Source organism: Achromobacter sp. 1014246743 (assembly GCF_059760725.1).
On the sequence record NZ_JCBANA010000030.1, the window covers coordinates 1 to 56208 of the forward strand.

Consider the following 56208-nt stretch of genomic DNA (forward strand, 5'->3'; position numbering starts at 1 on the left):
TGCCGTGCCTGCCCCGCCCGGGCACGGCACTTGCTCAAGGAACCGCGCGGGACGGCCAACCATCCGGCCGTCCTCATCCAAAGGAGTGATCCATGAAATTGTCCAATACCCGCCTGTCCCTGACGCTCATTCCCGCCGCGGCCCTGTGCCTGTCGGCCCTGGCGCTGCCGGTCTCGGCGCAAACCACGCAAGTGCGCAGCAGCGAACAGATCGACAATCAATACAAGATGGACAAGAAGCAGTGCGATGCCATGAAGGGCAACCAGAAGGACGTCTGCCAGGCGCAAGCCGAAGCCACGCGCGACAAGGCCCGCGCCGATGCCAAGGCCGGCAAGGAAAAGGCCGAAGCCAACCATGACGCCGCCAAGACCCGCAATGACGCGGACTACAAGGTCGGCAAGGAAAAGTGCGATGCCATGTCGGGTAACGCCAAGGACACCTGCATGGCGGACCTGAAGACCCGCTACGGCAAGTAAGCCCACCCGCCCGCTTGCCGGGCGCGGCGCGCGTCAGCGCGCCGCATGGGTGGACGACGGCGGCGGCTCGCCTGGCAACAGGTAGCCCGCCGCCGCGTATTCCTCGAGCCGGTTGTACAGGGTCTTGGGGCTGATGCCCAATACGGCCGCGGCCTGCTTCTTGACGCCCTTGCAGCGCTCCAGCGTTGCCAGGATCAAGCGGCGATCGGCTTCGGCCAGGGTTTCACCCACGGGCACGGTCACCTGGCCGCCCAGGTTCGCGTCGCCGCTGGGCGACACCTGCGGGGCCAGCAGGCCGACATCGAGTTCATTGCCTTCCGCCATGATGAAGGCGCGCCGCACGTAATTCTTCAATTCGCGCACATTGCCCGGCCATTCGTACTGCGCCAGCGCGGCCAGGGCGCGCGCCGAAAACACTTTGTCGCTGCCGGTTTCCTGGTTCTGCGCCTGCAGGAAGCGGTCGGCCAGGAAAGCGATGTCTTCGCCCCGCTCGCGCAGCGGCGGCAATTCCAGCGGAAACACGCTGAGGCGGTAGTACAGGTCTTCGCGCAGCTTGCCTTCCTGCACCGCCTGTTCGGGGTTGCGGTTGGTGGCGGCGATGATGCGGATGTCGCATCCGATTTCGCGGTTGGTGCCCACCCGCATGAACTGGCCGGTTTCCAGCACCCGCAGCAACTTCACCTGCAGGTCGAGCGGCATTTCGGTGACTTCGTCCAGGAACAGCGTGCCCCCGTCCGCGCGCTCGAAATAGCCTTTGTGCTGGCGATCGGCACCAGTGAAGCTGCCGCGTTCGTGACCGAACATTTCACTTTCGATCAGGTGCGGCGAGATCGCGCCGCAATTGACCGCGATGAACGGGCGCTGGCGCCGCGCGCTGAGTTCGTGGATGGCGTGCGCGGCCAGTTCCTTGCCCGTGCCGCTTTCGCCGATCAGCAGCACGGTGACATTGGTGGGCGCCACGCGTCCGATCTGGCGGTACAGCTCGCGCATCGGCGCCGACGTACCGTACATCTTGCCGAAGCGGCCCGGCTCTTCGAACGGCGTGCCCGGCCGCTCGCCCCCGGCATTGGCCAGGATGCGCGCCAGGATCTCGTTCAGGCGATCCATGCAGATGGGCTTGGTCAGGTAGTCGGTCGCGCCCAGGCGCAGCGCCTGGACGGCGTTGTCGACCGTGCCGTGGCCGGTCATCACCACGACCTCGGCGCTGGCCACCGCCACGTTCTTGAAGATATCCATGCCGCTGCCCCCGGGCAGGCGCACGTCGGTCAGCACCAGGTCCGGCGCCTGGCGCTCAAGCTGGATCAGCGCGTCCTTCACGCTGGCGGCAAGGGCCACCGTAAAGCCGCTGTCGCGACCGATCTCGGCCAACGTTTCGCGGATGGCATCGTCGTCTTCGACGATCAACAGATGAGGCATGAGGGCTCCCTGGCTCGGAGATCCGGGCGGTGCCCGTGCCTTTTCCGGCCAACTTCGAGCATACCGAGTCTGAGCGCGGCGGACGTAAACATTCGATACGATCCACTAAACTTTTCGATTGCTTTCAACTGGTCGCAACCGCGGGCGCCAAGGCCTCTACCATCGGCCTGTCAGCACGCCCTTTCGGGCCGAGGATTTACGCATCATGCCTGCTCGCTCCGCCGGCGACCGCGGAGACGCCGCCGCGCCCGCCACCCCCGCCATGGACGTCTCCGGACTGTCCCCCATCATGCAAAAGCTGGCCACGCAACTGCGCCTGGCCGCCGGTACCGACGCCAGCGTCTTCATCGTCGGCGAAAGCGGCGCCGGCAAGGAAGTGGTGGCCCGCGCCATCCACGACGCCAGCGCCCGCCGCGACTGTCCGTTCGTGGCCATCAACTGCGGCGCCATCAGCGGCTCGCTCGCGCACGCCGAATTGTTCGGCCACGAGAAAGGCAGCTTCACCGGCGCCGTGGCGCAGAACGCCGGCTATTTCGAATACGCCAGCGGCGGCACCCTGTTCCTGGACGAAGTCACCGAAATGCCGCCCGACATGCAGGTGCATTTCCTGCGCGTGCTCGAAGCCGGCACCTACCAGCGCGTGGGCGGCGCCGACCTGCTGCGCGCCAACGTGCGCATCATCTGCGCCAGCAACCGCGATCCGGCCGCATCCGTGGCCGACGGCCGGCTGCGGCAGGACTTCCTGCATCGGCTGCTCGTCATCCCGCTGCGCGTGCCGCCGCTGCGCGAGCGCCCCGGCGATGCGCTGATCCTGGCACAGCGTTTCCTGGATGCCATGAACCGCCAGCACGGCACGCGCAAGACCTTCGCCAAGCCCCTGCTCGAGGCGATCGCGCAGCACGATTGGCCGGGCAACGTGCGCGAGTTGCGCAATGCCGTGCAACGCGCCTACATCCTGAGCGACGACGTGCTGGACATCGCGCTGCCGCGTCCGCGCGTGGCGCAGCCGGCCGAGTTCAAGGACGGCGCCCTGAACGTGCCGGTGGGCACCGCCTTGGGCAATGCCCAGCGCGACTTCATCCTGGCCACCCTGGCCCACCACGGCGGCGACAAACGCCTGGCGGCCGAGACCCTGGGGGTCAGCCTGAAAACGCTCTACAACCGCCTGGACGTCTACGAGAAGGAACAGGGCGGGCCGGCCGCTGCGTGAGGGCACGGCGGGACCCCGCCTTTCTCTGCGCACGCAGTTTTTACCGCCACCTTGTAAAGCTTGAAGGGACAAAGCGCCCTGCGCGCCCGGCGCCGCCCGGGCGAAAAGCGGGCATGGTTCTTGCATGAATAGAAGGATGAGCCGCCATTCGGCGGCACCCGCTCCAGGAGACGAGATTGGGACATCCCATGCAAGAACTGCGCCTGCGCCAGCAAATGACGCTCGCGCCCAGGCTGCAGCAATCCGTCAAGCTGCTGCAGATGTCGGCGCTGGAATTCACGACCGCCGTCGAACTGGCGATGGCCACCAATCCCTTCCTTGAGGATGGGGATGAGCAAGTGTCGGACCCGGCCCCCGGCCAGCCCGATCAGGGCGCCGTCCCCCCCGACGCCGAACCCGCGGCGCCGGCCCTGGCCGAGGCGCAGGAAGGCGAGGCGCCCGCCGACGTGCCCGCCGCGCCGGAATACTCCGGCGACTACCCCACCACCAGCCGCGCCGACGGCGAAGACCACGACCTGGGCCAGTGGGCCAGCGCGCCGGTGTCCATGCGCGAAAAACTGTCGCTGGACCTGGGCAACTATCGCCTGGAACCGCGCGGCCGCCTGCTGGCGGAATTCATCATCGATTCGCTCGATGAAGACGGCTACCTGCGCACCCCGCTGGACAATCTGTGCAGCGCCCTCAGCCCCGATTTCGCCCCGCCGCCCGACGAAGGCGAATGGCTGGCCGCGCTGCGCCTGGTGCAGCAGCTGGACGCGCCGGGCCTGGGCGCCCGCGACCTGCAGGAATGCCTGTCGCTGCAACTGGCCGCCCTGCCCGGCATCAGCGCGTCGCTGCGCGAACTGGCGCTGCGCATCGTCGGCGAGCAGATCGAGCGGTTGGCCAAGAACGATGCCGCCGGCATGCGGCGCGCGCTGAACTGTACGGAAGACGCGCTGCGCGAAGCGTGCGCGCTGATCCGCGGCCTGGACCCCAAGCCCGGCCGTCGCTACGACATCCAGGCCCCCGCCTATGTGGTGCCCGACGTCTTCGTCGACAAGTGGCATTCGCGCTGGCGCGTGGTGCCCAATCGCAGCGCCATGCCGCAGGCCCGGCTGCACCGGGTCTATGCCGACCTGTTCCGCCGCGCACGCCTGGACGACCGCAGCCCCATGGCGCAGGAACTGCAGGAAGCGCGCTGGCTGGTGCGCAACGTGGAACAGCGCTACACCACCATCCAGCGCGTGGCCGAAGCGATCGTCAAGCGCCAGCAGACGTTCTTCGAGTACGGCGAAGTCGCCTTGCGCCCGCTGATGCTCAAAGAGGTGGCCGACGATCTGGACATGCACGAGTCGACCGTTTCACGCGCCACGGTCAGCAAATACATGGTGACCCCGCGTGGCGTGTTCGAATTCCGCCACTTCTTCTCACGCGAGCTGCCCACCGATTCCGGCGGCACCTGCTCGGCGGCGGCCGTGCGCGCGTTGATCAAGGAACTGATCGACGCCGAAGACCCGGCCATGCCGCTGTCCGACGTTGCCCTCACCCAGCAGCTGGCCACCAGCGGCATCGTCCTGGCCCGTCGCACCGTCTCCAAGTACCGCGGCCAGCTGCGCCTGCCGCCCGCCGAGCTTCGCAGACAGCATTGATGGCCTTGTCCCGCGCGCACGCTTTGCGTACTTGCGGCGGCCCGATAAAACAATGCCCACCCTGACGGGTGGGCATTGCTCTGTGTGGCTGCGGCCGACGGCTTACTTGCTGCCGCCACTATTGGGATATCCCGGCGGCGGCGCGGCGCCGGCGGCCGGCGTGCGCGGCACGTTGTCGTTGGCCTCGCGAGGGCGCGCCGGCATTTCGCCGCTGCGCTTGTCGGACGACGTGGCGCTGCCCTTGTCCAGATTGGGCGGCGTGGTCGCCGTGTTGGGCGCGGCGTTGGGCGCGGGGGCTGCCTGCCCCGGCGGCACGGGCCGGTTCGGCTGCACCGCGGTGCCGTCGTTGGGCGTCGTGGACGGCGCGGTGGGCGCGGCCGACTGCGCCAGGACGGCGCCGGGAGCGCCCAGAAGGGCTGCCCCCGCGACGGAGGCGGCTGCGATTGCATAGGTCAAGGCACGGATCTTCATGGATAGGCTCCTTTTGAGTTGCCATCTCCGTACAGCAATCGCCATGCCCATGCCCCCCTGCCCCTTGCCCGACCGCCACCGGCAGGCAATTTTTACCGGTGCTTGAAACCCGGTCACCCGACGGACGACGATGCGGTGCGGGCCACGCCCGCCGCCTCGGCGGCGGGATCCAGCATGCGCTGCACCCGGGCGGCCAGCACGTCCAGCGCGAACGGCTTGACGATCAGCTCCATGCCGTTGTCCAGGAAGCCCGAGCCGCGCGCAGCGCTTTCGGCATACCCCGTCATCAGCAGCACCTTCAGGTCCGGATACGAAACGCGGGCGGCATCGGCCAGTTGGCGTCCGTTCAATCCCGGCAGCCCGACGTCGGTCACCAGCAGATCGATATCGGTCGTGGCGCGCACGCGCTCAAGGCCCGCATCGCCGTCATTGGCCGTCACCACCCGCATGCCCAGTTCGACCAGGCATTCGCGCACCATCTCGCGCACGTTGGCATCGTCTTCCACCAGCACGACGACCGCCTGGCGGGCGTGCTCGGCCGGCGGACTGGCTTGCGGCCCCGGCGCCGCCGCATCGTTCAACGCCCCCTCGTAGCGCGGCAGGAAGACCCTGACCGACGTACCGACCCCCTCCTTGCTGTCCAGCGTGACCACGCCGCCGGCCTGCTTGGCAAACCCGTAGATCATCGACAGGCCCAGCCCGGTCCCCTCGCCCAGCGGCTTGGTGGTGAAGAACGGGTCGAAGGCATGCGCCAGCACGTCTGGCGACATGCCGCAGCCGATGTCGGTCACGCACACCTCCACGAAGGCGCCGGGCTGCACGCCGCCATACGGCCGCAGAAAGGCCCGATCCAGCCGCGTGTTCAGCGCGGCCACGGTCAGCACGCCGCCATCGGGCATGGCATCGCAGGCATTGATCACCAGGTTCAGCAAGGCGTTCTCGAACTGGTTGCGGTCGCAGCGCACCGGCCACAGACCGGGCTCCAGGTCGAACGCCAGCGACACGCCTTCGCCGGTGTAGCGATGGAACAGATCGGCCATCGACTGCAGGGTCGAGGCCACGCTGAAGGGCTGCGGGTCGATCGGCTGGCGCCGCGAGAACGTCAACAGCCGCTGCGTGAGGTGGGCCGCGCGGTTGGCCGATTCCATGGCCACGGTAATGAAGCGCACGGCCTGCTCGGGCGTGCCCGCCGCCAGCTTGCGCTGGATCAGGTAGAGCGCCCCGGTAATGCCCTGCAGCATGTTGTTGAAGTCGTGGGCAATGCCGCCGGTCAGCCGGCCCACCGCTTCCATTTTCTGTGCCTGGCGCAGGGCGTTTTCGGTTTCCAGCAGCGTCTCGGCCTGCGACTTCAGGTCGGTGTCGTCGCGCCCCGTCATGTACAGGCTGTCTTGCGCCCAGGACATGCTCCAGGTGATCCAGGCATAACCGCCGTCCCGCTTGAGCACGCGGTTTTCCAGGTGCCTCACGCCCTGGGGCGCGTCGGCGCTGCGCGCCTGCAACAAGGCGCTGCGGGTGGCCTCGTAGTCGTCCGGGTGGATCAGCTGACGCAGCCCCATGGCCAGGAATTGCGATTGCGTCCATCCCAGGATCGGCCGTACCGCCGGATTCACGCTGACGTAGCGGCCCTGCGCATCGATCACCGCCAGCAGTTCCGGCGACAGCCGCCAGATGCGGTCGCGCTCGGCGATGGCATGCTCGACCCGCTGCTCGAGCATGCGGGCGTATTGCGAGCGCTCGACCGCGCCGCACATGCGCTCGGCCACTTCCTCGATGCAGGCCACGTCGCCGCGCTTGAAGCGGCCATCGACCGCGGGCCGGACCACCAGCGCACCGCCCGGGCGGCCCCAGCGGCCGGTGGGCACCACGATGGCCGACGGCAGGATCTCGCCATCGGCCTGCGCCAGCAGCGGTTCAAGAAAGGTAGTGCGTCCGGTGCGCAGCGCGTCGTAGAAGGCCTCGGTGTACAGCTCGGGGCCGAGCACGCCGCGACCGTCGTCGCGGCCGGGATGGCAGCGCCAGCAGGTCGACACCACCGGTTCGCTGCCCTCGCCCTGCCAGTCCAGCACCGCCGCCAGGCCCAGCGCCAGATGCTGGCCCAGGCTTTCGCAGGCGGTCTGCTCGATAGCAGGCTGCAAGGGCAATTCGCGCAACCGGTCGCCCAACGCCATCAGGAAATTCTTGCGATGCTGGCCTTCCCAGAGTTCGGCCTCGGCGGTCTTGCGCGCGGTCACGTCCAGGAACAGCGCCATCATGCGGTCCTCGCCCTCCTTGCGCGCACGCGCCTCGTACCAGGCCGGCCGCGGTCCCGGCACCGCGAATTCGAACTGCGCCGGCTCGCCGGACTCAACCACCTGCGCAAAGGCATCCATGATGCGGCCCGGCACGCCGGGGATCATCTCGCGCAGCGTGTGGCCCAGGGTATCGCCTTCTTTCATGCCGCTCTGGCGCTCGAACGCCGGGTTGACCTCGATGAAACGGAAATCGACGATGTTGCCTTGCGCATCGCGCAGCGCTTCGCTCAGGAAGAAGGCCTCTTGCATGCCTTCGAACATCGCGCGCCAGCGCTCGCCGCTGCGCCGCAGGGCCGCTTCCGTCAGGTGCCGCTCGATGGCCAGCGCGGCGCTGCGCGTGACCACCGCGATGGCGTCGATGTCGTGCGCCGAGGGCGAGCGCGGCGTGGCGTAGTAATTCGAGAACACGCCCAGCAGGCGCCCATCGGGCGACTTGATCGGGGTCGACCAGCAGGCCCGCAACCCATGGGCCAGCGCCTGCTCGCGCCAGGCTTCCCAGGCCGGATGGCGGGCGATGTCTTCGGCATAGACCGGACTGCCCGTGTAGGCGGCCTGCCCCCACGAAGCGGCATCGGGTCCGATCGGCGCGCGGTCGATCGCGGCGTTGTAGGCGGGCGGCAGGCTGGGCGCCGCGCCATGCAGCAGCAGGCGGCCGGATTCATCGATCAGGGCAATCGAAGCGCGCAATTCGACGCTGGATTGCGCTTCGATGGCATGCAGCACATGCGCCAGCACCTCGGGCAATGGCACACCCGCCACAATGCGCTGCAACATGATGCGTTCGTCTTCCAAACGCGCAAGCGTGTCAGTCCACGAATGCGCGACGCGGTCTCGCTGGGTCAGCATGGGTCCTCCCTCGGGCTCCTCCGACTGTATTGCGCGGCGCGGCCGCCAGCGGAAACCCTAGGTAACTCGACGCAACAGCGTTGACGTGCCGCCCCGCCACCAAGCCGCATGGCGCCGCATCATGGGACCGGACGCTCAGCGTTCGAGCGCGACGCTGCCCTGCGTCAGCCCCAGCGCGGTCAGCGCTTCGGGCTTGTCCACCAGCACGCATTGCTTGCCCGTCCGCGTGCAATGGTCTTTGACCCGCCAATAGGCGCCGTGGCTCACGCAGCCGGTCTGGCAGATGACCAGATCGGCCGCGACCAGGCTGGCTTCCAGGGTGTCGCCATCCGCGCCCTCGCTGCCGCTGTGGCCCAGGTAGCGGCCGCCCGCCATTTCGACGACCTTGCGGGTCAGCATCAACGCCATCGCGTCTTCGCCCACGCACAGCACCGACTTCTCGCGCAGGGTCGCCGCCGCGATGACGGCGGGCCGCGCGGCGGGTTCGGTGCTGCGTTCGACCGGGTGCTGGCGCGCCTGCGCGGCGCGGTCCTGCCAGGCCAGGCGTTCGCGCATCAGGCATTGCACCCGTTCCACCAGTTGCGTCACGCGGCGCGCCAGCGCCACGCGCCGGGGCAGCCCGGGGATCGCGCTTTCCAGCGCGGCGCGGTCTTCGCGCGCCCAGGCCAGCGCCGTGTCGCGCTGGATCACGGCGGCGCGCAACCGCATGGCCTCGGCTTCCAGATGCTGGATACGCCGGGCCTGCGCGCTGAGCAGGCGGCTGCAGCGCGCCTGGGCCTGGCCATAGGCAGCCAGCAGGGCCGCATGTTCACGCTGCAGGGAATTGGGCGCCTGGAAAGATAACGTCATCGCGGGCCTCGGTTCGGTAGGAAACAACACGGCGGGCACGTGCCAGCGCCGTCCGACTTGCCGAGCATTATAAATGAGAATAAGTCTTTTTTAATTTATAGCCTCATGCCCGTTTCGAGCACAGGGAAATCCATTACTGACGACCTGTGATCGCTTAAATATGATCGACAAAACATACCGGCCGCAAGCTTTTCACCGCTTGACGAGACGCCCTCCCTAGGACGCTTCGCGCCTTGCTTGTTCCTGGTCCGCGCACCCGCCGGGCCGCGGATTCAACGAAGTAAGGAAGGGGCACCCGATGCCGAGATCCGCCGAGCTTCTGCGCGACATCCACGAAACCAATCTGATGTATCTGCTGCTGTTGCAGCGGCTGGCCCGCACCGGCAACCTGCAGGCGTTGGCGGGCCTGCAGATATCGGTCGAGGCCAGCCAATGGCTCGTGGGCCTGAAACACGACGACCTGACCCGACTGGCCCGCTGCAGTGTGCTGCTGGCGCAGTTGAACCTGTCGCCGCACCTGTTGCTGGCCGCGCTGAGCCAGGGCATGGATGCGACGCTGGCGGCCGACGTGCCCAGCCGCACCTTGGCGTGACGCCGCGATCGGAATGGCCGCCGTCCCCGGCCGGCGGACGGCGGCCTGCGGCGGCCGACGCCTACGGCGCCTCGTGGCAGACCACGCACAGCTTGTTGCCATCGAGGTCGCGGAAGTACGCCCCGTAATAATGTTCGTGGTAGTGCAGGCGCAGCCCCGGCGGCCCTTCGCAGCGCCCGCCCTGGGCCAGCGCCAGCGCATGGCAACGATCCACGGTGGCGCGGTCGGCCGCCAGGAATGCCGTCATCTGGCCATTGCCGGGCGTCGCCGGCTGGCCGTCTTGCGGCGCGTTGATCACCAGCAGCGGGCGCCCTCCGCCCGCCGGCTGCCAGCCCGCCCAGGGACGTTCACGTTCGATGAAGCGCGGAGCCAGGCCCAACGCGTCGGCCAGGGCGGAATAGAAAACATAGGCGCGATCGAAATCGCCGACACCGAGGCAGACGTGTGAAAGCATGGAAGGTCCTTGCGTGGGGAAAAGCCGATTATGCGCTGCGCCCGACTGCCGGCGCTTCGGCGGCCCTCGCCGTGCGCCAATACAGCGCGGCGCTGATGCACAATGCGCCGGCCAGCAGGCTGCCCGCCATGGCGGCCACGCCCGGCCAGCCGCCACCGGTCCAGAACTGGCCGCCCAGCGAGCCCAGCACGCTGGAACCCACGTAGTACACCAGCAGGTACAACGACGCGGCCAGCGCCTTGTAGCCGCGCGACATCTGCCCCACCCAGCCGCTGGCCACCGCATGCGCGGCGAAAAAGCCGAAGGTGAACACCACGATGCCGGCGATCAGCACGGGCAAGGCATCCGACAGCGTCAGCAGCAAGCCCGCCAGCGCCAGGCCGGTGCCCGCGGCCAGCATGGCGCCGCGCCCGTGGCGGTCGGCCAGGCGGCCGAAATACGTGGACGCGAAGATGCCCACCAGATACACCACGAAGATGAAGCCGATGAAGGTCTGGCTGAGCGAAAACGGCGGCGCCAGCAGGCGAAAGCCCACGTAGTTGTAGACCGTGACGAAGGCGCCCATCAACAACCCGCCCATCGCGAACAGACCGCACAGCGGACCGTTCCGGACATGCGCACCGATGCCCGCCTTGACGTCGCCGAATACCCCTGCCCAGCCGCGCGCCCGCTGCGGCGTGAAGCGGCGCGAGGCCGGTAGCAACCACACGAACAGCACGGCGGCCACGATGCCCAGCAGCCCCAGCGTGCCCATGGCCGCGCGCCAGCCGAAATGGTCGGACACCAGGCCGGTGATGACGCGCCCCGACAAGCCGCCGAAGGCGCTGCCGCTGATATACAGGCCCATGGCGAAGCCCAGCGTATCGGGTTCGACTTCTTCGGCCAGGTAGGCCATGGCCACGGCGGGCACCCCGCCCATCGCCACGCCTTGCAGCGCGCGCAGCGCCAGCAGGCTGTGCCAGTCGGGCGCTACGGCCGCCACCGTGCCCAGCACGGCCGAGGCGAACAGCGACAGCGCCATGATGCGCTTGCGCGGCAGCGCCTGCGAAAACAGGCCCACCAGGAAGATCGCCACGGCCAGCAGGCCGGTACACAGCGACAGCACCAGGCTGCTCTGCGCGGGCGACACGTCGAACGCATGGGTGAACAGCGGCATCAGCGGCTGCACGCAATACAACAGCGAAAAGGTGGAAAAACCGGCCGCGAACAAGGCCCATTGGGCGCGACGCAAGGCGGGCGTGCCGCGCGCCAGGTAGTCGGAAGATGCGGGACCGGGTACTGCTGCAGGGGTGGACATCGGAATTCTCGAAAAACACCGGGCAACCGCCCGTGCATTCAAGGTAGACTCTTCCCCTGCATATGTCCAATATATGAAACCAGCACTCGCTATATTTTAAAACGATGGAACTGAGACACCTGCGCTATTTCACGGTGGTGGCCGAGGAACTGCACTTCACCCGCGCCGCCGCCCGGCTGGGCATCGGCCAGCCGCCGCTCAGCCAGCAGATCCAGCAGCTCGAACGCGAAATCGGCACGCCGCTGTTCCTGCGGCTGCCGCGCGGGGTCGAACTCACCGAGGCCGGCGCCCAGTTCCTGGAAGACGCGCGCGCCATCCTGGCCAGCGCCGACCGCGCCATCGACACCGCCCGCCGGCTGGGGCGCGGCGAGCGCGGCGCCATCACCGTGGGCTTCACCGCGTCCGCCGTGTTCCATCCCTACCTGCCGCAGGCCATCCGCGCCTATCGCGACCGCTATCCGGACGTGCGCATCACGCTGACCGAAAGCAATACGCAAAGCCTCTTGCGCGGCCTGCGCGAAAGCGCGGTGGACGTGGCCTTCGTGCGCCCGCCCTACGTGCTGGACGCGGAATTCGAATCCGAGCGCGTGCTGGACGAACCCATGCTGATCGCCCTGCCCCCCGACCACCCGCTCAGCCGCAAGCGCAGCGTGCCCATTTCGGCGCTGGCCGACGAGGATTTCGTGCTGTATCCGCGGCCCATCGGCGCCGGCCTGTACGACGCCATCCAGAACGCCTGCCTGCGCGCCGGCTTTGCACCGCGCGTCATCCAGGAAGCCCCGCAGATGGCGTCCATCGTCAGCCTGGTGGCGGCCGGCGTGGGCATCGCGATCGTGCCCGCCGCCATGCGCCACATGGGCGCGCAGGGCATCGAGTACCGGCCGATCAAGGGCGATGCGCCGCATGCGCTGCTGGACATGGCGTACCGGCGACACGACCGGTCCATCGCGGCCCGCAATGCCGTCGAGATGCTGCGGCAACTGGCGCATCCCGAGGTCGCGGCGGGCACCTGAAAAATGGGGCGGTATAGCCCTGTCGCGTTTGTCACCTTCTGTAAACCCGATGCGCGCGCCTCCCTGTACATTGCGCGCTACCGCGGGATCGATGGGCCACAATGGCCAGGCCGGACCCGCTCAACCTGCCTAAAGGTGTTCTCGTGCAACGTACTCTCCTGGCCCTTGCTTTCGCCACGCTTCCCGGCTTTGCCCTTGCCGCCGGCCTGGCCTCTTCCATTGGCGCGGTCACGGTCTACCAGGACCGCGCCGTCGTCACCCGCAGCGCCAGCAGCGAACTGCCCGCCGGCGAGCACGAACTGGTGCTGGAAAAGCTGCCCGCCACCTTGCAGGACAATTCGCTGCAGGTATCGGCCAAAAGCACCGGCCAGGCCACCTTGCTGGATGTGAAGGTGCGCGACGCCTTCCAGGCCGACACCGCTAACGAACGCGTCAAGCAACTGGAAGAACAGGTGCGCAAGATCCAGGGCCAGCAGGCCGCGCTGGACGACGAAGCCGCCGTGCTGGACAACCAGCGCGAGCTGGTGGCGATGATGCAGCGCGGCGCCACCGAACCCGCCAAGGACGGCCCGCGCCCCACCGTCGAAGAATTGAAAGCCATCCAGGCGCTCAGCGCCGACACGCTCAGCCGCGCGCTGGCCGGCCTGCGCCGCGTGGCCGAACAGCGCGAAGACCTGGACCGCCAACTGGCCGCCGCGCAAGGCGAACTGGGCCAGCTGCAAGGCCAGCTCAACCGCCGCACCAAGACCGTGACGCTGCGCGTGAACCTGGCCCGCGCCGGCAAGCTGGACCTGGACGTGTCGTACGCGGTGGCCGGCGCCCGCTGGACGCCCGCCTACGACGCCCGCCTGCGCCCGGCCGACCGCAGCGTCGACCTGGGCTACTTCGGCGTCATTCGCCAGAACACCGGCGAAGACTGGAACAACGTCAAGCTGACCCTGTCCACCGCCCGCCCATCCCTGGGCGGCGGCGCGCCCAAGCTGAATCCGTGGATCATCGATGTGGCCGCGCCGCCCCCACCCATGCCGGCGCCCGTGGCCGCCGCGGCCCCGGCGATGCGCAACGATTCGCGCGCCCGCTACGCGCCGAAGGGCGCCATGGCCGAAACAGCCCTTATCGACGCCGTGCCCGAACCGGCGCCCGCCCAGGTCGCGACCGCCGAGGTGCAGTCCGCCGCCACCAGCGCGTCTTTCCAGATCCGCACGCCGGCCACGCTACCGTCGGACAACAGCACCCAGCGCGTGGCCATCACCACCGCCAAGCTGCCCGCCACGCTGCAATACCAGTCGACCCCTGCGCTGCGCGAAGCCGCGTACCTGACGGCCCAGGCCAGCAACAGCACCGACTTCCCGTTCCTGGCCGGTACGCTCAACACCTTCCTGGACGACGCCTTCGTGGCGGCATCCGCCATGAAGGCCGTGATGCCCGGCGAAAAGGTGGAACTGGCCATGGGCGCCGACGACGGCATTTCGATCAAGCGCCAGCTGGTCAACCGCTTTACCGAAAGCACCGGCTTTTCGGGCAATGGCAAGCGCGTGACCTACGAATACAAGATCACCGTCAAGAACAACAAGGCCACCAAGGAACAGGTGACCTTCAAGGACCGCCTGCCGGTGTCGCGCAACGAGAAGATCGAGGTCAAGCTGCTGTCGCCCGCCGACCGCGACATCAAGCGCGAAGACGATGGCGTGCTGGCCTGGAACTGGGAACTGGAACCGGGCAAGTCGCGCGAGACGGTGCTGAAGTTTTCGGTCGACTACCCGGGCAACATCGACGTGTCCGGCCTCTGACCCCCCATCGGCAGCCCGCCCGCCCCACCGCCACCGGCCCTGTGCCCGTGGCGGTGTGTTTGCTGTGCCGTCAGCCGCCTTGGTGCTGACGGCAGTATTCGATGAAATCGGCGGGGGCCAGCGGCATCGAAATGCCGTAGCCCTGGGCATACGTGCAGCCCAGCTCGCGCAGCAGTTGCAGGTCGCGTTCCTGCTCGACGCCTTCGGCCACCACGCGGCGGCCCAGCGCGCGGCCCATTTCGATGGCGGCCGCCACCACGGCGCGCGAGGCCGGCTCGCGGTGCATGTGCACGATGAAATCGCGGTCGATCTTCAGTTCGGTGAACGGCATGGCCGAAAACAGCCGCATCGACGCAATGCCCGCGCCGAAATCGTCCATGGCCAGTTCAAAGCCGCGCACGCGCAACAGGTTCAGCGCGGACGACAAGGTCAGCCAGTCGGTGACGGGCTCGTCTTCGGTCAATTCCACTTTCACCAGCCGTGCCGGCAGCCCGGCCTGCGCGACGCGTTGTTCCAGCATGGCCGGCAGGTCCGGCGCGCACAAGGTGGACGCGGACGCGTTGATGGCGACGGGCACCGCGATGTGCTCGGCGTGCATGGCCGCCAACACCTCGACCACGCGGTCGGCCACGCGGTTGAACAGCACCTGGTCCAGCCCCAGCCGATGCGCGGCCGGCACGAAGTCGGCCGGCGAAATGGCGCCCAAGGCGGGGTGATGCCAGCGCGACAGCGCCTCGGCCGCGACCACCCGACCGCTGCGCAGGTCGACCTGCGGCTGCAATACCACGCTCAGGCCCTCGCCGGTGGCCAAGGCCTGGCCCAGTTCGGCTTCGAGCACGTCGCGCCGCACCGCGGCCCGGCGCGGCGAGGCCGGATCGTTGTCGATGCTGTGCAACGCCGCCTTGATGGCGTGCTGCATGGCGGTGCGCGAGACCGGCTTGGACAGCGCCTGCGATGACGGGCAGCCCGCCTGCAGCGCCAGCCGCACGTGCGATTGCAGCAGTTCGTCAGTCAGGCTGCTGATCCAGATGATGGGCGGCATGGTCTTGAGACGGCCGCCGTCGACCAGCCGGCGCATTTCATTGGGCAGCAAGGTACCGTCGCCTTCGCCCATGACGATGTCGCTGACCACCACGTCGTAGGCCTGGCGCGCCAGGGCACTGACGGCTTCGGTGCTGCTGCCCACACCGGCGACCCGCCGGTAGCCCAGCGCCAGCAGCAGGTTCTGCAGATAGGCCCGTTCGACGGGATGGTCTTCCACCAGGAGAATCCGCCGGGTCGCGCCGGCGTGGGTCTTGGGCATCGCGCGGGTCCTAGAGGGGGCGTTTCCAGGCGGCTGCTGGAATGCGTTTCACCAATGCTAAGGCATCTTCCGCGACCGCGCCGCCGGATAGGACGGGTTAGTCACTATTAATTAGCCGGGGGCCGCATCGGCGGCCGTCACCCGGACGGACGAAGCCGGTCGCATGGCTCCCCGCGCGCCAGTGCGATAATGGCGGTCTTTCCCGCATCTACGGCACGGAGCTTCCCTTGACCCCCCGCATCGACGATCCCCTGCACGACCGCGAGGTCGGCACGGCCGACTCCACCCAGGACAACACCCGTACGGACGACACCCGCATCAGCGCGGTGCGCCCGCTGATTTCGCCCGCCCTGCTGCAAGACGAGCTGCCGGTCTCGGCCGCCATCCAGACGCTGGTCGAGCAGAGCCGCGCCCGCATCGCCGACGTGCTGCACGCCCGCGACGACCGCCTGGTGCTGGTGGTGGGCCCCTGCTCCATCCACGACCATGGCCAGGCCATGGAATACGCGCGCCAACTGCGCGCCGCCGCCGACCAATACCAGGACGACCTGCTGATCGTCATGCGCGTGTACTTCGAGAAGCCGCGCACCACCGTTGGCTGGAAGGGCTACATCAACGACCCGCGCCTGGATGGCAGCTTCCGCATCAACGAAGGCCTGCGCCGCGCCCGCGAACTGCTGCTGGACATCAGCGAACTGGGCCTGCCCATCGCCACCGAATTCCTGGACCTGCTCAGCCCGCAGTACATCGCCGACCTGATCGCCTGGGGCGCCATCGGCGCGCGCACCACCGAAAGCCCCAGCCACCGCCAGCTCAGTTCCGGCCTGAGCTGCCCGCTGGGCTTCAAGAACGGCACCGACGGCGGCGTGCAGATCGCGGCCGACGCCATCGTGGCCGCCAGCGCCAGGCACGCCTTCATGGGCATGACCAAGATGGGCATGGCCGCCATCTTCGAAACCCGCGGCAACGCAGACACCCACGTCATCCTGCGCGGCGGCAAGCAAGGCCCCAACTACGACGCGGCCAGCGTCGATGCCTGTTGCGCGGTGCTGCGCGCGGCCGGCCAGCGTGAACAGGTCATGATCGACTGCTCGCACGCCAACTCCAACAAGTCGCACCTGCGCCAGGTCGACGTGGCCCGCGACATCGCCGCCCAGCTCGCCCAGGGCGACACCCGCATTACGGGCGTGATGATCGAAAGCCACCTCGAAGAAGGCCGCCAGGACCTCAAACCCGGCCAGCCGCTGCGCCACGGCGTGTCCATCACGGACGCCTGCCTGGGCTGGAACCAGACGCTGCCCGTGCTGGACATGCTGGCCCTGGCCGTGCGCCAGCGCCGCGAAAAGCTCGGCGCCTGATACGCGCGCGCTGCGGGACGACGCCGCTTCCGGAACGCCGGGCGGCGGCGTAGTGCGCCGCTACCCCGCCCGCCGTCCTGCCGCTAACGGTTCAACGCATAGGGCGCAGGATCCATGTCCGGCTCTTGCCCGGTGACCAGGCTGGCCAGCAGCTTGCCGGTCACCGGCCCCAGCGTGAAGCCATGATGCGCATGGCCGAACGCCAGCCATAGCCCCGGGTGGCGCGGCGCCGGGCCGATCACCGGCCGCATGTCGGGCATGCACGGCCGACAGCCCATCCACGGCGTTTTCTCGACCGCTTCGCCCAGCGGCAGCAGCTGCGCCGCCAGCGCCCGCGTCCGCGCGATCTGGATCGGCGACGGCGGTGCGTCACGCGCCGCGAATTCGGCGCCCGTGGTCAGGCGCAGGCCCAAGGTCATGGGCGACACCACGAAGCCGCTGTCGATGTCGGCCACCGGATGCGACAGCGCCGCGCCATCTTCCAGCTTGAAATGCTGGTGGTAGCCGCGCTTGACCGCCATGGGGATGCGGTAGCCCAGCGGCCGCAGCACGTCGGGCGACCACGGCCCCAATGCCACCACCACGTCGCGCGCCTGGACCTGCCCCGTCACGCCGCGCACGCGCCAGCCGCCCCCGGACACGGCTTCGAGACTGCGCGCGTCACCCCGCGCCAGCACACCGCCACGCTGCTTGAACAGCGCCGCATAGCCGCGCGCCACCGCCCCCGGGTCCGACACGTTGACCGGGTCGCGCCAGTGAATCGCGCCGACCATGCGCGGCGACAGCGAGGGTTCCAGCGCGGCCAGGCCCGCCCGGTCCAGCACCTGGTAATCCAGGCCGTAGGGCGCAAGCGCGGCGGCTTCTGCCGCCGCGCGATCCAGGCTTTGCTGGGTGCGCATGCCGTCGATCCAGCCATTGCGGCGGAACAGGCCGCCGATGCCTGCGGCGTCCTTGAGCGCGTCGTGCTCGGCCACGCTGCGTTCGATCAGCGGCAGCATCGCCGCGGCCGCACGCGCCAGCCGCGACGGCGCCGAATGCCACCAATAGCGCAGCAGCCACGGCGCGATGCGGGGCAGGAAACGCGGGTGGTAGCTGACGTCCGGCGTCTGGTTGCCGGCATAACGCAGCAGGCTGCGCCAGTCGCGCGGAAAGGCATAGGGGATGACGCTGGCGCGTTCGATCAGGCCGGCGTTGCCGTAGCTGGTCTCTTCGCCAGGGCCGCGCCGGTCCAGCAGCGTCACCGAGCGGCCGCGCGCCTGCAGATGCAGCGCCGCGCTGACGCCGATGATGCCGGCGCCCAGGACAATCACGTCAGTTTTCATGCGCGAAATTCTGCGCCCGGGCGCGCCCTTCGGCAAGCGCCGTTCGCGGCGTAGAATCCAGCAGCGCCCCGGGACTGGCCGCTGCGGCCCGCGCCTGCTGGCGGCGCCCACGCGGAGCCCTCCTTCATGCCTGCACTGCCCCCCTTGCAACCCGTCACGCTGACCGGCGAGATCGTGCGCCTGGAACCCCTGACCCTGGACCATGCCGATGCGCTGGCCGAGGTCGGCCTCGACCCCGAACTCTGGCGGCTGCAACCCGAACCGATGGAATCCGCGGCCGACATGCGCCGCTACGTCGAACGTGCCCTGGCCGGCCAGGCCGCGGGCAGCTGTCTGCCCTTTGCCATCGTGCGCCGCGCCGACGGCCAGGTCATCGGCACCACGCGCTATATGGATATTGCGCTGGCGCACAAGCGGCTGGAGATCGGCGCCACCTGGCTCACCCCCGCCAGCCAGCGGTCGGGCGCCAATACCGAAGCCAAGTGGCTTTTATTGCAGCACGCCTTTGAAACAATTGGTATCATGCGGGTCGTGTTCAAAACGGAAGCGACCAACACGCAATCGCGGCAGGCCATCCTGCGCATCGGCGGCGTCGAGGAAGGGGTGTTTCGCAAGCACCTGATCGCACAGTCCGGACGCGCCCGCGACATGGTCTACTTCGCCATCCTCGACGAGGACTGGCCCGCCGCCAAAGCGCGCCTCTCGGCCCGCCTGCGCCGCGCGCCGTAGCCGCGGCAATTCGTTCTTTGTTTTGGCCGGCGCTCAAGTTCATGCGGACTGGCGCCGTTAACGCAGTGCTGCGGGGCAAGCTTTTCCACCGCCCGTCCCGCCCTTTTCAAGTCAGGTATGGATCGTTCTCCCCTCGCCCCGCCCGCGCCGCTCGGGCACAACCGCCGCAGCATCTTCATCTACACCGAAGAACAACGGGGCAACCAGTTGGTCGAATCGGTGGTCATCGGCATGCTGTCCGACGTCTCGGGCTCGGACAAGCTCGTCGTCGTGCTGGACCCGTTCAGCCAGCTCAAGTTCATCTACCGCATCGACCACGAAAGCAGCAATCTCGACGCCGCGGCGCTCACCGAGCAGGACGAGTCCGCCTTCAATGGCAAGACCTCGGTCCAGATCAATTCGATGTCCTACAAGTTGGGAACGGCCGAGAACGCCATGAAGCTCTTGCGCGGCAAGACCCAATGGATCCAGGACAAGGGCGCCGTGCTGTCGGTGCTGCTGCAGAATGCCGCGGCGCGCAAGACGCGCTTTGCGCCGCCGCGCATCGAGCGCGACCGCGTGCGCAAGGTGCCGCAAGGCGTGCCGGTGGAATACCTGGCGGATCCGCCCTTGCCGCCGGCCTGATTCGCGCAGGCGCGAACGCGCATGCCGACCGCGCCGTCCCACCGGTGTACAACTTTTTGTCGCGGTTTTTTATCCACAGTTTCTGTGGATAAAAACAACGCACAAGCCCGCCTGGTGGCGGTTGCGACGCTGCCGCAGGGGCTGGTCATTTTTTGACCACCCGGATCGGCTCGGCCACCGGGCATCCGGCCGGCCGCCGCTCGCCCGGCTTCGCTGCGCCGCCGCAACGGCGATAATGATATTCTCCGCGAAGCGCCCACAGGGGATCAGCCGGATGGCGCCTCGTCCGACGCGGCGTCCTCGCCATGCGGACCCACCCACACCAATAAGAAGCCGTAGCATGAAAGGAGCGCAAAGCGTGTTTGCCCTCGGAGCGCCTCACGTACTGACCCGTCCGGCGCCGTGACCATCATCATCGTTGACGATCACGGGGACTGGCGCGACACCATTGCCGAGTACATCCACGATCTCGGCCTGGGCGAAGCCATCCTGACCGCCGGCACGCTTTCCGAACTGGACCAACTGCTGCTCAGCGTCACCCCTGGCATCCTGGTGCTGGACGCCATGCTGCCCGATGGCGACGGCCTGGCCCGCGTGTCGCATCTACGCACCACCTATCCGTCAATGGGCATCATCATGCTCACCGGACGCCTGCTCAGCGAAGACAAGGTCTCTGGCTTGAGCCTGGGCGCCGACCACTACCTGACCAAGCCCGTCAACCTGGCCGAGTTGGGCGCGACGCTGGTGTCGCTGTCGCGGCGCCTGCGCGTGGTGCCCGCCACCGATCCGCAGGCCCCGGCGGCCGAGACCTGGCGCTTCGATCCCGCGCGCCGCGTGCTGATCTCGCCCAAGCGCATCCAGGTCGACATCACCGACACCGAAAGCCGACTCATCGGCGCGCTGGTCCAGGCCGCGCCGCTGCCGCTGTCGCGCGGCCGCCTGGTCGAGGCGCTGGGCGCCAGCGCCGAAGCCTACGACACCCATCGGCTGGACGCCCACATGCACCGCCTGCGCCGCAAGCTGCGCGCGCTGGCCGGCGCCGACATGGGCATCCGCACCGTCTACGGCGTGGGCTATGTGTGCACCATGCCTGTGCAGATCGTAGGCAACAGCAAGCCCTGAACCCTCTTTCATTTTCTCGCGCCATGTCCCTGCCCGCACGCCCCCGCCGTTCCGTCCTCTACATGCCCGGCGCCAACACGCGCGCACTGGACAAGGCGCGCAGCCTGCCGGCCGACACCCTGATCCTGGACCTGGAAGACGCGGTCGCGCCCGACGCCAAGGCCCTGGCGCGCGACCAGGTCGCTTCCGCCTTGCGAGCCGGCGGCTATGGCCCGCGCGAATGCGTGGTGCGCATCAATGCGCTGGATACGCCGTGGGGCCACGACGACGTGCGCGCCATCGCGCAGGCTGGCGCCGATGCGGTGCTGCTGCCCAAGGTGCAGTCGGCGGCGCAACTTGACGCGCTGGCGCAGGCGCTGGACGCGGCTGGCGCCCCTGCCACGCTGCCGCTGTGGGCCATGGCCGAAACGCCGCTGGGCTTTCTGCGGCTGGACGCCATCGCCAGCGGCCACCCGCGCCTGGCGGCCATCGTGGTGGGCACGTCCGACCTCGTCAAGGACCTGCACGCCCGCCACACGCCCGATCGCCACGAGACGCTGCTGGCCCGCTCGATGGCAGTGCTGGCGGCGCGCGCCCATGGCCTGGCGGTGCTCGATGGCGTGCACCTGGACCTGGACGACGAGGCCGGCCTTGCCGCCGCCTGCCGCCAGGGCCGCGACCAGGGCTTTGACGGCAAGACCCTGATCCACCCGAAGCAGATCGCGGCGGCCAACACGGCCTACGCGCCCACCGAGACCGAACTGGCCAGCGCCCGCAAGCGCCTGGACGCCTGGCGCGCGGCGCAGGCGGCCGGCCAGGGGGTCGCCGTGGTCGACGGCGCGCTCGTCGAAAACCTGCACGCGGCCGAGGCCGAACGCCTGCTGGCGCTGGCCGCGGCCATCGCCGCCGCGACAGCCTGACACCCGGCCCGCCCTGTCGCGGCAAGCGACCCGGGCGTCCCCGCAAGCAGCGTCGCGCGCAGCCAGCTACAATACCGCCCACGATCGGACAGGCGCTGCCTCGTCCGCCTTTCGCGCGTGGCACGCGTGGCATCAGCCGCTGAGTTGCAAGGCCGTCGTCCGTACGTCACCAGCAAATCCGGCCTGCGCCGCCCGCGCGATTCCTCCCAGGTTCCTTTTTTTTGCGCCGCGAGCTGTGGCGGGAGCCTTGCCGCGCGCCTGCCGCGCCCCCCCAGCCCCACGATTCATGATCCGCTTCCAACAAGTTTCACTCATGCGCGGCGTCAAGCCCTTGCTCGACAAGGTCGACCTGCTGCTGAACCCCGGCGACAAGATCGGCCTGATCGGCGCCAACGGCGCCGGCAAGTCCAGCCTGTTCGGCCTGTTGCGCGGCACGCTGCACGCCGACCAGGGCGACCTGGACTACCCCGCCAGCTGGCGCATGGCCTACGTGGCCCAGGAAACGCCCGCGCTGGACCGCCCCGCCATCGAATACGCGATCGACGGCGACGTCACACTGCGCAAGCTGGAAGCCGAACTGGCCGCGCTGGAAGCCGAACCCGAAAGCACCGAGAACGGCCTGCGCATGGCCGACATCTACGCGGCCCTGGCCGACGCCGATGCCTACACGGTGCACTCGCGCGCCGAACAGCTGTTGACGGGCCTGGGCTTCACGCAGGCGCAGATGCACCTGCCGCTGACCAGCTTTTCCGGCGGCTGGCGCATGCGCCTGAACCTGGCGCAGGCGCTGATGTGCCCGTCGGACCTGCTGCTGCTGGACGAACCCACCAACCACCTGGACCTGGACGCCATCATCTGGCTGGAAGACTGGCTCAAGCGCTATCCGGGCACGCTGATCGTGATTTCGCACGATCGCGATTTCCTGGACGGCGTGGTCAACGTCATCGTCCATATCGACGAGCGCAAGCTCAAGCGCTATTCGGGCAACTATTCGTCGTTCGAACGCCAGCGCGCCGCGCAACTGGAACTGGCCCAGGGCATGATGGAAAAGCAGATGCGCCAGCGCTCGCACCTGCAATCGTTCATCGACCGCTTCAAGGCCCAGGCCAGCAAGGCGCGCCAGGCGCAGAGCCGCATCAAGGCGCTGGCCCGCATGGAAGAAGTGGCGCCGCTGCGCGCCGCCGCGGAATTCTCGTTCGAGTTCCGCGAGCCGCTGCGCGCGCCCAATCCGCTGTTGACCATGGACAAGGTCAGCGCCGGCTACCGCAATACCGACGAAGACAGCGGCGCGGTGTCCGACAAGATCATCGTGTCGGGCATCAACTTCTCGCTGCAGGCGGGCCAGCGTATCGGCCTGCTCGGCATCAACGGCGCGGGCAAGTCGACCTTCATCAAGACCATCGCGGGCGACCTCGAATCGCTGGCGGGCGACACGCAATTCAACAAGGGCCTGTCGATCGGCTACTTCGCCCAGCACCAGGTCGAGATGCTGCGCCACGACGAATCGCCGCTGTGGCACATGACCAAGATCGCGCCCACCGTGCGCGAACAGGAACTGCGCAATTTCCTGGGCAGCTTCAACTTCAACGGCAACATGGCCACCAGCTCGATCGCCCCGTTCTCCGGCGGCGAAAAAGCGCGCCTGGCGCTGGCGCTGATCGTGTGGCAGCGCCCCAACCTGCTGCTCCTGGACGAGCCCACCAACCACCTGGACCTGGAAACCCGCGAAGCGCTGACCACCGCGCTGGCGCAGTTCGAAGGCACGCTGGTGCTGGTCTCGCACGACCGCCACCTGCTGCGCGCCACCACCGACCAGTTCATCATCGTGGCCGATGGCCGCGTGAGTCCGTTCGACGGCGACCTGGACGACTACAAGGAATGGCTCTACAAGACCAAGCTGGCGGCCAAGGCCGCGGCCTGATACGCCATGCCGATCGGGCGGTTCGAGGGGCCGCGCGGCCCCTGCCCGATGAGCGATCCATTCGCGGTTTAACGCGTTACAATCCCGCCGATTGCACGCGCGCGCGGTGATAGCTGCCGCAGATTGCGCGCGACAACCTCCACCCACGTCCCGCTGTCCGCGGGACGCGTTTTTTAGCGCTCTTAGATGCCGATCAAAGACCAAATCTTCCTTGCCAGCCAGTATCTTGCGCCGCATCACCTGGTGTCCCGCTTCTTCGGCGTCGCCTCCGATTGCCGGGAACCCGCGGTCAAGAACTGGATGATCTCGCGCTTTGTCCGCAAGTACGGCGTGGACATGCGCGAGGCCGAGCAGGAAGACGCGCTGGCCTACGATTGCTTCAATGACTTCTTCACCCGCGCGCTCAAGCCCGATGCGCGGCCGCTGGACGAAGAACCCGGCGGCGTGCTGTGCCCGGCAGACGGCGCCATCAGCCAGATGGGCGCCATCGAGCATGGCCGCATCTTCCAGGCCAAGGGCCACAGCTACGGCCTGGCCGACCTGCTGGGCGGCGACGCCGAGCGCGCCGCGCCGTTCCAGGGCGGCGAATTCGCCACCATCTACCTGTCGCCCAAGGACTATCACCGCGTCCACATGCCGGCAGCCGGCACGCTGCGCGAAATGATCCACGTGCCGGGCCGACTGTTCTCGGTCAACCCGCTGACCGCGCGCAACGTGCCGCGCCTGTTCGCGCGCAACGAACGCGTGGTCTGCATCTTCGATACCGAGCACGGGCCCATGGCCGTGGTGCTGGTCGGCGCCATGATCGTGGCATCCATCGAAACCGTCTGGGCCGGGCTGGTCACGCCGTACAAGCGCCGTGTCAAGGCCGTGCGCTACGACGATGCGGCGCGCGCGCCCATCCACCTGGAAAAAGGCGCCGAGATGGGCCGCTTCAAGCTGGGCTCGACCGCCATCGTGCTGTTCGGGCCGGGCAAAGTGCGCTGGGCCGACACGCCGTCGGTGCGCGGACCGGTGCGCATGGGCGAACTGCTGGCGCTGCCCGCCCGGGCGTGAACCCTCTACTTCCCTAAAAGCGAAATAGATCTTCCATATTTATTCGCTTTATACGATGAAGGGGCATCGGTAGATTGGTGGGTTTCAGCCGTCCCCTTGCCATGGCCACCACCACCCTGCCTGCCTCGCCCGCGACGTCCACCACGTCCGCCACGCCCGCCCGCCTGTCCCGCGCCTTGTCGCGCATGCTGTCGCTGGACGACTTCGAAGCCGCCGCCCGCCGCCGCCTGCCGCGCCCGATCTTCGGCTACGTCGCCGGCGCGGCGGAAGACAACCAATCGCTGCGCGCCAACCGGCACGACTTCGGGCGCTATGGCTTCCAGCCGCGCGTGCTGGTCGACGTATCCGGGCGCAGCCAGCACACCGAGCTGTTCGGGCGCCGCTACGAATCGCCGTTCGGCATCGCGCCCATGGGCATCAGCGCCCTGTCGGCCTATCGCGGCGACATCGTGCTGGCCCGCGCCGCGCGCGAACAGGGCATCCCCGCCATCCTGAGCGGCACCGCGCTGATCGCGCTGGAAGACGTGATCCGCGAAGCGCCCGGCACCTGGTTCCAGGCCTACCTGCCCGGCGACCCGGCGCGCATCGACGCGCTGGTGGCGCGCGCGGCCAAGGCCGGCTACGAAACGCTGGTGCTGACCGTGGACATCCCCGTGTCCGCCAACCGCGAAAACAACGTGCGCACCGGCTTTTCGACGCCCCTCAAGCCCAGCCTGCGCCTGGCTTGGGATGGCCTGACGCACCCGCGCTGGCTGGCCGGCACCTTCCTGCGCACGCTGCTCAATCACGGCATGCCGCACTTCGAGAATTCCTTCGCCACGCGCGGCGCGCCCATCGTATCGGCCTCGGTGCTGCGCGACTTCAGCGCGCGCGACCACCTGAACTGGGAACACGTGGCGCGCATCCGGCGCCAATGGTCGGGCACGCTGATCATCAAGGGCATCCTGCATCCGGCCGATGCGCGATTGGCGCGCCAGCACGGCGCCGACGGCATCATCGTGTCGAACCACGGCGGGCGGCAGCTCGATGGCGCCATCTCGCCGCTGCGCGCGCTGCCCGGCGTGGTGGACGCGGCGGGCGCGATGCCGGTGATGATGGACAGCGGCGTGCGCCGCGGCGGCGACGTGCTCAAGGCGCTGGCGCTGGGCGCGCGCTTCGTGTTCGTGGGCCGCCCCTTCAACTACGCCGCCGCGGTGGGCGGCGAGGCGGGCGTATCGCATGCCATCGGCCTGTTGCGCGCCGAGGTCGACCGCAACATGGCCATGCTGGGCGTGAATCGCCTGGCCGAGATCGGGCCCGACCTGTTGATGCCGGCCTGAGCAGGACGCGGGTCTGCGCCTGCCCCCTTGCCCGTGCCAGGGTCTTCGCGGGCAGCCCGCCAGACAAGCCCGGCGTCAGGCGCACCGCATAGAATGGCAGTTCCTTTGCTACCCGCGGGCCGGCTCCCTGGCCGGCCCGCGCCCCGCCGCCCGTGTCCTTACGCCAATCCTCATTCTTTCTGCGCTTTCTGACCCTGGGCGCGCTCGCCCATGTGTATGTGGGCGCCCGCCTCATCCCCGACGCCGGGTTCGCCGGCTCGGGCGCCGCCACCGCCATCCTGCTGCTGATCCTGTCGTGCATCCTGATCCCGCTGGGCATGCTGGGACGCTCGTCGGTGCACCCGCCGTGGGGCGATCGCATCGCCTGGGTGGGGTTGATTGCCATGGGGCTGTTTTCGTCACTGTTCGTGCTGACGGTGCTGCGCGACGCGCTGCTGCTGGCGGCCTGGCTGATCGACCTGGCCACCGGCATCGGCCTGCCGTGGACCGCGCTGCGGCGTTGGAGCGCATTGGCCGTGGCCGCGCTGGCGCTGGCCGCCACGCTGGTCGGCTTCTACAACGCACGCCGGCGCGCGCAGGTCGTGACGGTGGACGTGCCCATCGCGGGTCTGCCTGCCGACCTGGACGGCTTCACCATCGTGCAGATCAGCGACATCCACGTCGGCCCGACCATCAAGAAACGCTACGTGCAGGCCATTGTGGACGCGGTGAATGCGCAAACGCCCGACGTCATCGCCATCACCGGCGACGTGGTGGACGGCAGCGTCGAGCAGTTGGCGGCGCAGGCCAGTCCGCTGGGCCAGTTGCGCGCCCCCTTCGGCGTGTACCTGGTGACCGGCAACCATGAATATTATTCAGGCGCCACGCCCTGGGTGGCCGAGTTTCGCCGCCTGGGCCTGCGGGTGCTGATGAACGAGCACGCCGTGATCCACCCGGCCGGCCTGCCGGTGGTAGTGGCGGGCGTGACCGACTACAGCGCCGGCGCCTTCGACCCGCAGCAGCGCAGCAACCCCAAGGCCGCGCTGGCCGGCGCCCCGGCCGATGCCTTGCCCAAGATCCTGCTGGCGCACCAGCCGCGCAGCGCGGCCGCGGCCGAACCGCTGGGTTACACGCTGCAGCTGTCCGGCCACACGCACGGCGGGCAGTTCTTTCCGTGGGGCTTCTTCGTGCGGTTCCAGCAGCCGTTCACGGCCGGCCTGCACCGCCAGGGCAAGATGTGGGTCTACACCAGCCGCGGCACCGGCTACTGGGGCCCGCCCAAGCGCCTGGGCGCGCCGTCGGAGATCACCCGCCTGCGGCTGCGGCCGGCTCAGTCCGCGTCGTCGGGCAACGGCCCGCGCTCAAGATAGCTGGTCAGCGCGATGTCGCTGGTGGTGTTGGTGATGCCGTCGATCTGATGGATGCGCGCCAGCAGCGCCTCCAGCGCCTGGGTATCGCGCACCCGCACTTTCAGCAGCATCGCGCTCTTGCCGGTGATGGTGTGAATCTCTTCCACCTCGGTCAGCTCGGCCAGTCCCAGCACCTGCTGGGTGATGCTCCAGTTGTTGGTATCCACGTGCACAAAGGCCAGGAGCGGACGGCCGATGCGGGCGCCATCCAGCTTGGCGGCGATGCCCTTGATCAGGCCGTCGCGCTTCAGGCGCTTGACGCGCTCGTGCACGGCGGGAGCCGACAGGTTCAATTGCTTGCCCAGTTCGGCATAGCTCGGCGAGGCGTCATCGGCCAGCAGCGTTAATAGTTTTCGGTCGCGGTCGTCGAGATCGGGCATTGGAATCGGGTTCTGCCTAACGGCATTCGAACTTTGATGAGATAAGGGAATATCGGTGTTAACCCTTATTTTATTCCAATAAAATGCCGCGGATGCAGAATCACGATGTTTCCCGCAGCACCCCACGCAAGGCTCCCCTGCCCGCCGCCATTCCCGCCCTGATGTTCGCCGTCAGCGTGGTGGGCTCCAACGGCCTGGCGTTGAGCCCCATCCTGTCCGACGTGGCGCGCTCGTTCGGCAGCACGCCGCTGACCGTCAGCACCGCCATTTCGGCCTACGGCGCGGCCACGGCGGCCAGCGCCTTCCTGCTGGCGGCCCGCATCGACCGCTGGGGCATCCGCCGCGCCCTGCTGGGCGCCATGATCGCGCTGATCGCCGCCCTGCTGCTGTCGGCCTGCGCGCCTCACTGGATCGTGCTGACCGCGGCGCAGGCGCTGGCCGGCGCCGCCGCGGGCGTGATCCTGCCGGCCGCCTACGGCTCGGCCTCGCTGGTGGCCGCGCCGGGTCAGGAAACCCGCGCCCTGGGCCGCGTCATCTCGGGCTGGTCGGTGTCGCTGGTGGCGGGCGTGCCGCTATCGGCGCTGATGTCGGACGCGGTCGGCTGGCGCGCCACCTACGCCGCGCTGGCGCTGTGCGCCGCCGTCGCCCTGCTGGGCCTGCGGCGCCTGCCCGAACGCCGCAGCGCCCACCCCGCGCCGCTGCGCCTGACGCGTCTGTTGGCCCCGCTGTCGTACCGCGACGTGCCCGTGCTGCTGTTGGGCTGCCTGGCGTTCTCGTCCGCGTTCTACGGCGTCTATGCGTTCCTGGCGGACCACGTACGCACGCTGCTGGGCCTGTCGGCGGGCCAGGTGGGCTTCATTGCGTTTGCCTACGGCGCGGGCTTCCTGTTCGCAGGCCTGGCCGGCGCGCCGCTGATCGAACGGCTGGGGCCGCGCCGCGCGCTGCCGCTGGCCCTGGGCGCCATTGCCTTGGTGTACCTGGGCCTCTTGCCCGCCGCGCACGCGCTGGCCGCCGTGCTGGGCATGGCCGTGCTGTGGGGCGCCGCCTCGCAACTGAGCCTGAACCTGCTGGTGCTGCTGCTGTCGCGGGCCCGCCCCGAGGAACGCGGCGCGGTGCTGGGCCTGAACACCTGCACTACCTACCTGGGCGCCAGCGTCGGCACCGCCATCGCCGGCACGCTGTACACGCATGCGGGCTTTGCCACCCTGGGGCTGGCGGCCGCGGGCGCGGTGGCCCTGGCGGCGCTGGTCCTGCATTGGCGCTTGAACGGCCGCCGCGCAGTGAGCAACCGCGCCACGGCCTGATTCCTGTAGCGGTCGGCGCGCGGCTGGCGCCTTGCGCGCCCCTAGTCCGGCAGCACCACCGCGCAATCCCGCCCGGCGCGCTTGGCGCGATACAGCGCCTGGTCCGCGCGCCGCAGCACGTCCGACATGCTGGCATCGGTCGGCAGGAAGCGCGTGATGCCGCCGCTGGCCGACAACACCACCGCGTGCCCATCGACGCTGGCCGGATGCTGCCGCAGGCCGGCACGCAGCCGGTCACAGACCGCCAGCGCCACGTCCGGATCGGCATCGGCCAGCAGCACCACGAATTCCTCGCCGCCCAAGCGGCCCACCGCGTCGCCCTCGCGCAGGCAGCCTTGCAGCTGGGCGCAGAAGTGGCGCAGCGCGGCGTCGCCGCCCAGGTGGCCGTAGCGGTCGTTGACCTGCTTGAAGTAGTCCAGGTCCAGCATCAGCGCCGTATGTCGAGCGCCCTGCCGCGCGGCTTCCAGCATGGCCTGCATGCGCAGCAGAATTTCGGCGCGGGTCCAGCAGCCGGTCAGGTCATCCACCTTGGCCAGCCGCGCCAGCGCGGCCTCGTTGCGGCGGTTCTCGGTCATGTCCATGCCGATATTGACCACGCTGCCATCCGGCAGCCGCACGTTGGACCACAGCACCGACAGGCGTTCGCCGTTACGTGCCAGCGGCTGCCATTCGCGAAACGACTGTTCGGGCGTGGGGCCCACGCTTTGCAGCACGCGCGCGCGGGTGTCGGGGTCGGGATAGAACAGCGCCAGGGGTTCGGGGTAGCTGTTGATTTCGTCGAGCGTCCAGCCGAAGCGGCGCACACAGGCCTCGTTCCACAGCACGCAGCGGCCGTCTCCATCAAAGGCGTTGATCAGCACCGGCGCGTTGTGGAACAGGGCCTCGTAGCGCGCCACCACTTCACGCAGGCGCCGCAGCTCGGCGTCGCGGGCATCGCCGCCGGTCGGCGCGGGGTCAACGGCGGGCGGCAGCGCCTGCGCGGCGTCCGGACGGGCTGCCTCGGCGCGCGGCTGCGGCGAAATCAGAGCGTCTTTCGATGAAACGAGTCGCATGGGTTCGCAGTCGGGGAAAGGCGGCGCGCACTGGCCGCGTGGGCATCCTACGCCTGGACAAGGGCACAGGGCGGCAAAGCGCGGCAAGTATACGTTTCAATCTGCTACCCGACTGCCAAGAATCGTCAAGGCGCGGCGCCCGCGGGTTCGGCCCCCTTCGCCCGCCATGCCCTGCCGCGCCCCGCCAGCAGTCATGCTGCCGACGCCCAGCTACCAAGGGAACGCGATCAGGTCGCCATACAGGCTGCGCAGCTTGGCCTTGACCTCGGCCGACTGCTGGTAGATGGCAATGAACTTCAACAGACGCGGATCCGAGGCGCGTTCAGGCAGGGCCACCCAGCGGATGGCGTATCGGCGCACGTTGGTGGGGTCGGTATTGTCGAACGCCAGCCCGTCCTTTTCATCCAGGCCGGCCTGCTTGGCAAACGTGGTGTAGGTCACCGAGGCCGTGACGTCATCGAACGTGCGCGCCGATTGCGAGCCTTCGATCGGCACGAACTTCAACCGCTTGGGGTTGACCGTGACGTCTTGCAGCGTGGCCTGGTGCGCCACGCCGGGTTTCAGCTTGATCAGGCCGATGGATTCCAGCAGCAGCAAGGCGCGGCCCGTGTTGACCGGGTCGTTGGGCACCGCGATGGTGGCGCCTTCGGGCAGCGGTTCGCCCTTCTTGAGCTTCTTGGAAAAGAGGCCGATGGTGGTCGAATAGCCGTAGGCGATCGGCGTCAGGTTGGCGCCGCGCCGTGCGTTGAACAATTGCAGGAAGGGCTCGTGCTGAAAGAAGTTGGCGTCCACCGAGCCGTCGGCCACCGCGATGTTGGGCAGCACCCAATCGTTGAATTCCACCAGTTGCACCTCCAGGCCCTGCTTGCGCGCCTCGGCGACGGCCAGCTCGGTGGCGGCATTGGCCACGCTGGGGATCACGCCGATGCGCAGCGGCTTGTCGGCGGCCTGGGCCGGCGCCAGGACGGTCAGGCCGGCCAGGGCCAGCGCGGCCACGGCGCGGCGCGCCAGAGTCAGGAACACGGATTGCTGGAACATGGAATCGTCCGGTAAAAAACGGCCATCGGCGCGGGGGGGTGGACGCTATTGTGCCGCAGCCTCGCCCCGCCCAGGGCAAAAGCCCGCCCACTGCCAGGGCAATGACGCCGCCCGACGGCGCTACACTCGACGCCACCGCCGCCTTCCCTGGGCGCCCCTGACCCCAGCTTCACGGAGCCAGACCTTGCCAAACACCCCCTCCCTGCCCCCCCACGTCACCCTCATCGGCGCCCCCACCGACATCGGCGCGGGCGCGCGCGGCGCGTCGATGGGCCCCGAAGCGCTGCGCGTGGCCGGCATCGGGCCGGTCATCGAAGCCCAGGGCTTTGCCGTCACCGACCAGGGCAACCTGTACGGTCCGGCCAACCCATGGCAGCCGCCCGTGGACGGCTACCGCCACCTGGCCGAGGTCACCGCCTGGAACCAGGCCGTGCACGACGCCGTGTACGACGCGCTGGCCCAGGGCCACCTGCCCATCCTGCTGGGCGGCGATCATTGCCTGGGCATCGGCTCGATCAGCGCCGTGGCGCGCCATTGCCGCGCCGCCGGCAAGAAGCTGCGCGTGCTGTGGCTGGACGCCCACACCGACTTCAACACCAACACGCTGACGCCCACCGGCAACATCCACGGCATGCCGGTCGCCTGCCTGTGCGGCCACGGTCCCGCGGAAATCACCGGCATGTCCGGCCAGACGCCCGACATCGATCCGTCGTGGGTGCGCCAGATCGGCATCCGCAGCGTCGACGATGGCGAAAAGCGCCTGGTGCACCAGGCCGGCCTGGAAGTGTTCGACATGCGCTACCTGGACGAGATGGGCATGCGCGCCACCATGCAGGCTGCGCTGGCCGGGCTGGACGACGACACCCACCTGCACGTGAGCTTCGACGTCGACTTCCTCGACCCCGAGATCGCCCCCGGCGTCGGCACCACCGTCATGGGCGGCCCCACCTATCGCGAAGCCCAGCTGTGCATGGAAATGATCGCCGACACCGGCCTCATGCGTTCGCTGGACGTGGTGGAACTGAACCCCGCCTTCGACGTGCGCAACAAGACGGCCGACCTGGCCGTGGACCTGATCGAAAGCCTGTTCGGCAAGTCGACGCTGGTGCGACGCGGCAGCTGATCCTCCGTTCTCAAGGGCGGGCGGCGCGGGCCGCCAGCCTTTGAAGACTGCCGTCGCGCACGTCTTCCGCCCGCCGCATCCGCCTTCCTTTCTTTGGCCTGCCGTGTTCGCGCCCGGCAAGCGGCCCGCGCACGCCCCCACCTAGGCAATCCACCCATTGACCTTTCACATATGAAAACTTAACTTCTTGCACAGGAATTTTTATTCCTTAACAAGAAAACAAATTCAGCCGGTTGGAGCACCGGCCGCCCTCGCCTTCGTATTCGCGTCCATTCCAACAATGCAAACGCCGGTCCGCACGGCGGACCCTGGAGACAGACAGATGCGCATCAACTCCTTGTGGACGGCCGCGGCCGCCCTGCTCGCCACCTGCGCCGTTCAGGCCCAAAGCGATGTCGTCCGGCTGGGCGTCTCCAACGACCGGTCCGGCATCTATTCCGACCTGGGCGGCCTGGGCTCGGAAATGGCCGTGCGCATGGCCGTCGAAGACTTCGGCGGCAAGGCCGCCGCCAAAACCGTCGAAGTCATCGGCGCCGACAACCAGAACAAGGCCGACGTCGCCTCGGCCCTGGTGCGGCGCTGGTTCGACACCCAGGGCCTGGTCGCGGTAGTGGATGGCGGCGCCAGCTCGGCGGGCCTGGCCGCGCAAGGCGTGGCGCGCGAAAAAGGCGGCACCGCCCTCATCAGCGGCGGCTTCGCGGGCGACTTCAGCGGCAAACAGTGCAGCCTCCTCAGCACCCAGTGGGCGCCCGACACCTACGCCCTGGCCAATGCGGTGGTCAAAAGCGTCGTCGAAAACGGCGGCAAGTCCTGGTACTTCATCACCACCGACTACGTCTTCGGCAAATCCCTCGAAGCCAACGCCAGCCGCTTCGTCGAGGCCGCCGGCGGCAAGGTCGTCGGCAGTACCCGCCATCCCCTGGGCGCCATGGACTTCGCCTCGTTCCTGGTGCAGGCGCAATCCTCCAAGGCCGACGTCGTCGGCCTGGCCAGCGCGGGCGGCGATCTGGTCAACCTCATCAAGCAAGCCCAGGAATTCGGCCTGACCGGCGGCAAGCAGCGCCTCCTGACCTTCCTGACCTTCATCAACGACGTGCAAGCCATGGGCCTGCCCGTCGCCCAGGGCCTGACCTTTCCCACCGGCTTTTACTGGGACGCCGACGACGACACCCGCGAATGGACCCGCCGCTGGCAGAAGAAAATGGGCGTGACCCGCCCGCCGTCCATCGTGCAGGCCCTGAGCTACGTCGCCACCACCCACTACCTGCAGGCCGCCCAGGCCGCAGGCACCTTCGACGGCGCAATCGTCAACCAGAAGATGCGCGAGTTGCCCATCACCACCAAACTGATCAAGAATGCCCACATCCGCCCCGAAGACGGACGCGTCATCATGGACCTGTATCTGGTCGAAGTGAAAAAGCCGGCCGACTCCAAATACCCCGGCGACTTCTACCGCATCCTGTCCACGGTGCCCGGCGACAGGGTGTTCGTGTCGCTGGCCGACAGCGAATGCCCCCTGGTCAAGAAATAAGCCCATCCCACGAGGAGACATCATGAAGTGCTATTGCGTCGTCAACTTCCGCGAGCCCCTGCAGGAAATGGATCCGCCCACCCCCGTGCCCCAAGGCACGCAGGTACTGCTCAAGGTCCGCGCCGCCGGCGTCTGCCATAGCGACATCCACTTGTGGGAAGGCGGCTACGACCTCGGCCAGGGCCGCACCCTGTCACTGAAAGACCGCGGCGTCTCCCTGCCCCTGACCATGGGCCACGAAACCGTCGGCAGCATCGTCGCCGCCGGCCCCGACGCCCAGGGCGCCGCCCCCGGCGGCAACTACCTCGTCTACCCCTGGATCGGCTGCGGCACCTGCCCCACCTGCCTCTCGGGCCAGGAAAACCACTGCACCGCCCCCGCCTGCCTGGGCGTACACCGCGCCGGCGGCTACGCCGACCACATCCTGGTGCCGCACCCGCGCTACCTCATCGACATCGGCGACCTCGACCCCGCCCAGATCGCCCCCTACGCCTGCTCCGGCCTCACCACCTACTCCGCCCTGAAGAAAATCGGCGAAGCCGTCTACCGCGAGCACCCCGTCGTCATCTTCGGCGCCGGCGGCCTGGGCCTCATGAGCCTCACCCTCATCAAGGCCCTGGGCGGCAAAGGCGGCATCATCGTCGACATCGACCCCGCCAAACGCCAGGCCGCCCTCGAAGCCGGCGCCCTAGCCGCCATCGACGGCGCCGCCCCCGACGCCGCCCAGCAAATCCTCAAGGCCGCCGGCGGCAAACCCCTGCAAGCCGCCATCGACCTCGTCGGCGCCCCCGCCACCACCTCCCTCGCCTTCGACTTCCTCACCAAGGGGGGCAAACTCATCATCGTCGGCCTCTTCGGCGGCGCCTCGTCCTGGCCCATCGCCCTCATCCCCATGAAGGCCCTCTCCATCATCGGCAGCTACGTCGGCAACCTCGCCGAACTACGCGAACTGATGACCCTGGTCCGCACCGGCAAAGTCCCCCCCATGCCCGTGCACCGCCACCCCCTGAAAGACGCCGACACCGTCCTGGCCTCGCTACGCGCCGGCAAGGTCGTAGGCCGCGCCGTCCTGACCGTGGACTGACCCCCAACCGCCGCGGCAAATTCGCCGCGGCACCTTCACCAATCAGCTCCCCTGCCAAAGAGAAGTCCACAAGACGCACGCCAGCCGCCAATCGAGCACAGCATCAAGCGCACCAAGAAGCACACCCCTCCCACTCACTCCCCACCCGCGCGCAGCGCACACCGCCCCGACGCCCCACAATGCGTAAGCTTCGTAAGGCCGCCCGCGCGGCCGGCACGAAGCGGGCCCCGCACCCCTCGCCCACCCCACTCGGTCTAGCAGCACCACGCACCCAGACACTCGCCGCCCGACGGACGACCTACGAAGCACACCCCAACGCAAGCCCCAAAAAAAGAACCAAACAACATTTCCGCCTATCATAGGAACCCAAAGCCCAGCTCCCCAGAAAAAGGAAAAAGCATGACCGACCGCCAGCTAACCATCCTAGCGGCCCTGAACCTGCTGGTAGCGGTAGGTGCCGGCGCATTCGGCGCCCATGGCCTGAAGCGCCTGGTCACCCCCGAGCTGCTCTCCGTCTGGCAAACCGGCGTCCTGTATCACCTCATCCACGGCCTCGGCCTCTTCATCATCGCCCTGCTCGGCGCCCGCTACGGTTCCCCCCTGCTGTCCGCCGCCGGCATCGTCATGTTCATCGGCATCGTCCTGTTTTCAGGTAGCCTCTACACCTTGACCCTCACCGGCACGCACTGGCTCGGCGCCATCACCCCCCTGGGCGGCGCCGCCTTCCTTGCCGCCTGGGCCATGGTCGCCCTGGCCGCCTACCGCGCCCAACCCTGATTCACCTGCCCCGCATCACCCCAGGCGGTTGCAACACCGCCGCCCCCGCTGAACCCCGATGTCTTCCGCCACCGTCTTTCCCGCCACCCGCAATCATTCCGCCGCCGCCGGCATCGCCTGCGTCATCGGCGGCATCTTCTTCCTCACCCTCAGCGACGCCAACGCCAAATGGCTCGGCACGAACTACAACCCGCTGCAGATCCTGTTCCTGCGCGCCCTCATCGCCCTGCCCTTCGTCACCGCGCTCGCCATCAGCCTGGGCGGTCGCCGCGTGCTGCGCACCGCGCACCCCGGCCTGCACCTGACCCGCGGCGCCATCAACGTCATCTCGGCCTGTTGCTTCTACCTGGGATTGCGCGCCCTGCCGCTGGCCGAGGCCACCGCCATCGCCTTTGCCGCGCCCCTGTTCGTCACCGCCCTGTCCGTGCTGATCCTGAAAGAGCGCGTCGACGGCAAGCGCTGGCTGGCCGTGCTGGCCGGCTTTGCCGGCGTGCTCATCATCGTGCGCCCCGGCACCGACGCCTTCCAGGCTGCCACCCTGCTGCCGCTGACCACCGCGCTGCTCTACGCCGTCATGATGATCACCGCGCGCGGCATCAGCCGCGGCGAAGGCATGCTCACCACCACCTTCTACATCGTCGCAGGGCAATTGGTGTGCAGCGCCGTCGCGTTGCCCTGGGTCTGGCACACGCCGGCCCTGGCCGACCTGCCGTACTTCGCCGCCGTGGCGCTCTTCAGCACCTTGGGACTGGCCCTCATCACCCAGGGCTTTCGCATCGCGCCCGCCTCCGTCGTGGCCCCGTTCGACTACACCGGATTGATCTGGGCCACCTTGCTCGGCTGGATCTTCTGGCGCGAAGCGCCGGACGCCTATGCCTACCTGGGCGCGCTGTTCATCGCCGGCAGCGGCGTGTACATCGCGCTGCGCGAAGCGCATGGCTCGCGCAAGCAACGCAACAAGGCGTAGCGCAACGACATCGTCATCAAGGATGACCGGCAGCGACCTGAACCGCCGCTGCCGATCGCAAGAGGGCTACTCCGTCAACGGCGGGAAGTTGCGCTTGAGCACCCGCGCCACATTGGGTTCCCGCGCGGCCTGACGCGCCACCGCCGTCAGCGCCGGGCAGTTCGCCTCGAACCAGGCCAGGCCCGGTCGCCAATGCGTCATCACCGCGACATACAGGTCCAGCGCCGAAAAGCGGCGGCCCAGCATGTGCGGCGTGCCGGCCTGGCGCTCCAGTTCCAGCCAGAGTTCCGCCCGCCGCGTATGGATGCGCTCGCGCAACAGATCGGCCGGCGCCCCCGGCGTGGTCCATTGCGACGGGTCGTCGCCGAACGTGAACGTCGGATAGACCGCTGCCACCAGCCGCAACAGCAGATTCAGGAAATGCGCGCGTTCGGGCTGGTCGGCCGCCGGTGCCAGGCCCGCCTGCGGCGCCACGTCATGCAGGTGCAGCACCATCGCCGCGCTTTCCGTCATCACCTCGCCGTCGGGCGTGATCAGCGTCGGCACCTGGCCCAGCGGATTCAGGTGCAGCAGCCGGTCGCGCTCGGCCCCCGGCTTCAGGTAGGGCACGTCCGTCAGCGTGTGGGGCACGTTGGCCAGCGCCAGCGCCGCCTCGACGACCGCCGAACCGCAGCCCAGCGAACCGATCAACTCATAGGTCTTCATGGCCATCATCCTCCCGTAGGCGCCGGGGCCAGCCGCAGCAGCTGACCCGGCGACGCATCCGTCAGTACGTACACATAGCCGTCCGGCCCTTGCCGCACATCGCGGATACGGGCCTTGCGGTCGACCAGCAACTGTTCTTCGGCCACCACCTTGTCGCCATCCAGCGTCAGGCGGATCAGGTTCTGGTTCGCCAGCGCGCCGATGAACAGCGAATGGCGCCAGGCCGGAAAGCGGTCGGCGTTGTAGAACGCCATGCCGCTGATCGCCGGCGACTTGGCCCACCAGTACAGCGGCGGCTCCATGCCCGGCAGCGTATCGCCCTTGGCCTCGGGGATGGGCTGGCCCGAATAGTTGATGCCGTAGGTCGCCAGCGGCCAGCCGTAGTTCTTGCCCGGCTGCACCAGGTTGATTTCATCGCCGCCGCGCGGCCCGTGTTCGTTTTCCCACAGCGCGCCGGTCCAGGGGTTGAGCGCCATGCCCTGCGGGTTGCGATGGCCGTACGACCAGATCTCGGGCCGCGCGCCGGCCTGGCCCACGAAGGGGTTGTCGGTCGGCACCGAGCCATCCACCTTCAGCCGCACCACCTTGCCTTGCAGCTTGTCCAGGTCTTGCGCGGTCGGGCGCTGGTTGTTCTCGCCCAGCGAGATGAACAGATAGCCCTTGCCGTCGAACACCAGGCGCGAACCGAAATGCAGGCCCTCGGACAGCTTGGGGGCTTGCCGGAACAGCACCTTGAAATCTTCCAGCCCGCTGCCATCGGCCGCCAGCTTGCCGCGGCCCACCGCGGTGCCGCTGCGCTTGCCGTCGGACTCGGCATATGACAGGTACACATAGCGGTCCTGCGCGAAATCCGGCGACAACGCCACATCCAGCAGCCCTCCCTGGCCTTGCGCGGCCACCTTGGGCACCCCCGTCAAGGGCTTGGACAGGCCGCCCGGCGTGCGCAGCAGCCGCAGGCTGCCGGCGCGTTCGGTGATCAGCATCCCGCCTTCGGGCAGAAAAGCCATCGACCAGGGATTGGACAAGCCGCCCACCACGACAGTGACCTGCGCGGCCACGGCGGGCGGTTGATCGGGACTTTTGGCGGGGGTGGCCCAGGCACTGCCCGCGCACCACGCGGAACCGGCCAAGGCAGACGTAAAGACAAGAACAGACAAGGCGCGACGAGTCGCGGACAGGCGTTGCGGCATGGACGTCTCCGGCGGCTGTGTGGGGTGCGACGGTACGCGGCGGTGGCGTACCATAGGCGCAAAGAGCGGCGGCTTCCGCTCTTTCTCCAAGGAGTCAACCTTACATGAAACTGTACTACATGCCCGGCGCGTGCTCGCTCGCGTCCCACATCGTCCTGGAATGGATCGGCAAGCCCTACGACACCCACAAGCTCAGCCGCGACGAATTGAAGGGCCCCGAGTTCCTGAAGGTCAACCCGCTGGGCGCCGTGCCCGCGCTGGTCGATGGCGACTTCGCCCTGACCCAGAACATCGCCATTCTCGAATACCTGGCCGAACAGGCCCCGCAAAGCAAGCTGCTGGGCGACGGCTCTGCCCGTTCGCGCGCCGACGTGCGCCGCTGGCTGGGCTTCATCAACTCGGACATCCACAAGACATTCTCGATGATCTTCGGCGCCCAGCGCTACCTGAACGACGAAGGCCCCCAGCGCGAGCTGGCCGCCTCGGCGTCCAAGCAGCTGACCCGCCTGTTCGCCCTGCTCGACGCCCAGCTCGGCAACAAGCCCTACCTGGCCGGCGCCGAACCGTCGGTGGCCGACGCCTACCTGTACGTCGTGCTGCGCTGGGCCCACGCCAAGCAGGTCGACCTGTCGGGGCAAGACCACCTGGCCGCGTTCTTTGCGCGCATGCAGGAAAACAGCGGCGTCAAGGCCGCGCTCAAGGCCGAAGGCCTGGAGTAATCACACCGGCGCGGCGGTTTCCAGCACCTTCTTCACGGCAGCCAGGAAACGCCGCGCCAGCAAGGGCGGCGCGCTCAGGTTCGAGTGCGTCGCCCACACCTCGACGCTGGCGGCCGGCGCAATCGGCCGCAGCACCATGTGCTCGGTCTGGTCCTGCGACACGCACCAGGCATCCACCAGCGCCGGCCCCAGCCCCTGCTGCACGAATGAACACGCCGTGACCGGCGAATGCACCTCCACCGCCGCCGCGCACGCCGGACCGGCGCCGAAGAACGACTGCAACGCGCGCCCCAGCGGCGTATCGCGCGGATAGCCGATCCAGGCCGCCGACACGAAGTCTTCGGGATGCACCACCGCGTGATCCGCCAGCGGATGCCCCTTGGGCAGCGCGCAGATCACCGGCACGGTGGCCAGCTTCACCGACGTCAGGTTGGGATGGTCGGGCGGCTGCATCGAAATGCCGATATCCGCCTGGCCCGACAGGAAATACGCCGCCAGTTCATCGAACGTGACGCTGCGGTAGTCCACCCGCGCATCCGCATTGCGGTCGCGAAAGCGCCCCAGCGCCAGCGGCACCAGGCGCTGCCCGTAGCTGGCGCTGGCCACCACCTTCAGCATGCCCGCCCCCGACTGCCCCAGGCTGGCCGCCAGGTCGTTCACCCGCTCGATGCCGCCATACACCTGCTCGACCTCGGCATACAGCCGCCGCGCCTCGGCGGTGGGCGACAAGCGACTTTTCACGCGTTCGAACAGCCGATAGCCCAGCCGGCTTTCGGTCAACGCCAGCACCCGGCTCACGGCCGGCTGCGACACATGCAGCATGCGACCCGCGCCGCTGATCGAGCCGGCCATCATGATGGCGCGAAACACTTCGATCTGGCGCAGGTTCAACGGCCGGCCGGCACTGGGCCCGACCTCGTCGACAAAGGCGTCGGCATCCATTTTTTCCCCTTGGACCTGTTCAAGCTAAAGGGCCTCGGACGGGCCCTGGACATCACAAGCATCGATAACGGCGGATTATAGGTTTTCGACATTTTTCGATGACGCACTGCGGCAAAGCCGGTGCTAATCTGCCCGCCTCCACACAACAAAACAAGGGGAATCCACCATGCAACGCTCTGTTTTCCGCAGCCTCGCCGCCCTGGCACTGACCGCCACCTTTGCCGGCAGCGCGCTCGCCGGCGCCTATCCCGACAAGCCCATCACCTTCATCGTGCCGTCCGCCGCCGGCGGCTCGCCCGACGTGCTGTCGCGCCTGATCACCACCCAGCTGTCCAAGAACACCGGCGCCACCCTGGTCGTCGAAAACCGCCCCGGCGCCGCCGGCAACATCGGCATCGCCCTGGTCAAGCGCGCCGCCGCCGACGGCTACACCGTCGGCTACGGCAACATCAACACGCTGGCGGTCAACCGCTCGCTCTTCAAGCGCCTGCCCTACGACGTCGACCAGGACCTGGCCCCCGTCGCCCACATGTTCGACCTGTACAACGCCCTGATCGTCCCCGCCGACTCGCCCGTCAAGAGCGTGCAGGACCTGATCGACCGCGCCCGCAAGGAACCCGGCCGCCTGTCCTACGGCGCCTCCGGCGTCGGCACCACCGGCCACATGGGCGGCGAACTCTTCAAGAGCATGGCGAAAGTCGACGTCATGTTCATCCCCTACAACGGCGGCCCCGCCGCCATCCAGGACCTGCTCGGCGGCCGCCTGGACTACCTGTTCGTCAACACCTCCGAAGCCGCGCCGCTCGTCAAGAGCGGCAAGGTCCGCGCCATCGGCGTAAGCAGCCTGAAACGCCTGGCGCTCATGCCCGACGTGCCCACCCTGGACGAAGCCGGCCTGAAGGGCTATGAAACCGTGGCCTGGGGCGGCGTCGTCGCCCCCAAGGGCACCCCGCCCGACGTCGTCGCCAAGCTCAACGCCGACATCCAGAAAGCCCTGCAGGCCCCCGAAGTGCGCACCGGCCTCGAAACCCTGGGCGCCGTGCCCGCCACCGGTTCGCCCGACGAATTCAAGCAGCTGATCGACCGCGAAACCGCCAAGTGGAAGCAGATCATCGAATCCGCCGGCATCGAAAAACTGGACTGACCCCGTCCCACCGCCCATGACCGACCGCTCCATGACCGATCGCGCCCCCGCCGCTTCCTCCCGCAAGGACCGCAACGCCTTGCAGGCCGACTTCATCGTGGCGGGCGCCACGCTGATCGACGGCACGGGCGGCCCCGCCCGCCAGGGCGACCTGGCCGTGCGGGACGGCCGCATCGCGGCCGTGGGCGCCTTCGACCACCCGCCCGGCGTGCCCGTCATCGCTGCCGCCGGCCTGGCGCTCGCGCCCGGCTTCATCGACTCGCACACCCACGACGACGGCTACCTGCTGGCGCATCCCGACATGCTGCCCAAGGTCTCCCAAGGCATCACCACCGTCGTCACCGGCAACTGCGGCATCAGCCTCGCGCCCCTGTCGCGCCAGGACATTCCCCAGCCCCTGGACCTGCTCGGCCCCACCGAGCTGTTCCACTACCCCACCTTCCGCGCCTGGATCGACGCCCTGGCCGACACCCCCGCCGCCGTCAACGTCATCCCGCTCGTCGGCCACACCACCCTGCGTGTCGCCGTCATGGACGACACCTCGCGCCCCGCCAACGACGCCGAACGCCAGGCCATGCGCGCCCTCTTGCAAGAGGCCCTGGACGCCGGCGCCTTCGGCGTGTCCACCGGCACCTTCTACCCGCCCGCCAGCGCCGCGCCCACCGACGAAATCATCGACGTCTGCCAACCCCTGCGCGGCCGCGCCGGCGCCCTATACGCCACCCACCTGCGCGACGAAGCCGACCACATCGTCCCGGCCATGGAAGAGGCTTTGCTCATCGGCCGCGAACTCGACTGCCGCGTCGTCTTCTCGCACCACAAGCTCGCCGGCGAACGCAACCACGGCCGCAGCCGCGAAACCCTGGACCTCATCAGCCGCGCCGCCGCCGCCCAGCCCGTCTGCCTGGACTGCCACCCCTACCCGGCCACCTCCACCATGCTGCGCCTGGACCGCGCCCGCCTGGCCAGCCGCACCCTGATCACCTGGTCCAAAGGCTACCCCGCCGCCACCGGCCGCGACTTCAGCGACGTCATGGAAGAACTCGGCCTGGACGACGAAGCCGCCCTCGCCCGCCTGGCCCCCGCCGGCGCCATCTACTTCCTGATGGACCCCGCCGACGTCAACCGCATCTTCAGCCACCCGCTCACCATGGTCGGCTCCGACGGCCTGCCCTTCGACCCCCATCCCCACCCGCGCCAATGGGGCACCTTCACCAACGTGCTGCGCACCCTGGTGCGCGAACAACGCCTGCTCTCCCTCGAAGCCGCCATCCACAAAATGACCGGTCTCGCCGCCACCCAATACGGCCTGGCCGGGCGCGGCCTGCTGCGCGAGGGGTATCATGCTGACCTGGTGCTGTTCGATCCCGCCAACGTCACAGACACGGCCACTTTTTCAGCTCCCATTCAGGCAAGCCGCGGCATCCACCACGTGTGGGTCAACGGCAAACCCGTGTGGGACGGGGAACGAACCGGCACCGAACGCCCGGGCCAGGTTCTGTCGCCCGGGAATGCAATACCTTGGAGTCAACAAAGTGAATAGCTATTCCCAGGGCTGTTACCTGGGTGTTCTGGGCGGCATGGGCCCCATGGCCGGCGCCGCCTTCGCGCTCCGCCTCGCGGCGCTCACCCCCGCCGACGCGGACCAGCAACACATCCCCACCCTGCTGCGCAACGATCCCCGCATCCCCGATCGTTCCAGCGCCTACATGGCCGGCGGCGAAAATCCCCTGCCCTACATGGTCGAAGGCGTACGCTTCCTCGAACGCGCCGGCGCCCAGCTCATCGCCATCCCCTGCAACACCGCCCACCTCTGGTACGACGACATCGCCGCGTCCACCCAGCGCCCGGTCCTGCACATCATCCGCGCCGTCATCGACGACCTGCGCCGCCTCGGCCTGCCCACAGGCCGCATCGGCCTCATGGGCACCGCCGCCACGCTCAAGCTCGGCCTGTACCAGCGCCACCTCGAAGCCGAAGGCTACGAGTGCCTCGTCCCCGACGACGACGAAGTCGAACGCTTCTGCATGGCCTCGATCCGCGCCGTCAAAGGCAACCGCCTGGAAGCCGCCTACGCCCCCGCCGCCGACGGCATCGCCCGCCTGAAGGCCCGCGGCGCCGACGCCGTCGTCCTGGGCTGCACCGAACTCCCCCTGGCCGTGCCCCACGCGCTACGCCCCACCCTGGGCATCACGCTGACCGACTCGATCGACGCCCTCGCTCGCGCCGCCATCGCGCACTACCTCGCCGACCAGCCCGAGCAACGCATCGCGGCCTGACGCAAACGGCCTGCGGCCCACGCCCGCAGGCCGCGTAAGCCACCGACCTTCCCAGCCGGCCGCAGGCCACCGCCCCCCCCCCCCCCGAAGGCGCCGCAACAACCCCCCCCAAACTCTGCTCTTCCCCGCCACACCCACCACATGCAATCGCGCAGCGACCAGCGCCACGACGCCCGACGAAACGTATGCCGGGAGCTGGCCGCCCGCGCGGCCAGTCCCGGCGGGCAACGCAAATCCCCCGCGCGCCCCTCGGTCCAGCAGCGCGACAAACCTCGAAACCCGCAGCCCTGGGTGGCCGGCGTACCCCGATCGCGCGCCGTCGATGCGCCCAAGGGAATCCGTAGGGAAGGCCGAAGGCCTGGACGAGGATGACGCAGGGGGGGGCCGCCGAGGCCAGTCCGGAGCGAAGGCTCCGGACCGCAATCGTTGGCGCGCGATCGGGGTACGCCGGCCACCCAGGGCGACCTACGAAGATCCGAACGCAACACACCAAACAAGCAAAAAAAAGGCGCACTCTCACGAGATACGCCCAATTTCCCTTCGCGGGGAATAAACCAAAAGCAAAAAAATCAGCCGCCCAGATAAGCCTTCCGAACCTGATCGTTCACCAGCAAGTTCGCCCCAGTATCCTGAAGCACCACCCGCCCGTTCTCCAACACGTATCCACGATCCGCCACCTGCAGCGCCTTGTTCGCATTCTGCTCAACCAGGAACACCGTCACGCCCTGCTCCCGGATCTCACGAATGATGTCGAAAATCTGCGCAATCACCAGCGGCGCCAACCCCAGCGTCGGCTCGTCCAGCAGCAACAACCGAGGCCGCGTCATCAACGCCCGCCCGATCGCCAGCATCTGCTGCTCGCCCCCCGACATCAGCCCCGCCCGCTGCGCCGCGCGTTCCTTCAGCCGCGGAAACAGCCCATACACGTGCTCGATGCCCGCCTGGATCTCGTCCCGCTTCAGGAAAAAGCCGCCCATCATCAGGTTCTCGGCCACCGTCAGGTCCTTGAACACCCGCCGCCCTTCCGGCGAAATGGCGATGCCATTGCGCATGATGTGGTGGGTATCCCGGTTCGTGATGTCCTCGCCTTCGAACGTGATCTTGCCTTCACGGGCGCGCGGATTCCCGCAGACCGTCATCAGCAACGTCGTCTTGCCCGCGCCGTTCGCGCCGATCAACGTCACGATCTCGCCCTTGTTCACATCCACCGACACCCCGTTCAGCGCCTGGATCGCGCCGTAGAACGTGTGTATGTTTTCCAGCTTAAGCATCATTCCTCCCCCAGATACGCCTTGATGACGCGCTCGTCGTTGCGCACCTGCTCGGGGGTGCCGGTCGTAATCGGCTTGCCGTGCTCCATCACCAGAATGCGGTCCGAAATGCCCATGATCAGGCTCATATCGTGCTCGATCAGCAGCACCGCCACGCCGAACTCGCGGCGCAGCTGGTCGATCAGCGACTGCAGATCGCGCTTTTCCTGCGGGTTCAGCCCCGCCGCCGGCTCGTCCAGCATCAACAGGCGCGGCTTCGTGATCATGCAGCGCGCGATCTCAAGCCGGCGCTGGTGGCCGTAGGCCAGATTGCCTGCCTCGCGGTTCGCATACTCGCGCAGCCCCATGAAATCCAGCCACTGCGCCGCGCGCGCCAGCGCATCGGCTTCCGACTGGCGGTAGGACTTCAGCTTGAGCAGCCCCGGCAACAGCCGCGACTCCACCTGCGTATGCTGCGCCACCAGCAGGTTCTCCAGCACCGTCAGCTGCTTGAACAGCCGCACGTTCTGGAACGTGCGCACCAGCCCGTGGCGCGCCACCTTGTGGCTGGGCAGGCCCGTGATGGACTTGCCGTCCATCACGATATCGCCCGCCGTCGGCGCGTAGAAACCGCCCACGCAGTTGAACACCGTGGTCTTGCCGGCCCCGTTCGGGCCGATGATGGCGAACACCTCGTCGGATTTGACTTCGAACGCCACGCTGTCCACGGCCAACAGGCCGCCGAATCGCATGGTCAGTCCGGATACCTTCAGCAATGCCTCGCTCATTTAGCCAGCTCCACGTGGGGACGCTTCATGGGCAACAACCCCTGCGGACGCCACATCATCATCAATACCATCACCAGGCCGAACATCAGCATCCGGTACTCGGCGAACTCGCGCGCCAGCTCGGGCAGCACCGTCAGCAGGACGGCCGCGAGAATCACGCCCACCTGCGACCCCATGCCACCCAGCACCACGATCGCCAGGATCAGCGCCGACTCGATGAAGGTGAAGGATTCCGGGTTCACCATGCCCTGGCGGGCCGCGAAGAACGCACCGCCGAAACCGGCGAAGGTCGCGCCCAGCGTGAACGCGGACAGCTTGATGCGGGTCGGGTTCAGCCCCAGCGAACGGCAGGCGATCTCGTCCTCGCGCAGCGCTTCCCAGGCGCGGCCGACCGGCATGCGGATCAGGCGCGTCGAGACGAACAGCGTCACCAGCGCCAGCAATAGCGCCATCATGTACAGATAGATCACCATGTGCTGGTTCTGGAACGTCAGGCCGAAGAAATCATGGAACGTCGTGCCCCCTTCCGTACTGGCGCGGCGCGTCATTTCCAGGCCGAACACCGACGGCTTCGGAATGCCCGAGATACCGTCCGGGCCGCCCGTCAGCGTGTTCAGGTTGATCAGCAGCAAGCGGATCATTTCGCCGAAGCCCAGCGTCACGATCGCCAGGTAGTCGCCGCGCAGGCGCAGCACCGGAAAGCCCAGCACGAAGCCGAACAAGGCGGCCATCGCGCCCGAGAACGGCAGCGCTTCCCAGAAGCTCCAGCCGCCCCAGTGGTACAGCAAGGCGTAGGTATAGGCGCCCACGGCATAAAAGCCCACGAAGCCCAGGTCCAGCAGCCCGGCAAAACCCACCACGATGTTCAGGCCCAGGCCCAGCATCACGTAGATCAGCACCAGCGTGGCGATGTCCACCGAACTGCGCCCCGCGAAGAACGGCCAGGTGACCGCCACCGCCAGGATCAGGAACATCAGCAGCTTGTTGCTCTTGGCCGGCGCCGACGGCAGCGTCGGCAGGCCCGTCTTCAATTTCTGGAACGGCTTGGCGATCCAGGGACGCAGCAGCTGGAACACGAACACGACCGCGGCGGCCAGCGCCACCAGCGACCAGTGCGATTCCATCGACGTGCGGGCGCCCTGGCGGATCAGTTGCAGGCCGAAGACGGGGGTGACGATGACCGCGGTCAGCACCGCCGCCATCGTGGCGTTTTTCAGGTTGTTGTTCGACATCAGACTTTTTCCACCTCAGGTTTGCCCAACAGCCCGGTGGGACGGAACAGCAGGATCAGGACCAGCAGCGAAAACGCCACGATGTCCTTGTACTGCGACGAGATATAGGCTGCCGCGAACGTTTCGGCCAGGCCCAGCAACACGCCGCCCAGCATGGCGCCGGGGATGCTGCCGATGCCGCCCAGCACCGCCGCCGTGAAGGCCTTGATGCCGGCCAGGAAGCCGATGAAGGGATTGAGCTTGCCGATGGTGATGGCGATCAGCACGCCGCCCACCGCCGCCAGGATCGCGCCCATCACGAACGTGAACGAGATCACGCGGTTGGTGTCGATGCCCAGCAGGTTCGCCATGTGCATGTCCTGCGAGCAGGCGCGCGATGCGCGGCCCATGCGGGAATACTTGATGAACAGCGTCAGGGCCACCATCAGCACCACGGTCACCACGATGATCATGATGCGCGAATACGGCACCGTCACATCGAAATCGGAACCCATGTGGAACTGCACGGCGCCGGACACCAGCGACGGCACCGCCATGTCGCGCGCGCCCTGGCCCAGGGCCACCCAGTTCTGCAGGAAGATCGACATGCCGATGGCCGAGATCAGCGCCACCAGCCGGGGGCTGCCTCGCACGGGGCGATAAGCCACGCGTTCGACCGAGAAACCGTAGATGCCGGTCACGGTGATGGCCACGAGCAGCATGGCCGCGATGATGAACGGTACCGGCAGGCCGCTACCGGTGCCGATGGCCGTCAAGGTGACCAGGCCGACATAGGCACCGATCATGTAGATTTCGCCGTGAGCGAAGTTGATCATACCGATGATGCCGTAGACCATTGTGTAGCCGATGGCAATCAACGCGTAGATCGCGCCCAGAGACAATCCATTGAAGAATTGCTGGGTAAGTTGGGGTATGAGGTCGGACATTATTTCTCTTGCTCCAAATAGTTCCGGCTCCGGTAGAGAGACCCGGAGCCGGAAACCTGGGCGTATTTTATAAGGGCCTGTGGTCAGCGCCTGCCGGCCGCACAGCGCTTTTGGCGCATCGCTACGCGGATTACGGCACAACGACAACGACAGGCCCTTCACGCCGGCAACCGCGCCGGCGACAATCGCGGGAGTTTACAGCTGGGTCTTCTTGCCGTTCTTGTCCCATTTGTAAACGGCGAACTCGAAGTTCTTCAGATCGCCCTTGGCGTCGTACTCGACCTTGCCGATGCCGGTGTTGAAGGTGGTCTTGTGCATGTAGTCGGCCACCTTGGCGGGGTCTTCGCCCACCGCGGTGATGCTGTCGGCCAGGATCTGGACGGCGGCATAGGCCGGCATCTGGAAGGCGCCGTCCGGATCGCGCTTGGCGTCCTTGAAGGCCTTGACGATGCTTTCGTTGCCCGGCAGCTTGGTGAAGTCAGCCGGCAGCGTGACCAGCAGGCCTTCGATGGCCGGGCCGGCGATGGCCACCAGGTCCTGGTTGGCCGTGCCTTCCGGACCCATGAACTGGACCTTCAGGCCCTGTTCACGCGACTGGCGCAGCAAGAGGCCCAGTTCGGGGTGGTAGCCGCCGAAGTAGACCAGGTCGACGCCGGCCGACTTGAGCTTGGTGATGATGGCCGAGTAGTCGCTGTCGCCGACGTTGATGCCTTCGAACAGCGCGACGTTCACGCCTTCCTTGGTCAGGGTGTCCTTGACCTGGGTGGCCACGCCCGAACCGTAGGTCTGCTTGTCGTGCAGCACGGCGACCTTCTTGGGCTTGAGGGTATTGGCGATGTAGCGGGCGGCGTACGGACCTTGCTGGTCGTCGCGGCCGATCGTGCGGAAGAAGTAATGCGGCTTGATGGTGTCGGTGACCAGGGGCGACGTGGCGCCCGGCGTGATGCCGACGATGCCTTCCTGTTCGTAGACGTTCACGGCGGCCACGGTCACGCCCGAGCACGCATGGGCCACGGCGAACTTGGCGCCGGAGTTGACCACGCGGTTGGCGGCCGGCACGGCCTGCTTGGGTTCGCAGCCGTCGTCGATCAGGATGGGTTCGAGCTTCTTGCCCTTGACGCCGCCCTTGGCGTTGATGGTCTCGATGGCCGTCAGCGCGCCGGCCTGGATCTGGTCGCCATACTGGGTGTTGGGACCCGTCATGGGTTGCGGGATGCCGATCTTGATCGTATCGGCGGCGTGCACGGAACCTGCCAGGGCAAGCGCCCCAAATGCCATAGCTACCGGGGTAAGGCGATGCAGAAACTTCATGCGGAGTTCTCCAGCAAGGTTGTGAGCGGCTCTGTTCGACCCGGCTTATCAGGTGGATACCCCGAAATCCGCATCGCCCGTCGCCGGCTTCTTGGGCAAAAACACAGTGTGGGCGGTATTCTGGAAGCAAGCAGACATACTGTCACTGCGTGTAATCCCCAATATTTCACGGCAAACTTTTAATCGTGACGCATTGCTGTCACAAGTGCGTGAAAACGCAGGAGAAATCCGCCCGGCGCCTTGGAAAGCCACTGGCGCCGGCGGGAAAATCATGCTGGGTGATTTATATGAATAATCATTAATACGCCGTTTGATTTCGCGTTTTAATACAGTACTTACGCGAGTCTTACGGATAATGATTATCGGGTTAATAATCCAGCGCGATTTTCGAAAATAAAACGTCAGGCATTGGCCGGCTTGGCCAGGTTCCACATCAGCGCGCGGAACGGCGCCAGCATGCTGATGTTGACCGCCAGCTTGACCGCCAGGTCGCCCGCCATCCAGGTGACCCACGGCGCGCCGGTGGCGGCAAAGGCCACGCTGAAGAACACGGCCGTATCCAGCACCGCGCCCAGCACCCCGGACACCAGCGGCGCGCGCCACCAGCGCTGGTCGCGCAGGCGATCGAAGACCTGGATGTCGACCAGTTGCGCGCAGATGTACGCCAGGCCCGAGGCCAGCGCGATGCGCGGCGAGGCCACCCAGACGGATACCGCCAACGCCGCCGCAAAGCCGAACCACGCCACGCGCCGCGCGGCCGCCGGGCCGAAACGGCGGTTCAGCACGTCGGTCACCAGGAACGCGACCGGGTACGACAGGCCGCCCCAGGTCAGCCAGTCGTTCAGCGGCACCTGCACCAGGATGTTCGAGCCCACCACCACCAGCAGCATGCACAGCACGGCAATGCCGAACTGCGCCCGGCTCATGGGCGCGAAGCGCGAGACCGCCGGGTTCATTTGCCGAACTCCTCGGCCAGCTCGCGCGAACGGCGCGCAGCCGCGGCCATGGCGTCTTCGACGATGCCGGCAAAGCCCGCGGCATTGAACGCGGCCAGCGCCGCGGCGGTGGTGCCGCCCTTGGACGTGACCCGTTCGCGCAGGACCGAAGGCGGGTCGGAGGATTCCGCCGCCAGTTTCGTGGCGCCGGCAAACGTGCCCAGCGCCAGCTGGCGAGCCTGCTCGGCGGTCAGGCCGACCTTCTGGCCGCCCGCGATCAGGGCTTCGAGAAACAGGAACACATAGGCCGGGCCGCTGCCGGACAAGGCGGTGACGGCATCCAGCGCCGCGTCGTCGGCCACCCAGACCACCTCGCCCACGCTGCCCAGCAGCGTGGCGGCCAGTTCGCGATCTGCCTGCCCCACCCCGTCCAGCGCAGCCAGGCCCGTGATGCCGGCGCCGACCAAGGCCGGCGTATTGGGCATGCAGCGCACCAGGCGGCGCCACGGCGCGTCCGGCGACCCCAGCCAACCGGCCAGCGTATCGGCGCGAATGCCGGCCGCCACGCTTACCACCAACGTGTCGTCGCGCAACCACTGACGCGTGGAAGCCACAACGTCTTTCATGTTCTGTGGCTTGACCGCGAACACCCAAACGCGGCAGGCCGCCAGGGCCTCGCCGGGGGCCGTCGCGGTGGTCATGCCGCGGGCCTGCCAGGCAGCGTGGGAATCCTGGTTAATGTCAATGACATGGATGCTGCCGGCGGGGCATACTTTGCCGGCCAGTCCGGATGCCAAAGCGGAGGCCATGTTGCCCCCGCCGATGAACGCAATCGAAAGTTCGTTTTTCATAGGATGCGATTGTAAACCGGTGGGCCTGCCCTGGAAAAAAAAGAAAATGTTCGTTCGCGCCTGAAACGCGCAATTTGACAGGCGTTTTAAGTGATGTGAAAGTCACGGTTTTGTCACAAACAATTCATAAGGTGACGTGTTTTCCGCGCCCGGACAACCCCGTGCGCGCTACACGCCCAACTGGAGGAAACCTCTCATGCGATCCCACCGAATTGCCCTCACCTTTGCCGCCGTCATGGCGGCATTTGCCGGCGCTTCCGCGCAGGCTGCTACCGAAATCACGTTCTGGCACTCGATGGAAGGCGCGCTGGGCGACCGCGTGAACGGCCTGGTCGAAGAGTTCAACAAGAAGAACCCCGACTATCAGGTCAAGGCCGTCTACAAGGGCAACTACGGCGAATCCATGAACGCCGGCATCGCCGCGTTCCGCGCCGGCAACGCCCCGGACATCCTCCAGGTATTCGAGGTCGGCACCGCCACCATGATGTACGCCAAGGGCGCCATCAAGCCGGTGCAGCAGATGTCGGAAGAAGTCGGCAACCCGATCGATCCGAAGGAATTCATCGGCGCCGTGGCCGGCTACTACTCGTCGGCCGACGGCAAGCTGGTGTCGATGCCCTTCAACAGCTCGACCGTGGTGTTCTACTACAACAAGGACGCCTTCAAGAAGGCCGGCCTGGACGCCGACAAGCCGCCCAAGACCTGGGAAGAGCTGGCCGCCGCCGGCCAGAAGCTGAAGGCCGCCGGCCAGGAATGCGGCTACACCACGTCGTGGCCGTCGTGGGTCCAGCTGGAAACGTTCTCGGCCTGGCATAACGTGCCGTACGCCACCAAGGACAACGGTTTCGGCGGCCTGGACGCCCGTATCGCCATCAACACCCCGCTGCACGTGCGCCACCTGGAAAACCTGGCCAAGCTGGGCAAGGAAGGCATCTTCATGTACGGCGGTCGCGGCGACGAGCCGAACTCGCTGTTCATCAGCGGCAAGTGCGCGATGATCACCGGCTCGTCCGGCCTGCGCGCCAACATCGCCAAGAACGCCAAGTTCGAATTCGGCACCTCGACCGTGCCCTACTACGCCGACGTGCAAGGCGCGCCGCAGAACACCATCATCGGCGGCGCTTCGCTGTGGGTCTTCGCCAACAAGAAGCCCGAAACCTACAAGGGCGTGACCGCGTTCTTCAAGTTCCTGGCCAGCCCCGAAATCGCCGCCCGCTGGCACCAGCAGACCGGCTACGTGCCGGTCACCAAGGCCGCCTACGAGCTGACCAAGAAAGACGGTTTCTATGACAAGAACCCGGGCACCGAAGTCGGCGTCAAGCAGCTGAACGTCGAAACCACCGCGCAGTCGCGTGGCCTGCGCCTGGGCTTCCTGCCGCAGATCCGTGAAATCGAAGACGCTGAAATCGAACGCATCGTGTCCGGCAAGGTTGCGGCCAAGGACGGCGCCGAGAACATCGTCAAGCGCGGCAACGAACTGCTGGAAAAGTTCGAGAAGAGTGTAAAGTAACGCCCTTTCCGGGGTCCGCACGCGCCCTGTCCGCAGTATTTTCCTTGCGCGACAGGGACTTGCATGATTCCCGGCTGCAGCGAACGAGGCTTAAAGCCCTGGTCAATTTGGGGCTTTAAGCCTATCGTGTTTTCATGAGTACCCATTAGGTCCCCCCTATGGAAAAACGTGTCGTCTTCGGGCATAAGACTCTGCCCTATCTGCTGCTCCTGCCGCAGATCATCATTACCGTCGTCTTCTTCTTCCTGCCCGCCGGACAAGCCATGTGGCAGTCCATGCGCCTGGAAGACGCTTTCGGCCTGTCGTCCGAGTTCGTCGGCTTCGACAACTTCATGGAACTGTTCTCGCAACAGGCCTACCTCGATTCCTTCCGCGTCACCGCCGTGTTCTCGATCCTGGTGGCGGTGGTCGGCCTGGGCGTGTCCTTGCTGCTGGCCGTCATGGCGGACCGCGTGATCCGCGGCGCCGGGCTGTACAAGACCCTGCTCATCTGGCCCTACGCCGTGGCGCCCGCCGTCGTCGGCGTGCTGTGGCTGTTCATGTTCTCGCCTTCCGTGGGCATCCTGGCCGTGGCGCTGCGCAAGTCGGGCGTCGACTGGAACCCGCGTCTGGATGGCAACCAGGCCATGATCCTGGTGCTGGTCGCCGCCGTATGGAAGCAGGTCTCGTACAACTTCCTGTTCTTCCTGGCCGGCCTGCAGTCGATTCCGCGCTCGCTCATCGAAGCCGCTGCGATCGACGGCGCCAGCCCTGCCCGCCGCTTCTGGAGCATCGTGTTCCCGCTGCTGTCGCCCACCACGTTCTTCCTGCTGGTGGTCAACATCATCTATGCGTTCTTCGACACCTTCGCGGTGGTGGACACCACCACGCAGGGCGGTCCCGGCACGTCGACGTCCATCCTGGTCTACAAGGTGTACAGCGACGGCTTCCGTGGCCTGGACCTGGGTTCGTCCGCGGCGCAGTCCGTGGTGTTGATGTTCATTGTGGTTGCCTTGACGGTCGTACAGTTCCGCTACGTCGACCGCAAAGTGCAGTACTGATCTTGTTCGAGGCTGATAACAATGGTTGAACGCCGTCCCTGGCTGGATATTCTGGCCCACGTCATTCTGCTCTGCGGCGTGGCGATGGTGGCATTTCCGCTCTACGTCACTTTCGTCGCGTCTACCCAGACCGCCCAGGAAGTCGCGCAGGCGCCGATGTCGCTGATCCCCGGTCCGCACTTTGTCGATAACTACATGCAGGCGCTGTTCGGCGGCTCGTCGGGCGGTTCGTCCGGCGCGCCGGTGGGCCGCATGATGTACGTCAGCCTGATCATGGCGCTGGTGATTTCCATCGGCAAGATCGCGATCTCGCTGCTGTCGGCCTTTGCGGTCGTGTATTTCCGCTTCCCCGGCCGCATGTTCTTTTTCTGGATGATCTTCGTCACGCTGATGCTGCCGGTCGAAGTCCGCATCGCGCCGACCTACAAGGTGGTGGCCGACCTGGGCCTGCTCAACAGCTACGCGGGCCTGACGCTGCCGCTGATCGCGTCGGCCACGGCCACGTTCCTGTTCCGCCAGTTCTTCCTGACGGTGCCGGACGAGCTCATCGAAGCCGCGCGCATCGACGGCGCCGGCCCCGTGCGCTTTTTCCGCGACGTGCTGTTGCCGCTGTCCAAGACCAGCATCGCCGCGCTGTTCGTGATCCAGTTCATCTACGGCTGGAACCAATACCTGTGGCCGCTGCTGGTGACCACGCAGGAAGACATGTACCCCGTCGTCATCGGCATCAAGCGGATGATCAGCGGCGGCGACAGCGTCACCGAATGGAACATCACCATGGCCACGGCCATGCTGGCCATGATTCCGCCGGCGCTGGTGGTCATCCTGATGCAGAAATGGTTCGTCAAGGGTCTGGTAGATACTGAAAAGTAACTATTGCCCGCTAAAGCCCACCCGACAACGACTCCGAATACGAATAACTCATGGCTACTCTCAGCTTTCGCAACGTAAAGAAAACCTACGCCGGCAACGTGCCGGTCATCCATGGCATCGACATGGATGTGAAAGACGGCGAATTCATCGTCATCGTCGGCCCGTCCGGCTGCGGCAAGTCCACGCTGATGCGCATGGTCGCCGGCCTGGAAACCGTGACCAGCGGCGAGATCGTGATCGACGACAAGGTCGTCAACACGCTGGAGCCGGCCGAACGCGACATCGCGATGGTGTTCCAGAACTACGCGCTCTACCCGCACATGACCGTGTTCGAGAACATGGCCTACGGCTTGAAGATCCGCAAGTTCTCCAAGGACGAAATCAAGAAGCGCGTCGACATCGCTGCGCAGATCCTGGAACTGGGCCATCTGCTGGACCGCCGTCCGCGCGCCCTGTCGGGCGGCCAGCGCCAGCGCGTGGCCATGGGCCGCGCCATCGTGCGCGAACCCAAGGTGTTCCTGTTCGACGAACCGCTGTCGAACCTGGACGCCAAGCTGCGCGTGGCGATGCGTCTTGAAATCATGAAGCTGCACCGCCGCCTGGGCACCACCAGCCTGTACGTCACGCACGACCAGGTCGAGGCCATGACGCTGGCGCACCGCATGATCGTCATGTACCAGGGCGTGCCCGAGCAGATCGGCACCCCCATGGAAGTGTTCGAAAAGCCCGCGTCCACCTTCGTGGCCGGATTCATCGGCTCGCCGCCCATGAACCTGATGGAAGTGAACGTGGCCGGCGACGGCACGGTGCAGACCGCCGATGGCTCGGCGCTGGACATCTCGCCGCTGCAAGTGCCGTCGCAAGTGCGCGGCCGCAAGGTCATCATGGGCATGCGCCCCGAGCACATGCTGCTGAACACGCAGGGCGTGCCCGCCGAAGTCGAAATGGTCGAAACGCTGGGCTCCGAGCAACTGGTGCACTGCCGCTGCGGCAAGTCCACCCTGGTCGTGCGCTGCACCACCCGCCAATTGTCCGAGTCCTCGGCCAAGGTGGGCGACCGCGTCAACGTCGGCCCGGATGGCCGTCACCCGCTGCACTGGTTCGAGGCCGACTCCGGCCGCCGCGTGCAAGGCCTGTAAGTCCTTCCGGCGGGTGCCGGCGGCTTCGCGCCGCCGGGCCCGCGCCCCTTCCCCGCTCCAGGGAAGGCCTTCCCGCTCAGTACGTGTAAGTCACCGCCGTGCCGACCGAATACTGGTTGCGGTCCTTGACGATCGGGCTGTCGGCCGCATCGCCATACAGACGGCGCGCTTCGGCCATGACCGACCACGACCATTCCTTGCTGAGCGGCAGCGACCACGTGGCGCCCAGGCCCACGCTTTCCAGGCCGCCCTTGGGGTTGTAGCGGCGATAGCCCGATTTCTGCGACTGGCGATCGCTGACGCCATACCAGGTGCGCATGTAGTTGCCGTCGCCGAAGTTGCCGTTCAGCGCCAGCGACACCGAACCGGCAGAGCCTTCGTACACCGTGGTACTGGCGCCCAGGTTGAACAGCGTGTAGGCGCTGCCCACATCGCGGTCGTCGCCCTTCTTGAAGGCGTGCGCCACGGTGGCCGACAGCGTCACCGGGCCGAGCGTGGTCTCGGCGTCCATGCCGATCTGCGCGCGGCTCTTGATGTCGCCCATGCCGCGCAGCTTGTCCGAGCCCTGGAAGCCCTTCTTGTGGTCTTTGCGGTCGGCGCTGGGCGCGACATAGAAGCGGAAGGTGCTGCTGAGCGCCTGCGTTTCCCACCCCAGGCCATGCGCGGTGTCCAGGAAAAAGCCGCCCGGGCTGCGGATGCCCAGGCCGAACACCGGCAAGGCCGCGCTTTCATTGCTGCCGCTGT

At 67.5% G+C, this 56208-nt stretch carries 52 protein-coding genes (1 of these 52 only partly in view); 30 read left to right on the forward strand and 22 right to left on the reverse strand.

Features of this window, described 5'->3' with window-relative positions; genetic code table 11:
* Positions 1–92 precede the first annotated feature (92 nt).
* Entirely contained in the window at positions 93–476 is a 384-nt protein-coding gene (locus AC6LJ2_RS14315; RefSeq protein ID WP_263913415.1) for a hypothetical protein, read from the forward strand.
* Positions 477–509: 33 nt separating this feature from the next.
* Here AC6LJ2_RS14315 and AC6LJ2_RS14320 read toward each other — a convergent pair whose 3' ends face one another.
* Positions 510–1892: a sigma-54-dependent transcriptional regulator gene (locus AC6LJ2_RS14320; RefSeq protein WP_498151595.1), complete on the reverse strand. Its 1383-nt coding sequence runs from the start codon at positions 1890–1892 to the stop codon at positions 510–512.
* 262 nt (positions 1893–2154) lie between these two features.
* Here AC6LJ2_RS14320 and AC6LJ2_RS14325 point away from each other — a divergent pair, with 262 nt between their 5' ends.
* Together AC6LJ2_RS14325 and AC6LJ2_RS14330 are read left to right on the forward strand one after the other, a co-directional pair.
* Positions 2155–3102, forward strand: a complete 948-nt coding sequence (locus tag AC6LJ2_RS14325; RefSeq protein WP_263913503.1) for a sigma 54-interacting transcriptional regulator — start codon at positions 2155–2157, stop codon at positions 3100–3102.
* A 188-nt stretch (positions 3103–3290) separates the two neighbouring features.
* A complete protein-coding gene (locus tag AC6LJ2_RS14330; RefSeq protein ID WP_498151596.1) occupies positions 3291–4730 on the forward strand; it encodes an RNA polymerase factor sigma-54 in 1440 nt (479 codons plus the stop codon).
* Between the two features lie 102 nt (positions 4731–4832).
* Here the strand turns inward: AC6LJ2_RS14330 and AC6LJ2_RS14335 are convergent, their stop codons facing one another.
* The 3 genes from AC6LJ2_RS14335 to AC6LJ2_RS14345 all read right to left on the reverse strand — a co-directional run bounded on the left by AC6LJ2_RS14335 (position 4833) and on the right by AC6LJ2_RS14345 (position 9187).
* Positions 4833–5201 carry a hypothetical protein gene (locus tag AC6LJ2_RS14335; protein WP_498151597.1) on the reverse strand — a complete coding sequence of 123 codons (369 nt, stop codon included), beginning with the start codon at positions 5199–5201 and terminating at the stop codon, positions 4833–4835.
* A 113-nt stretch (positions 5202–5314) separates the two neighbouring features.
* Complete coding sequence (locus AC6LJ2_RS14340; RefSeq protein WP_445658961.1) at positions 5315–8338, reverse strand: PAS domain S-box protein; 3024 nt, start codon at positions 8336–8338, stop codon at positions 5315–5317.
* Between the two features lie 135 nt (positions 8339–8473).
* Positions 8474–9187 carry a DUF2325 domain-containing protein gene (locus tag AC6LJ2_RS14345; RefSeq protein WP_498151598.1) on the reverse strand — a complete coding sequence of 238 codons (714 nt, stop codon included), beginning with the start codon at positions 9185–9187 and terminating at the stop codon, positions 8474–8476.
* A gap of 298 nt (positions 9188–9485) precedes the next feature.
* On the opposite strand from AC6LJ2_RS14345, the gene AC6LJ2_RS14350 reads away from it, so the two are divergent.
* The gene (locus AC6LJ2_RS14350) at positions 9486–9779 is read left to right on the forward strand and encodes a flagellar transcriptional regulator FlhD (RefSeq protein WP_263913422.1); all 294 of its coding nucleotides are present in this window, start codon (positions 9486–9488) and stop codon (positions 9777–9779) included.
* Between the two features lie 61 nt (positions 9780–9840).
* On the opposite strand, the gene AC6LJ2_RS14355 is transcribed toward AC6LJ2_RS14350, so the two are convergent.
* Both AC6LJ2_RS14355 and AC6LJ2_RS14360 read right to left on the reverse strand, forming a co-directional pair.
* A complete protein-coding gene (locus AC6LJ2_RS14355; protein WP_263913423.1) occupies positions 9841–10233 on the reverse strand; it encodes a VOC family protein in 393 nt (130 codons plus the stop codon).
* Positions 10234–10261: 28 nt separating this feature from the next.
* Complete coding sequence (locus tag AC6LJ2_RS14360; RefSeq protein ID WP_445658959.1) at positions 10262–11530, reverse strand: MFS transporter; 1269 nt, start codon at positions 11528–11530, stop codon at positions 10262–10264.
* A 104-nt stretch (positions 11531–11634) separates the two neighbouring features.
* Between AC6LJ2_RS14360 and AC6LJ2_RS14365 the strand changes: the two genes are divergently transcribed.
* Both AC6LJ2_RS14365 and AC6LJ2_RS14370 read left to right on the forward strand, forming a co-directional pair.
* Positions 11635–12543: a LysR family transcriptional regulator gene (locus AC6LJ2_RS14365; protein WP_263913426.1), complete on the forward strand. Its 909-nt coding sequence runs from the start codon at positions 11635–11637 to the stop codon at positions 12541–12543.
* A 143-nt stretch (positions 12544–12686) separates the two neighbouring features.
* On the forward strand, positions 12687–14333 hold the full coding sequence (locus AC6LJ2_RS14370; protein ID WP_445658958.1) for a mucoidy inhibitor MuiA family protein: 1647 nt from the start codon (positions 12687–12689) through the stop codon (positions 14331–14333).
* A 70-nt stretch (positions 14334–14403) separates the two neighbouring features.
* Here AC6LJ2_RS14370 and AC6LJ2_RS14375 read toward each other — a convergent pair whose 3' ends face one another.
* Positions 14404–15636 (reverse strand): EAL domain-containing response regulator, encoded by a 1233-nt coding sequence (locus AC6LJ2_RS14375; protein ID WP_263913428.1) that lies wholly within the window; start codon positions 15634–15636, stop codon positions 14404–14406.
* A gap of 227 nt (positions 15637–15863) precedes the next feature.
* On the opposite strand from AC6LJ2_RS14375, the gene AC6LJ2_RS14380 reads away from it, so the two are divergent.
* On the forward strand, positions 15864–16994 hold the full coding sequence (locus AC6LJ2_RS14380) for a 3-deoxy-7-phosphoheptulonate synthase (protein WP_445658957.1): 1131 nt from the start codon (positions 15864–15866) through the stop codon (positions 16992–16994).
* Positions 16995–17077: 83 nt separating this feature from the next.
* Here AC6LJ2_RS14380 and AC6LJ2_RS14385 read toward each other — a convergent pair whose 3' ends face one another.
* The gene (locus AC6LJ2_RS14385) at positions 17078–18316 is read right to left on the reverse strand and encodes an NAD(P)/FAD-dependent oxidoreductase (RefSeq protein WP_445658956.1); all 1239 of its coding nucleotides are present in this window, start codon (positions 18314–18316) and stop codon (positions 17078–17080) included.
* 126 nt (positions 18317–18442) lie between these two features.
* On the opposite strand from AC6LJ2_RS14385, the gene AC6LJ2_RS14390 reads away from it, so the two are divergent.
* The 8 genes from AC6LJ2_RS14390 (at position 18443) to AC6LJ2_RS14425 (ending at position 27335) form a co-directional block, all read left to right on the forward strand.
* Positions 18443–19045: a GNAT family N-acetyltransferase gene (locus AC6LJ2_RS14390; protein WP_263913430.1), complete on the forward strand. Its 603-nt coding sequence runs from the start codon at positions 18443–18445 to the stop codon at positions 19043–19045.
* A 117-nt stretch (positions 19046–19162) separates the two neighbouring features.
* Complete coding sequence (locus AC6LJ2_RS14395; protein WP_263913431.1) at positions 19163–19669, forward strand: hypothetical protein; 507 nt, start codon at positions 19163–19165, stop codon at positions 19667–19669.
* A gap of 402 nt (positions 19670–20071) precedes the next feature.
* Positions 20072–20791, forward strand: coding sequence for a response regulator transcription factor (locus AC6LJ2_RS14400; RefSeq protein ID WP_263913432.1), 720 nt, complete (start codon positions 20072–20074; stop codon positions 20789–20791).
* A 23-nt stretch (positions 20792–20814) separates the two neighbouring features.
* Entirely contained in the window at positions 20815–21690 is an 876-nt protein-coding gene (locus AC6LJ2_RS14405; RefSeq protein WP_445658955.1) for an HpcH/HpaI aldolase/citrate lyase family protein, read from the forward strand.
* Between the two features lie 286 nt (positions 21691–21976).
* Positions 21977–23611, forward strand: a complete 1635-nt coding sequence (locus tag AC6LJ2_RS14410; RefSeq protein WP_081821773.1) for an ATP-binding cassette domain-containing protein — start codon at positions 21977–21979, stop codon at positions 23609–23611.
* 186 nt (positions 23612–23797) lie between these two features.
* Positions 23798–24667 (forward strand): archaetidylserine decarboxylase, encoded by an 870-nt coding sequence (gene asd / locus AC6LJ2_RS14415; protein WP_263913434.1) that lies wholly within the window; start codon positions 23798–23800, stop codon positions 24665–24667.
* A 101-nt stretch (positions 24668–24768) separates the two neighbouring features.
* On the forward strand, positions 24769–25986 hold the full coding sequence (locus AC6LJ2_RS14420) for an alpha-hydroxy acid oxidase (RefSeq protein WP_445658954.1): 1218 nt from the start codon (positions 24769–24771) through the stop codon (positions 25984–25986).
* A 152-nt stretch (positions 25987–26138) separates the two neighbouring features.
* Positions 26139–27335, forward strand: coding sequence for a metallophosphoesterase (locus AC6LJ2_RS14425; RefSeq protein ID WP_263913436.1), 1197 nt, complete (start codon positions 26139–26141; stop codon positions 27333–27335).
* On the opposite strand, the gene AC6LJ2_RS14430 is transcribed toward AC6LJ2_RS14425, so the two are convergent.
* Positions 27296–27754 carry an Lrp/AsnC family transcriptional regulator gene (locus tag AC6LJ2_RS14430; RefSeq protein WP_263913437.1) on the reverse strand — a complete coding sequence of 153 codons (459 nt, stop codon included), beginning with the start codon at positions 27752–27754 and terminating at the stop codon, positions 27296–27298. The two genes, AC6LJ2_RS14425 and AC6LJ2_RS14430, sit on opposite strands and share 40 nt — an antisense overlap.
* A gap of 92 nt (positions 27755–27846) precedes the next feature.
* On the opposite strand from AC6LJ2_RS14430, the gene AC6LJ2_RS14435 reads away from it, so the two are divergent.
* Positions 27847–29058 (forward strand): MFS transporter, encoded by a 1212-nt coding sequence (locus tag AC6LJ2_RS14435; RefSeq protein WP_445658953.1) that lies wholly within the window; start codon positions 27847–27849, stop codon positions 29056–29058.
* A 41-nt stretch (positions 29059–29099) separates the two neighbouring features.
* On the opposite strand, the gene AC6LJ2_RS14440 is transcribed toward AC6LJ2_RS14435, so the two are convergent.
* Complete coding sequence (locus tag AC6LJ2_RS14440) at positions 29100–30110, reverse strand: GGDEF domain-containing protein (RefSeq protein WP_263913439.1); 1011 nt, start codon at positions 30108–30110, stop codon at positions 29100–29102.
* Between the two features lie 210 nt (positions 30111–30320).
* The gene (locus AC6LJ2_RS14445; RefSeq protein WP_263913440.1) at positions 30321–31148 is read right to left on the reverse strand and encodes a MetQ/NlpA family ABC transporter substrate-binding protein; all 828 of its coding nucleotides are present in this window, start codon (positions 31146–31148) and stop codon (positions 30321–30323) included.
* Between the two features lie 184 nt (positions 31149–31332).
* Here AC6LJ2_RS14445 and rocF point away from each other — a divergent pair, with 184 nt between their 5' ends.
* From rocF to AC6LJ2_RS14470, 5 genes are all read left to right on the forward strand, one after another.
* Positions 31333–32271: an arginase gene (gene rocF / locus AC6LJ2_RS14450; protein ID WP_498151599.1), complete on the forward strand. Its 939-nt coding sequence runs from the start codon at positions 31333–31335 to the stop codon at positions 32269–32271.
* Between the two features lie 322 nt (positions 32272–32593).
* Positions 32594–33802 (forward strand): ABC transporter substrate-binding protein, encoded by a 1209-nt coding sequence (locus AC6LJ2_RS14455; RefSeq protein WP_498151600.1) that lies wholly within the window; start codon positions 32594–32596, stop codon positions 33800–33802.
* Positions 33803–33824: 22 nt separating this feature from the next.
* A complete protein-coding gene (locus AC6LJ2_RS14460) occupies positions 33825–34886 on the forward strand; it encodes an alcohol dehydrogenase (protein WP_498151601.1) in 1062 nt (353 codons plus the stop codon).
* A 399-nt stretch (positions 34887–35285) separates the two neighbouring features.
* Complete coding sequence (locus tag AC6LJ2_RS14465) at positions 35286–35663, forward strand: DUF423 domain-containing protein (protein WP_498151602.1); 378 nt, start codon at positions 35286–35288, stop codon at positions 35661–35663.
* A 58-nt stretch (positions 35664–35721) separates the two neighbouring features.
* A complete protein-coding gene (locus tag AC6LJ2_RS14470) occupies positions 35722–36630 on the forward strand; it encodes an EamA family transporter (protein WP_263913446.1) in 909 nt (302 codons plus the stop codon).
* 66 nt (positions 36631–36696) lie between these two features.
* On the opposite strand, the gene AC6LJ2_RS14475 is transcribed toward AC6LJ2_RS14470, so the two are convergent.
* Positions 36697–37335 (reverse strand): glutathione S-transferase family protein, encoded by a 639-nt coding sequence (locus AC6LJ2_RS14475; RefSeq protein WP_263913447.1) that lies wholly within the window; start codon positions 37333–37335, stop codon positions 36697–36699.
* A 5-nt stretch (positions 37336–37340) separates the two neighbouring features.
* Positions 37341–38525 carry a PQQ-dependent sugar dehydrogenase gene (locus AC6LJ2_RS14480; protein WP_498151603.1) on the reverse strand — a complete coding sequence of 395 codons (1185 nt, stop codon included), beginning with the start codon at positions 38523–38525 and terminating at the stop codon, positions 37341–37343.
* 104 nt (positions 38526–38629) lie between these two features.
* Between AC6LJ2_RS14480 and AC6LJ2_RS14485 the strand changes: the two genes are divergently transcribed.
* Positions 38630–39244 carry a glutathione S-transferase family protein gene (locus AC6LJ2_RS14485; protein ID WP_498151604.1) on the forward strand — a complete coding sequence of 205 codons (615 nt, stop codon included), beginning with the start codon at positions 38630–38632 and terminating at the stop codon, positions 39242–39244.
* Here AC6LJ2_RS14485 and AC6LJ2_RS14490 read toward each other — a convergent pair whose 3' ends face one another.
* Entirely contained in the window at positions 39245–40186 is a 942-nt protein-coding gene (locus tag AC6LJ2_RS14490) for a LysR family transcriptional regulator (protein ID WP_498151605.1), read from the reverse strand.
* Positions 40187–40352: 166 nt separating this feature from the next.
* Between AC6LJ2_RS14490 and AC6LJ2_RS14495 the strand changes: the two genes are divergently transcribed.
* The 3 genes from AC6LJ2_RS14495 to cuyB are packed head-to-tail and all read left to right on the forward strand — an operon-like array spanning position 40353 to position 43609.
* Positions 40353–41330 (forward strand): Bug family tripartite tricarboxylate transporter substrate binding protein, encoded by a 978-nt coding sequence (locus AC6LJ2_RS14495; protein ID WP_263913451.1) that lies wholly within the window; start codon positions 40353–40355, stop codon positions 41328–41330.
* Positions 41331–41361: 31 nt separating this feature from the next.
* Positions 41362–42873, forward strand: a complete 1512-nt coding sequence (locus AC6LJ2_RS14500; protein ID WP_498151606.1) for an N-acyl-D-amino-acid deacylase family protein — start codon at positions 41362–41364, stop codon at positions 42871–42873.
* Positions 42866–43609, forward strand: coding sequence for a cysteate racemase (gene cuyB, locus AC6LJ2_RS14505; RefSeq protein ID WP_498151607.1), 744 nt, complete (start codon positions 42866–42868; stop codon positions 43607–43609). The genes AC6LJ2_RS14500 and cuyB overlap by 8 nt, the downstream gene beginning before the upstream one ends.
* A gap of 569 nt (positions 43610–44178) precedes the next feature.
* On the opposite strand, the gene AC6LJ2_RS14510 is transcribed toward cuyB, so the two are convergent.
* From AC6LJ2_RS14510 to AC6LJ2_RS14530, 5 genes are all read right to left on the reverse strand, one after another.
* Positions 44179–44880: an ABC transporter ATP-binding protein gene (locus AC6LJ2_RS14510; RefSeq protein WP_263913454.1), complete on the reverse strand. Its 702-nt coding sequence runs from the start codon at positions 44878–44880 to the stop codon at positions 44179–44181.
* Positions 44880–45647: a high-affinity branched-chain amino acid ABC transporter ATP-binding protein LivG gene (livG, locus tag AC6LJ2_RS14515; protein WP_025140817.1), complete on the reverse strand. Its 768-nt coding sequence runs from the start codon at positions 45645–45647 to the stop codon at positions 44880–44882. The genes AC6LJ2_RS14510 and livG overlap by 1 nt, the downstream gene beginning before the upstream one ends.
* Positions 45644–46879, reverse strand: coding sequence for a high-affinity branched-chain amino acid ABC transporter permease LivM (locus AC6LJ2_RS14520; RefSeq protein ID WP_263913455.1), 1236 nt, complete (start codon positions 46877–46879; stop codon positions 45644–45646). The genes livG and AC6LJ2_RS14520 overlap by 4 nt, the downstream gene beginning before the upstream one ends.
* A complete protein-coding gene (gene livH, locus AC6LJ2_RS14525; protein ID WP_175193503.1) occupies positions 46879–47805 on the reverse strand; it encodes a high-affinity branched-chain amino acid ABC transporter permease LivH in 927 nt (308 codons plus the stop codon). Before livH ends, AC6LJ2_RS14520 begins: the two co-directional genes overlap by 1 nt.
* Positions 47806–48000: 195 nt before the next feature.
* Positions 48001–49116, reverse strand: coding sequence for a branched-chain amino acid ABC transporter substrate-binding protein (locus AC6LJ2_RS14530; RefSeq protein ID WP_025140820.1), 1116 nt, complete (start codon positions 49114–49116; stop codon positions 48001–48003).
* 52 nt (positions 49117–49168) lie between these two features.
* On the opposite strand from AC6LJ2_RS14530, the gene AC6LJ2_RS14535 reads away from it, so the two are divergent.
* Positions 49169–49411 carry a hypothetical protein gene (locus tag AC6LJ2_RS14535; protein ID WP_263913456.1) on the forward strand — a complete coding sequence of 81 codons (243 nt, stop codon included), beginning with the start codon at positions 49169–49171 and terminating at the stop codon, positions 49409–49411.
* Positions 49412–49517: 106 nt separating this feature from the next.
* Here the strand turns inward: AC6LJ2_RS14535 and AC6LJ2_RS14540 are convergent, their stop codons facing one another.
* Both AC6LJ2_RS14540 and proC read right to left on the reverse strand, forming a co-directional pair.
* Complete coding sequence (locus AC6LJ2_RS14540; RefSeq protein WP_498151608.1) at positions 49518–50072, reverse strand: queuosine precursor transporter; 555 nt, start codon at positions 50070–50072, stop codon at positions 49518–49520.
* Positions 50069–50902, reverse strand: a complete 834-nt coding sequence (gene proC, locus AC6LJ2_RS14545; protein ID WP_263913458.1) for a pyrroline-5-carboxylate reductase — start codon at positions 50900–50902, stop codon at positions 50069–50071. Before proC ends, AC6LJ2_RS14540 begins: the two co-directional genes overlap by 4 nt.
* Positions 50903–51098: 196 nt before the next feature.
* Between proC and ugpB the strand changes: the two genes are divergently transcribed.
* The 4 genes from ugpB to AC6LJ2_RS14565 all read left to right on the forward strand — a co-directional run bounded on the left by ugpB (position 51099) and on the right by AC6LJ2_RS14565 (position 55464).
* Entirely contained in the window at positions 51099–52412 is a 1314-nt protein-coding gene (gene ugpB, locus AC6LJ2_RS14550; RefSeq protein ID WP_025140823.1) for a sn-glycerol-3-phosphate ABC transporter substrate-binding protein UgpB, read from the forward strand.
* A gap of 158 nt (positions 52413–52570) precedes the next feature.
* Entirely contained in the window at positions 52571–53452 is an 882-nt protein-coding gene (gene ugpA / locus AC6LJ2_RS14555) for a sn-glycerol-3-phosphate ABC transporter permease UgpA (protein WP_263913459.1), read from the forward strand.
* A 21-nt stretch (positions 53453–53473) separates the two neighbouring features.
* Positions 53474–54325, forward strand: a complete 852-nt coding sequence (gene ugpE / locus AC6LJ2_RS14560) for a sn-glycerol-3-phosphate ABC transporter permease UgpE (protein WP_263913460.1) — start codon at positions 53474–53476, stop codon at positions 54323–54325.
* Between the two features lie 50 nt (positions 54326–54375).
* On the forward strand, positions 54376–55464 hold the full coding sequence (locus AC6LJ2_RS14565; protein ID WP_445658945.1) for a sn-glycerol-3-phosphate import ATP-binding protein UgpC: 1089 nt from the start codon (positions 54376–54378) through the stop codon (positions 55462–55464).
* A 76-nt stretch (positions 55465–55540) separates the two neighbouring features.
* Here the strand turns inward: AC6LJ2_RS14565 and AC6LJ2_RS14570 are convergent, their stop codons facing one another.
* Positions 55541–56208, reverse strand: the 3' portion of a protein-coding gene (locus tag AC6LJ2_RS14570) for a MipA/OmpV family protein (protein ID WP_263913462.1). Its footprint extends 229 nt past the window's final position; the window shows 668 of its 897 coding nt (coding positions 230–897); its start codon lies beyond the right edge, outside the window; the stop codon is at positions 55541–55543.

What these genes read in the sequence shown, in the direction of transcription:
- AC6LJ2_RS14360 (WP_445658959.1), bottom strand. Translation starts at nt 11,530, where the DNA reads ATGTCCACCCCTGCAGCAGTACCCGGTCCCGCATCTTCCGACTACCTG.
- livG (WP_025140817.1), bottom strand. Translation starts at nt 45,647, where the DNA reads ATGAGCGAGGCATTGCTGAAGGTATCCGGACTGACCATGCGATTCGGC.
- AC6LJ2_RS14490 (WP_498151605.1), bottom strand. Translation starts at nt 40,186, where the DNA reads ATGGATGCCGACGCCTTTGTCGACGAGGTCGGGCCCAGTGCCGGCCGG.
- AC6LJ2_RS14375 (WP_263913428.1), bottom strand. Translation starts at nt 15,636, where the DNA reads ATGCCCAAGACCCACGCCGGCGCGACCCGGCGGATTCTCCTGGTGGAA.
- AC6LJ2_RS14385 (WP_445658956.1), bottom strand. Translation starts at nt 18,316, where the DNA reads ATGAAAACTGACGTGATTGTCCTGGGCGCCGGCATCATCGGCGTCAGC.
- AC6LJ2_RS14395 (WP_263913431.1), top strand. Translation starts at nt 19,163, where the DNA reads ATGGATCGTTCTCCCCTCGCCCCGCCCGCGCCGCTCGGGCACAACCGC.
- AC6LJ2_RS14390 (WP_263913430.1), top strand. Translation starts at nt 18,443, where the DNA reads ATGCCTGCACTGCCCCCCTTGCAACCCGTCACGCTGACCGGCGAGATC.
- AC6LJ2_RS14435 (WP_445658953.1), top strand. Translation starts at nt 27,847, where the DNA reads ATGCAGAATCACGATGTTTCCCGCAGCACCCCACGCAAGGCTCCCCTG.
- AC6LJ2_RS14430 (WP_263913437.1), bottom strand. Translation starts at nt 27,754, where the DNA reads ATGCCCGATCTCGACGACCGCGACCGAAAACTATTAACGCTGCTGGCC.
- ugpE (WP_263913460.1), top strand. Translation starts at nt 53,474, where the DNA reads ATGGTTGAACGCCGTCCCTGGCTGGATATTCTGGCCCACGTCATTCTG.
- AC6LJ2_RS14335 (WP_498151597.1), bottom strand. Translation starts at nt 5,201, where the DNA reads ATGAAGATCCGTGCCTTGACCTATGCAATCGCAGCCGCCTCCGTCGCG.
- AC6LJ2_RS14455 (WP_498151600.1), top strand. Translation starts at nt 32,594, where the DNA reads ATGCGCATCAACTCCTTGTGGACGGCCGCGGCCGCCCTGCTCGCCACC.
- AC6LJ2_RS14315 (WP_263913415.1), top strand. Translation starts at nt 93, where the DNA reads ATGAAATTGTCCAATACCCGCCTGTCCCTGACGCTCATTCCCGCCGCG.
- AC6LJ2_RS14565 (WP_445658945.1), top strand. Translation starts at nt 54,376, where the DNA reads ATGGCTACTCTCAGCTTTCGCAACGTAAAGAAAACCTACGCCGGCAAC.
- livH (WP_175193503.1), bottom strand. Translation starts at nt 47,805, where the DNA reads ATGTCCGACCTCATACCCCAACTTACCCAGCAATTCTTCAATGGATTG.
- AC6LJ2_RS14460 (WP_498151601.1), top strand. Translation starts at nt 33,825, where the DNA reads ATGAAGTGCTATTGCGTCGTCAACTTCCGCGAGCCCCTGCAGGAAATG.
- AC6LJ2_RS14340 (WP_445658961.1), bottom strand. Translation starts at nt 8,338, where the DNA reads ATGCTGACCCAGCGAGACCGCGTCGCGCATTCGTGGACTGACACGCTT.
- AC6LJ2_RS14500 (WP_498151606.1), top strand. Translation starts at nt 41,362, where the DNA reads ATGACCGATCGCGCCCCCGCCGCTTCCTCCCGCAAGGACCGCAACGCC.
- AC6LJ2_RS14325 (WP_263913503.1), top strand. Translation starts at nt 2,155, where the DNA reads ATGGACGTCTCCGGACTGTCCCCCATCATGCAAAAGCTGGCCACGCAA.
- ugpA (WP_263913459.1), top strand. Translation starts at nt 52,571, where the DNA reads ATGGAAAAACGTGTCGTCTTCGGGCATAAGACTCTGCCCTATCTGCTG.
- AC6LJ2_RS14530 (WP_025140820.1), bottom strand. Translation starts at nt 49,116, where the DNA reads ATGAAGTTTCTGCATCGCCTTACCCCGGTAGCTATGGCATTTGGGGCG.
- AC6LJ2_RS14465 (WP_498151602.1), top strand. Translation starts at nt 35,286, where the DNA reads ATGACCGACCGCCAGCTAACCATCCTAGCGGCCCTGAACCTGCTGGTA.
- proC (WP_263913458.1), bottom strand. Translation starts at nt 50,902, where the DNA reads ATGAAAAACGAACTTTCGATTGCGTTCATCGGCGGGGGCAACATGGCC.
- ugpB (WP_025140823.1), top strand. Translation starts at nt 51,099, where the DNA reads ATGCGATCCCACCGAATTGCCCTCACCTTTGCCGCCGTCATGGCGGCA.
- AC6LJ2_RS14320 (WP_498151595.1), bottom strand. Translation starts at nt 1,892, where the DNA reads ATGCCTCATCTGTTGATCGTCGAAGACGACGATGCCATCCGCGAAACG.
- AC6LJ2_RS14350 (WP_263913422.1), top strand. Translation starts at nt 9,486, where the DNA reads ATGCCGAGATCCGCCGAGCTTCTGCGCGACATCCACGAAACCAATCTG.
- AC6LJ2_RS14485 (WP_498151604.1), top strand. Translation starts at nt 38,630, where the DNA reads ATGAAACTGTACTACATGCCCGGCGCGTGCTCGCTCGCGTCCCACATC.
- AC6LJ2_RS14345 (WP_498151598.1), bottom strand. Translation starts at nt 9,187, where the DNA reads ATGACGTTATCTTTCCAGGCGCCCAATTCCCTGCAGCGTGAACATGCG.
- AC6LJ2_RS14420 (WP_445658954.1), top strand. Translation starts at nt 24,769, where the DNA reads ATGGCCACCACCACCCTGCCTGCCTCGCCCGCGACGTCCACCACGTCC.
- AC6LJ2_RS14405 (WP_445658955.1), top strand. Translation starts at nt 20,815, where the DNA reads ATGTCCCTGCCCGCACGCCCCCGCCGTTCCGTCCTCTACATGCCCGGC.
- AC6LJ2_RS14410 (WP_081821773.1), top strand. Translation starts at nt 21,977, where the DNA reads ATGATCCGCTTCCAACAAGTTTCACTCATGCGCGGCGTCAAGCCCTTG.
- AC6LJ2_RS14440 (WP_263913439.1), bottom strand. Translation starts at nt 30,110, where the DNA reads ATGCGACTCGTTTCATCGAAAGACGCTCTGATTTCGCCGCAGCCGCGC.
- asd (WP_263913434.1), top strand. Translation starts at nt 23,798, where the DNA reads ATGCCGATCAAAGACCAAATCTTCCTTGCCAGCCAGTATCTTGCGCCG.
- AC6LJ2_RS14330 (WP_498151596.1), top strand. Translation starts at nt 3,291, where the DNA reads ATGCAAGAACTGCGCCTGCGCCAGCAAATGACGCTCGCGCCCAGGCTG.
- AC6LJ2_RS14355 (WP_263913423.1), bottom strand. Translation starts at nt 10,233, where the DNA reads ATGCTTTCACACGTCTGCCTCGGTGTCGGCGATTTCGATCGCGCCTAT.
- AC6LJ2_RS14520 (WP_263913455.1), bottom strand. Translation starts at nt 46,879, where the DNA reads ATGTCGAACAACAACCTGAAAAACGCCACGATGGCGGCGGTGCTGACC.
- AC6LJ2_RS14475 (WP_263913447.1), bottom strand. Translation starts at nt 37,335, where the DNA reads ATGAAGACCTATGAGTTGATCGGTTCGCTGGGCTGCGGTTCGGCGGTC.
- AC6LJ2_RS14365 (WP_263913426.1), top strand. Translation starts at nt 11,635, where the DNA reads ATGGAACTGAGACACCTGCGCTATTTCACGGTGGTGGCCGAGGAACTG.
- AC6LJ2_RS14445 (WP_263913440.1), bottom strand. Translation starts at nt 31,148, where the DNA reads ATGTTCCAGCAATCCGTGTTCCTGACTCTGGCGCGCCGCGCCGTGGCC.
- AC6LJ2_RS14510 (WP_263913454.1), bottom strand. Translation starts at nt 44,880, where the DNA reads ATGCTTAAGCTGGAAAACATACACACGTTCTACGGCGCGATCCAGGCG.
- AC6LJ2_RS14495 (WP_263913451.1), top strand. Translation starts at nt 40,353, where the DNA reads ATGCAACGCTCTGTTTTCCGCAGCCTCGCCGCCCTGGCACTGACCGCC.
- AC6LJ2_RS14470 (WP_263913446.1), top strand. Translation starts at nt 35,722, where the DNA reads ATGTCTTCCGCCACCGTCTTTCCCGCCACCCGCAATCATTCCGCCGCC.
- AC6LJ2_RS14540 (WP_498151608.1), bottom strand. Translation starts at nt 50,072, where the DNA reads ATGAACCCGGCGGTCTCGCGCTTCGCGCCCATGAGCCGGGCGCAGTTC.
- AC6LJ2_RS14480 (WP_498151603.1), bottom strand. Translation starts at nt 38,525, where the DNA reads ATGCCGCAACGCCTGTCCGCGACTCGTCGCGCCTTGTCTGTTCTTGTC.